The 43,001-nt window shown below is 40.7% G+C and carries 30 protein-coding genes and 1 pseudogene; 27 read left to right on the forward strand and 4 right to left on the reverse strand.

Features of this window, described 5'->3' with window-relative positions; all coding sequences use genetic code 11:
• Positions 1–271, forward strand: a 271-nt coding sequence (locus tag BUB85_RS12435; protein WP_143160714.1) for an IS66 family transposase, incomplete at its 5' end; no start/stop codon positions are given.
• Between the two features lie 106 nt (positions 272–377).
• Entirely contained in the window at positions 378–1,340 is a 963-nt protein-coding gene (locus BUB85_RS12440) for a lipopolysaccharide biosynthesis protein (RefSeq protein WP_073110955.1), read from the forward strand.
• Between the two features lie 108 nt (positions 1,341–1,448).
• Here the strand turns inward: BUB85_RS12440 and BUB85_RS12445 are convergent, their stop codons facing one another.
• Complete coding sequence (locus tag BUB85_RS12445) at positions 1,449–1,994, reverse strand: ImmA/IrrE family metallo-endopeptidase (protein WP_073110957.1); 546 nt, start codon at positions 1,992–1,994, stop codon at positions 1,449–1,451.
• Between the two features lie 56 nt (positions 1,995–2,050).
• Positions 2,051–2,485, reverse strand: a complete 435-nt coding sequence (locus tag BUB85_RS12450; protein WP_073110959.1) for a helix-turn-helix transcriptional regulator — start codon at positions 2,483–2,485, stop codon at positions 2,051–2,053.
• Positions 2,486–2,750: 265 nt separating this feature from the next.
• Between BUB85_RS12450 and BUB85_RS12455 the strand changes: the two genes are divergently transcribed.
• The 25 genes from BUB85_RS12455 to BUB85_RS12575 all read left to right on the forward strand — a co-directional run bounded on the left by BUB85_RS12455 (position 2,751) and on the right by BUB85_RS12575 (position 42,171).
• Complete coding sequence (locus BUB85_RS12455; RefSeq protein WP_073110961.1) at positions 2,751–2,954, forward strand: hypothetical protein; 204 nt, start codon at positions 2,751–2,753, stop codon at positions 2,952–2,954.
• Positions 2,955–3,737: 783 nt separating this feature from the next.
• On the forward strand, positions 3,738–4,091 hold the full coding sequence (locus BUB85_RS12460; RefSeq protein WP_073110963.1) for a helix-turn-helix domain-containing protein: 354 nt from the start codon (positions 3,738–3,740) through the stop codon (positions 4,089–4,091).
• Between the two features lie 523 nt (positions 4,092–4,614).
• A complete protein-coding gene (locus BUB85_RS12465; RefSeq protein ID WP_073110965.1) occupies positions 4,615–5,226 on the forward strand; it encodes a sigma-70 family RNA polymerase sigma factor in 612 nt (203 codons plus the stop codon).
• A 15-nt stretch (positions 5,227–5,241) separates the two neighbouring features.
• Positions 5,242–5,691 carry a sigma factor-like helix-turn-helix DNA-binding protein gene (locus tag BUB85_RS12470; RefSeq protein ID WP_073110967.1) on the forward strand — a complete coding sequence of 150 codons (450 nt, stop codon included), beginning with the start codon at positions 5,242–5,244 and terminating at the stop codon, positions 5,689–5,691.
• A gap of 437 nt (positions 5,692–6,128) precedes the next feature.
• The gene (locus BUB85_RS12475; RefSeq protein WP_084534030.1) at positions 6,129–11,891 is read left to right on the forward strand and encodes a SpaA isopeptide-forming pilin-related protein; all 5,763 of its coding nucleotides are present in this window, start codon (positions 6,129–6,131) and stop codon (positions 11,889–11,891) included.
• A gap of 75 nt (positions 11,892–11,966) precedes the next feature.
• Positions 11,967–12,164, forward strand: coding sequence for a hypothetical protein (locus BUB85_RS12480; RefSeq protein WP_073110972.1), 198 nt, complete (start codon positions 11,967–11,969; stop codon positions 12,162–12,164).
• Entirely contained in the window at positions 12,151–12,402 is a 252-nt protein-coding gene (locus tag BUB85_RS12485) for a hypothetical protein (RefSeq protein ID WP_073110974.1), read from the forward strand. Before BUB85_RS12480 ends, BUB85_RS12485 begins: the two co-directional genes overlap by 14 nt.
• Positions 12,399–13,322: a DUF6017 domain-containing protein gene (locus BUB85_RS12490; protein ID WP_242945418.1), complete on the forward strand. Its 924-nt coding sequence runs from the start codon at positions 12,399–12,401 to the stop codon at positions 13,320–13,322. The genes BUB85_RS12485 and BUB85_RS12490 overlap by 4 nt, the downstream gene beginning before the upstream one ends.
• A gap of 26 nt (positions 13,323–13,348) precedes the next feature.
• Complete coding sequence (locus BUB85_RS12495) at positions 13,349–14,116, forward strand: phage antirepressor KilAC domain-containing protein (RefSeq protein ID WP_073110976.1); 768 nt, start codon at positions 13,349–13,351, stop codon at positions 14,114–14,116.
• Between the two features lie 5 nt (positions 14,117–14,121).
• Positions 14,122–14,655 carry a PcfB family protein gene (locus BUB85_RS12500; protein ID WP_073110978.1) on the forward strand — a complete coding sequence of 178 codons (534 nt, stop codon included), beginning with the start codon at positions 14,122–14,124 and terminating at the stop codon, positions 14,653–14,655.
• Complete coding sequence (locus tag BUB85_RS12505; RefSeq protein ID WP_073110980.1) at positions 14,652–16,433, forward strand: VirD4-like conjugal transfer protein, CD1115 family; 1,782 nt, start codon at positions 14,652–14,654, stop codon at positions 16,431–16,433. Before BUB85_RS12500 ends, BUB85_RS12505 begins: the two co-directional genes overlap by 4 nt.
• A 196-nt stretch (positions 16,434–16,629) precedes the next feature.
• A complete protein-coding gene (locus tag BUB85_RS12510) occupies positions 16,630–16,845 on the forward strand; it encodes a Maff2 family mobile element protein (protein ID WP_073110982.1) in 216 nt (71 codons plus the stop codon).
• 23 nt (positions 16,846–16,868) lie between these two features.
• Positions 16,869–17,741, forward strand: coding sequence for a VirB6/TrbL-like conjugal transfer protein, CD1112 family (locus tag BUB85_RS12515; RefSeq protein WP_073110984.1), 873 nt, complete (start codon positions 16,869–16,871; stop codon positions 17,739–17,741).
• 23 nt (positions 17,742–17,764) lie between these two features.
• On the forward strand, positions 17,765–18,214 hold the full coding sequence (locus BUB85_RS12520) for a PrgI family protein (protein WP_084534031.1): 450 nt from the start codon (positions 17,765–17,767) through the stop codon (positions 18,212–18,214).
• 67 nt (positions 18,215–18,281) lie between these two features.
• On the forward strand, positions 18,282–21,152 hold the full coding sequence (locus tag BUB85_RS22450) for a VirB4-like conjugal transfer ATPase, CD1110 family (protein WP_408607087.1): 2,871 nt from the start codon (positions 18,282–18,284) through the stop codon (positions 21,150–21,152).
• Between the two features lie 3 nt (positions 21,153–21,155).
• A complete protein-coding gene (locus BUB85_RS12530) occupies positions 21,156–21,455 on the forward strand; it encodes a hypothetical protein (RefSeq protein WP_073110986.1) in 300 nt (99 codons plus the stop codon).
• Positions 21,456–21,485: 30 nt separating this feature from the next.
• The gene (locus BUB85_RS12535; protein WP_073110988.1) at positions 21,486–24,041 is read left to right on the forward strand and encodes a C40 family peptidase; all 2,556 of its coding nucleotides are present in this window, start codon (positions 21,486–21,488) and stop codon (positions 24,039–24,041) included.
• A gap of 16 nt (positions 24,042–24,057) precedes the next feature.
• Positions 24,058–24,378, forward strand: a complete 321-nt coding sequence (locus BUB85_RS12540; RefSeq protein WP_073110990.1) for a DUF4315 family protein — start codon at positions 24,058–24,060, stop codon at positions 24,376–24,378.
• A complete protein-coding gene (locus BUB85_RS12545; RefSeq protein WP_073110992.1) occupies positions 24,353–25,057 on the forward strand; it encodes a CD1107 family mobile element protein in 705 nt (234 codons plus the stop codon). The genes BUB85_RS12540 and BUB85_RS12545 overlap by 26 nt, the downstream gene beginning before the upstream one ends.
• A gap of 69 nt (positions 25,058–25,126) precedes the next feature.
• Positions 25,127–27,238, forward strand: a complete 2,112-nt coding sequence (locus BUB85_RS12550; RefSeq protein WP_073110994.1) for a DNA topoisomerase 3 — start codon at positions 25,127–25,129, stop codon at positions 27,236–27,238.
• Entirely contained in the window at positions 27,222–35,399 is an 8,178-nt protein-coding gene (locus tag BUB85_RS22455) for an Eco57I restriction-modification methylase domain-containing protein (protein WP_073111008.1), read from the forward strand. Before BUB85_RS12550 ends, BUB85_RS22455 begins: the two co-directional genes overlap by 17 nt.
• Before the next feature lie 58 nt (positions 35,400–35,457).
• Positions 35,458–40,257, forward strand: coding sequence for a DUF5688 family protein (locus BUB85_RS12560; RefSeq protein ID WP_073110996.1), 4,800 nt, complete (start codon positions 35,458–35,460; stop codon positions 40,255–40,257).
• Positions 40,254–40,487 (forward strand): transposon-transfer assisting family protein, encoded by a 234-nt coding sequence (locus tag BUB85_RS12565; protein WP_084534032.1) that lies wholly within the window; start codon positions 40,254–40,256, stop codon positions 40,485–40,487. The genes BUB85_RS12560 and BUB85_RS12565 overlap by 4 nt, the downstream gene beginning before the upstream one ends.
• Entirely contained in the window at positions 40,487–41,338 is an 852-nt protein-coding gene (locus BUB85_RS12570; protein WP_073110999.1) for a YodL domain-containing protein, read from the forward strand. The genes BUB85_RS12565 and BUB85_RS12570 overlap by 1 nt, the downstream gene beginning before the upstream one ends.
• Before the next feature lie 161 nt (positions 41,339–41,499).
• Positions 41,500–42,171, forward strand: coding sequence for a DUF4160 domain-containing protein (locus BUB85_RS12575; protein ID WP_073111000.1), 672 nt, complete (start codon positions 41,500–41,502; stop codon positions 42,169–42,171).
• Positions 42,172–42,291: 120 nt separating this feature from the next.
• On the opposite strand, the gene BUB85_RS12580 is transcribed toward BUB85_RS12575, so the two are convergent.
• The gene (locus tag BUB85_RS12580; RefSeq protein ID WP_073111001.1) at positions 42,292–42,534 is read right to left on the reverse strand and encodes a helix-turn-helix domain-containing protein; all 243 of its coding nucleotides are present in this window, start codon (positions 42,532–42,534) and stop codon (positions 42,292–42,294) included.
• A 253-nt stretch (positions 42,535–42,787) separates the two neighbouring features.
• A pseudogene (locus BUB85_RS12585) lies at positions 42,788–43,001 on the reverse strand (IS110 family transposase); the annotation flags it as partial.

Raw genomic sequence — 43,001 nt, forward strand, 5'->3', positions numbered from 1 at the left:
TCACTGCAGTTTTTCCAATAATCTTAGTGAAAATGCCATCAGACCATTTACTGTAGGTAGGAAAAACTGGCTATTCAGTGCTAGTCCCAAAGGAGCAACCGCCAGTGCTATGGTATACACCATGGTTGAAATGGCTAAAGCGAATGATTTGAACACCTATAAATATCTAACGTATCTATTGACACAACGGCCAAACGAAGGCATGTCAGATGAGTTGCTAGAGCAACTTACACCCTGGAGCGAAGCTGCCAAAGCTAGCTGTCAAAACTAAAATAGAGTAAAACGCTTGCATCTATCTTTGGTGCAAGCGATATTTTGTCAATAGCGTAGGATTATTTTGCGCTTACGTAGATTCAATATTATATACGTTATATTTAATGATTTTTAATATTGTTTTTTTATCTGTGCTTAAGCTAGGATTACTAGGATATTTTGTAGCTATTATCCTTTCTTCTATTCTTTCAATTATTCAACTTTTGATTTTTGGTAATGTCATCAGAGATTGTATATCAAACAAGCTTAATATGAGTTTGTTAAAAGAGATGTTAGTATTTTCATTTCCGATGATATTAAACAATGTATCTTGGTGGATAATTAATTCTTCAGATAAAGTAATGATTGAGTACTTTGATTCTGCCGCTGCCTCAGGAATTTATTCCGTTGCGGCAAAGATTCCATCGATAATAATTTCTTTGACAACTATATTTAACCAGGCATGGATTATTTCTTCTGTAAGAGAATATGATAACAACAAAGATCCAAATTTCTTTTCTAAAATTTTTAGCGTTTTTAATTGTATGTTAGTATTATCGTCATCGCTAATTGTTTTGATAATAAAGCCATTTATGTCAATCTATGTTGGTAGTAGTTTTGTTGAATGCTGGATTTTTGTTCCTTTTCTTTTATTAGGAAGTATTTTTCAGTCATATGCCACATTTTTTGGGGCAATTTACACATCAGCCAAAAAGAATGTCAATGTAATGTCAACAACATTAGTAGCGGCTATAATTAATATTGTTTTAAATATTTTGTTGATTCCACGAATAGGTGTTCAAGGGGCGGTTTTTGCAACTGCGATTTCATATTTTCTGATTTTTATTTTTAGAATGTATGATACACAAAAATATATTAAGTTTTCAATTGAATATTTTAATGTTATTTGTTCTGTTTTGCTTCTTTCAGTTCAATGCTGTATTATGATAAAAATCCAGCACAATATAGTATATGCATTATCAGCAGTTCTTTTTCTGGTTATTTTATTTGTAAATATGAATACTTTAAAGAATTTGAAAACAATGATATTAAAGAAAATTAATTTCAGAAATATAGGAGGTAAATAATTAATGAACAGCATATGGGAGGTAAATGGGTATACGGTACTGGCTATTTACCGTATACCGGCAGGGTATGGCAAACCATAAATACAACAATGGTTTGCCATGTTAGAGTCAGGAATTTCCTGCTATCTGTATGCGTTTCAAACAGTCACTGTTCACCTGGATAGGAGATTGCCCGGCAAGCCGCTTATAATAACTTAACATTCGCCATTTGTAATCCAGTATCTCTGGAGGCACATTTAATATAGCCGCGGTCTGGAAAAACGAGTTCGTTTCTCTGAGGGTCCGCATTGTTTCCTCAGAATCCAGTAGATACTCAGCAACAAACAGATTGGCTTCATTCTCTGTGTCAGAGATTACGTTATAGATACCGTAGTCTTTGAAGGTACAGATGGTTTTAGACATATGTTTGAGAGCGTAATGTCCGATCTCATGGAACATGATGATTCGTTTTAATTCTTCCGGTAAATCATCGTTGATGATGATACAGTAGCAGCGGTTACTCCGGTTGATGAATCCTTTGATGCAGTCCGTTTCTGTACCCATTGGCATATAATCATACCAGATATCCAGGATCTGGCAGAGTTTTTCAGGTTCGGTCACGTGGTAGGTATTTCGTAACTTTTGTGCGATACGTGTGATTTCGTCTTTTGTCATAGGCAGTATTCTCACCTTCAGGTTATTCGATAGTGCAAAATGGGCTACATATTCGCCTAACTATCACTTTTCTTGCGCCCGAATTTTTCCCGGGCATGTTCCTTATTAATAAAATAAGCTTTTGAAATTGCAGCAAAGAACATATCTTTTTGATCTTCACTCAATGTTCCGCCTGCAAGCATTTGTTCATTCTTAATTAGTAAATCTGCCATTTCTTCGGCACCCTTTTTCCCAAATTGATCTCTTGCTGCCTGAATAAAAGGTTCTTCATTGATTCCGGCAGTTGGTTCAGTGCAGTCATCGTGTGTTAAGTACCATTCTGTTACGCCCAGTGCCTCAGCGAGCTTTCTAAGGGATTTTTCTCTTGGAAGACTTTTATCAGTTTCATATGATACAATGGTGCGACGAGATACACCGCATAATTCGCCCAATTGAGCCTGGCCAATCTTCAGTTCGTCTCTTCTTAGTTTTACCTTCTTTCCTAAAGTCATGGTAGATTCCTCTTTTCTAAAAATGTGGGTTAATATTTATTTCTCTCGGTATGATGAAATTGTTATAAACTTCACTTGACAATGCGAAGTTCACAATATATAATACAAACATACATTCGAGAAGTTGAGAATAGTATAATTCTAAAACTTCTCAATGTCAAGTGAATTTGAGAAGATACTTCTATTTAACAGGAAAAATTTAGAACAGAGGTGATGTTGCAAGTAGATTCGGGTAACATTTTATTTACGAGGGAGGTGTTTGCGTGTGAAAGGCGTGAATAACATTGTCAGAACTCCAAGAAAAGGAGCGAGATTAGGGAATCGTACTGTTGTGGATGGGAAAATTGTCCTCCATGTGAAGTCGGGAAAATTAGAAGATTATGTCACAGCAGAAGAGATTGTAGAAGAACTGGTGGGTGTGCCAGTTGATCATATTGTATTTCAGTCAGATATGAAGTGTGACCATTAGATAATAATCGGATAGACAATTGGAGCAGCGTTTCTAGGGTAACACAGAAGTGTAGTTATTCAGCCGCAGGGATGATTGTTTGTAATTCGATACCGTTAGTTAGATTGGAATTAGGAGTATCTGTAATCCGAGCGTTGCCGGTTCTATGATATACGAGCACAGCCGTAGCAGAAACAGTGCAGAAGAATCTGTATCTTTGTATCTTGCTTTGGCTGTGCTTTCTTTATGCATCCAGACGCATCTATAGGTAAAGACATAATTTAATGGGAATGGGAAATCTTGTCGGATTTTGCTTTACGATATATGCGGAAAGTGCTATACTTATTTCACTATTTAACATTTATGAATAATTTTAGAAAATGATAATTTTGAAGAATGAATATTGATGATGAAAAAAGTGATAAGAGTGATTATTGAAAGGAAGTGAATTAGGCGTATTTTATATTGTTTGCATAGTATAATTTAGATATTTTATAGGAATTGTTTGCAAGATACATAGATAAATTTTGATAGATAATATTACATATTTAATTTTAATTGAAAAAAAGAATACTTTTAAAATTGAAAAATCAAAATATCGGTGTATACTTGTCAGCAATTGCAGTTCAAGTTTAATAGATAGCGCCTAGTGTCGGTAATCGTTCATGGATGATAAGCCGGAGTAGAAACGCATGATGATACTTTTGATTGGAAAATTAGAAGTATGTTATGTCTTTCTGCTCCGGCTTTTTTGTCGTTTTAAAGCAGAAAGAAAAAATACAAAGGAAGGAGGCAGCTTAACAGATGAAGATGAAATCAGATGCCAAGATATTAGGCGAAAACATTCGATCAGTCAGGAAAAAACAAAAAATAACGCAGGAAACGCTGGCATTTGATGCAGACATTTCTGTTAAGATGCTTTCCGAGTATGAGAATGGTAAAAGGGAGATGAATAGTCAAGTGCTATTCAGAATAGCAGATGCGCTTATGATACCTGTAGATGAATTGGTTCCAGAGCGTTTGAGGGTGTCGCAACCAGAGGTACATATGGCACCGGATGAAGAAATTTTACTTAACATGCTTCAAAAGATGAATCCAGAAGCTAGAGATTTGATTATGAAGATGGCAAATCAATTATCACAAACATCAGTAGCATAAACCGTGCAGGGGATTGAACTGCACGGTATTTTTTTGTTTTTTTTTAGACAGATCCATGAAACTTTACAGCGATGTAATGTTTTGCGTATCAGAATGCTCCTTACATTACATTCATCGGAGGGAGCTTTTGGGCGATATGCGATATCTTAGATATATCAAATGAAAACAACAAATCAAAGGATATGACAGAGACCAGGAGGTGAGTTCATGACAATCCAGGAAAAAATCGAATTTCGTCAGTATCTTCCTTATGATGCTATGGGGGATTAATCTGTATTCTCCAAATCGACGGAACAAAAGAAGAATGTTTCCATAAAGGAAGAAAAATCAATTCATGTGTTAAAACGACAGAAAGCCAGAAGATAGTGGTCTGAGATTCATAAGGCAGCAAGGAGGAGTCAAAGGCTCCCGTTAAAAAAAACGGGTTGGCCGGAGGCTGTTTTTTGCTGCCTTTTTCACGCAAGTTTCCAAGTGATTCCAGTCACAGTGTCACCCGTTGCCGAGAGGCAGGAAGGTGGCAGATATGCTGACATTAGAACAATTGCGGAACTTAGTAGAGGAACCAAAGGCTGGAGCTAAGCTTCCAACAGCCAGGGCGTTACGGGAATCGGATTGCGAAATTGTGGTAAAGGAAATTATGGGAAATGGTGCAGAACTTACAGTATATAAAAATGGATATGCACTTTATCAGATCAAGAATCGAGCAACTGTTTTTCCGGTGAATGGATGTAAATCTTATTCCTATGCAACGAATAAAGAGGATATCTGTGTGGATGAACATCTATTTGATCAGGAGAAATGGTATATCCGTCTGATGTTGGAAGGGGAGGACAGGCTTTCTCATAACTTCTATATGAAGGAAAAAGGGCACCAGGTTTCTTATAGTGCTGAAGCGGAAGACTGGGATGCATTGTCTGATCAAAGTGATTGTCTGGCTGATAGGCTCATACAGCAGGAGATGATGGAGGAACTGCTACAGATGCTTACCAACAGACAGAGAAAAGTAGTTGTGGAGTATTTCTATATGGAAAAGACCCACCAGCAGATTGCGGATGAACTGGGGATTACCCGTCCGGCAGTATCAGATGCGATAGCGAAGGCACTTAAACGAATGAAGAAAATTGTACTGAAATAGAAGGAGATCATAGCAATGAATACAAGAAAGCCAAAGGAAAGAGAACATTACAGAATACGTTTGGAAGATGGAACGTTAGTGGAGGTAACCAGGGAAGTTTATCTTTGCTGGTATCAGATGCGAAGAAAAGAGAAGTACCAGAAGGAAAAAGAGCAAAAACATCATGTGTACAGTCTGGAAGCAATGCAGGGGAACAATTTTTATTCGGATTTATCCATTCCGGACGAAGTTGATGTTGAGAATATTGTGCTCCGAGATTTTATGAGAGAGCAGGTTAGAGAGATGATCCGGGAACTAACAGAGTATGAGCAGGCAATTGTTTACTGTCTCTATTATCTGAACCTGAATACGGTAGAAACTGCACAGGAACTGGGGAAAAGCAGGAGAATCATTTTGTTTCGGAAGCGGCAGATACTTGAAAAGCTAAAAAAGAAGTGTACAAAAAGAAAAATCGATCAAATATAAAACTTTTTAAATAGAGTGCTTACCAAAGAACAGTGCAGGTGTGTGGTAGGTGAAAGGAGTCGAAGTACTTCTTTCATTGTTCCTTGAAAACTACATAACCTGCCTAGATATAGATACCTGGTCTGGTATGCATTCTGCGTACTGGATCGGCGGTCAGATAATTTCTGATAACGTTGCGGACACATAGGAAACCGGAACAGGAACGGGTCTGGGAAAGAAAACAGGAAAAGCTCAAAACCTTGAATAGATATAACAGTAGAAAGTGTAGCGGTGTTTGCCACAGGGCAGATACCGCTATATCCATGTGCTGTTATGTAAGATTTCCATCAAATACGCAGCACACAATTTGCGAAAGGAGGAACCCGATATGAAGACATAAAAGCAAGGGGTGTTACAACATTAAAAAAACAAAGTGAAGAAAGTGAGGTATTTTGAGAATGAAAGGAAATATAAAACGTGCCATGTCAGGCATTCTTACAGCAGTTACAATTTTATCTTCCTTTATGCAGCCCATGACTTCTTTTGCGGCAGAACTGCCGGTGGAGGAGAGTAAGCCGCCTCTTTATGAGAAAGTAAAAGAACAGCTGGATGCAGATGAAGTTGTGACTGCGACGGATTATGAGATGGAGGTTGGTTACAAGTTTGATGTCCAGATTGATTTTAGCAATCTTGAAATTATGGATGATGAAAAAGTAAAAGTAACCTTTGAAGAGGCAAAGAATGACAAGAAGCAGGACTTTTCCAATGATCATGCAGATACTTATACTGCAGTATATTATGTGGAACCAGTAAACAAGAACCATCCGAAGTATCAAATCAGCAGGAAATTGATTGTGAAGGAACCATCCGTAAAAACAGAAAATGTAAGTGAAGGTTCTGGAAGTTCTGAGAGCAACGGTGATGAAGAAGCGGAGCCGCAGCTGCAAACAGAAACGGTTACAGAAGTACCATCAGAATCAGCGGTAGAAGCAGAATCAGCGGAAGAAGCAGTATCAGAGACAGAACAGTTAGCAGAAACAGAACAGTTAGCAGAGACAGAGGAACAAAATCCAGTTACAGAAGAATCTCATATAGATGAGGAGACTGGTCTTACTTTAGATTCTGCTATGAAGCAGGCAAATGAACAGGAAGTCCCTATTGCTGATTTACAGGCAGGGGAGTCTGTAACTTTCCAAGCATATGGAACAGTGGCAAGAGCAGCGCAGTCTGTAACAGTAACAAAGGGAGAGGATATTTACTATTCCAGTTATGGATATGGTAGTTATCTGACCTGTGAATTTACAGTAAGTTTTGGTTCTGTAAGTGCAAAAGCCTATTGCGTGGAACCATCCAAAGCATCTCCCGGAAGCGGAAATTATTCCATCAGTAAATTAGGGGATGCGAAGTCACTTGCTAAAGTTTGTTATTATGGAACAAAAGCGGCAGGCGATGATAGCTTCTTTTCTGAAAGTTCCGAGTATGGCAACCTGCCATCCGGAGCAAGAGTAATTCTTCTTCATCTTGCAGCGTCTTATGCATATGATCCAGCCGGAGCCTGGACGGGAACCAATGAGACAGCTCAGAATCTGGCTATGAAGCTTTATAATTACTGTGTTAGTCAGTCGGATATTCCAGACGTTGCTATGTCGTTTTCAGATGGGGATGTAAAGGCGTATGTGGATGGAAAGGTTCAGCGAACAAAAAGTATTACCTTTCATGCAGATGCAGCACAGTCCATTACCATGAAGCTTCCAGACGGCGTGAAATTTCATAATGAGACAACAGGAAAGACTTCAGCAGCCGGAGAAAATGTAACAGTAAGTGGAGGAACAACCTTCTATTTATCTGCACCGCTCACACAGGTTGAAGATGTAAGCAGCAGCTGGTCATCTACTATGAAAGGATTTCTCACAAAGGATTATTCTGCTTATCTGATTACAACAGGAGGCACGACACAGAACCTGGCACTGGTATTTGGTGAAGGTGTAGATGATGAGAAGTACGTGGATTTTTCTGTGAAATGGGTGGACTTGGCAGAGGTATCTATTGTAAAAAAAGATACCAATACACAGACTTGTCTTTCTGGTGCTGTCTACGGTATTTACAGTGATCCGGAATGTAAGAACCTGATTGTTAAGATGCCGGCAACGGATAAGAACGGAGCATCCAAGGTTTCTTTTGTAAAAACACAGGAAACTGTTTATTTGAAGGAGATCACAGCTCCAAGAGGATATCTGGTGGAAACAAAGGCTGAGAATATCAAGTTGGAAGCTGCAGGAAAGACAGTGACTGTCACCGATAAGGAGCAGAAAGCAAATATCTTAATCTATAAGCAGGGAGAGGTGTTGACGGGTGCTCTTACTACGGATACTGGTGTGACCTTCCAGTATGAGAAGAGAAAACAGCCGGGGGCCGTATTTGAAGTAACAGCGGCGGCAGATATCGTAAGAGCAGATGGAACAACTGTCTATAAAAAGGGCGAAGTAATTAAGTCTGGATTAAAAACAGATGCGTCTGGAAGTGTCAGCCTAAAAAATCTGTATCTTGGAAGCTACAAGATTACAGAGACAAAGGCCCCAGCAAATCTGATATGTAAAGGGGAAAGCAAAGAGATTACACTGTCTTATGCAGGACAAACTGTTGAGACCGTAGTTGAAGAGATGACCTTTACTAACGATCGCCAGAAGGCAAACGTAACCGTTGTGAAAAAGGATATAGATACAGAAAAACCATTAGCAGGTGGTGTCTATGCCTTGTATGCAGGAAATGATATTAAGAATGTAGATGGTAGCGTGATTGTAAAAAAGGGAACCTTGATTGAAAAGGCAACTACCGGTGCTGATGGAAGTGCTCTCTATCAGGCTGATTTGCCAATTGGCAACAGCTATGACGTGAAGGAAGATAAAGCACCAAATCTGTATGTCAGAAATACGACAGATGTTTTTACCTTCCATTTTCAGTACACGACAGATAAGGAAGCAACCGTGAAGTTTACTCATACATTTAAAAATGACCATGTGAATGCCACGATTCATCTGATTAAGAAGGATGCAAAGACTGGAAGCATTCCACAGGGAGACGCAACCTTAGAAGGTGCTGTATATGGTCTATATGCGAAGAATGATATTGTACATCCCGATGGACAGACAGGGGTATTGTATAAAGCAGGAACCAAGATTGCAGAACTTACTACTGACAAAGAAGGAAAGGCTGAAATAAAAGATCTGTATCTGGGAGAGTATTATGTGAAAGAAATTTCTGCTTCCAAAGGATATCTGTTGGATGAGAATTCCTATGATCTAAACATGACTTATGAGGGAGACTTAAAAGCAACTGTAGAAAATACGGCAGAATCCCTGGAGACTGTTATCACACAGCCATTTCAGCTGATTAAGGTTGCCAACAATGGAAAGACCGATGCAGACTTACTAAAAGGAGTTGGATTCAGTGCGTATCTGGTAAGTAGTTTATCAAAGAATACCGATGGTACCTATGATTTCGCATCTGCACAACCAGTGGTAATTGGAGAAAATGGTTCCACAGAAATCTTTACCGATGAACGTAGATATGCCTGCTCGATTGCAATACCGTATGGAACGTATATTGTAAGAGAGACAACAACTCCACATAATTATACGCCGGTAGATGATTTTACTGTGAGCATTATAGAGGACCACCCGAATGAGCCACAGGTATGGCGTGTGCTTCTGGATGATGAATTCCAGGCAAAGTTAAAAATCACAAAGAAAGATGATGAGACAGGAAGAAGTGTTTTAATTAAAAACACAGAGTTCAAGGTATATGATCTGGATAAAAAGGAGTATGTAGAACAGGTTACGACTTATCCGAAGGTTGAGGTGCATAAATCTTACTTTACAGATGAAGAAGGATATCTGATTCTGCCTAAAAATCTGGCAATTGGTAATTATCGAATTGAAGAAGTTAATGCTCCATTCGGATATACACTCAATGAGAATTACTATGAGGTTTCCGTGGACAGTAACACCGCATTTTTAGTGGATTCTGTCAGTGGAGATACCGTGATTCCAGTCGATTATCAGAATCATCCGGTGAAAGGAAAATTAATTATTACCAAACAGGGAGAGCTGTTAAAAGATTATGATGGAACTTTCCATTATGAGATGGCATCTCTGGCAGGAGCAGAGTTTGAAGTGACTGCGGCAGAAGATATTTATACAGCGGATTTCCAGAAAGATGAAAATGGCAATCGCTATAAAGAATATGCCAAAGGTGAGGTAGTAACTACGGTAAAAACGGATGGAGATGGACAGGCAGTGGTGGAAAACCTTCCGATTGGAACGTACACTGTGAGAGAAATCCATGCACCAAATGGATTCGTATTAAATACAGTTTCGCAGGATGTAGAGTTTGCTTATGCAGACCAGAATACACCTGTGGTTTCAGAAAGATTAGATTTTGCCAATGATCGTCAGAAAGTCTCGATTCAAGTCATAAAACAGGATAAGGAAAGCAAGAAAGTACTGGAAGGAGCAGAGTTTGGACTTTATACGGCAGAAGATATCGTAGTAGGAGAAAAAACGATTGTCGAGGCAGATACTTTAATTGAGAAAGCAGAGTCTGATGAGAAGGGAATTGCTGCATTTACTATGGATATTCCACTCGGAAATTATGTGGTAAAAGAATTGAAAGCACCGGCAGGATATGTCTCTTCCAATGAAGTAATCAGCCTAGATGCAAGTTATCAGGGAGAAACTGTGAGTACAGTAGAGCTGACACCGGTCAAGGAAAATGATTCAACTACATTTGAATTCACGAAATCAGATTTGACAACGGGAGTTGAACTGGATGGTGCAATGTTGACAGTTCTTGATCGAGATGGAAACCAGGTAGACCAGTGGACATCGGTTAAGGATAAACCACATGTAATCCGGTGCCTGGTAGTAGGGGAAACGTATACTCTTCGTGAGGAATTTGCTCCATATGGGTATCTGAAAGCAGAGGAAGTAACATTCACAGTAGAAGATACTGCAGAGGTTCAGAAGGTGGAGATGAAGGATGATGTGCCAACGGCGTTGTTAATCATCAACAAAAAGGGAGAGTTTTTAGATAATGTTTCACTGCTTGAGAAAGCCAAAGGAACCATCGAGCATATTTTTGAATATGTCACAGGAAACCTGACGAAAGTAACATTTGAAGTGTATGCAAAAGAGGATATTAAAGCAGCGGATGGTGTCGGTGAAGATTATTATAAGGCAGATGAGCTGGTGGCAACCATAACCACAGATGACAATGGAATTGCAAAGGTGGAAAATCTTCCAGTAGGCAAATACTATGTAAAAGAGGTTGAAACAGTACATGGTTATGTCCTGGATGAGGAACCGAAGGAAGTAGATTTGTCATATCGCGATCAGGATACACCAGTGGTTACGTTTGATGAAGATTGGAATAATAATCGCCAGAAAGTGGCTATCCGTGTGATAAAGAAAGAAAAGAACACAGATAACGTCCTGGAAGGTGGTGTATTTGCTCTTTATTCCAGAGAGGATATCAAATCAGCTTCTGGAAAGGTTCTTTTGAAAAAAGATGAAATCATTGAACAGAAGGCAACGGATACAAAAGGTGAGATTCATTTTACTGCGGATCTTCCTGTAGATGGCAAATATTATGTGAAAGAAATCAAAGCACCAGAAGGTTTTGTAACATCAGGAGAAGAACAGGACTTCACATTTGAGTATGCAGGGGAGAAAGAAGCAGAAGTCACTTATGAATTTGTATTTGAAAATGATGTGACTAAAGTAGAAATTTCCAAACAGGATATGACCACTGGAAAAGAATTACCTGGAGCGAAGCTGACCATTTTTGATGAAGCTGGAAATGAAGTAGAAAGTTGGACTTCTGAGGAAAAAGCACATTATATCGAGAAACTGCCAGTCGGAAAGTACACTCTTCATGAGGAGAGTGCACCGGAAGGCTATTTGGTAGCGGAAGATGTAAGCTTTGAAGTGAAAGACACTGGAGAGATCCAGAAAGTGGTAATGAAGGATGAGGTGAAACCGGTAGAAACGGAAACACCAAAACCAGATACGGGAACTGAGACTCCGAAGCAGGACACTACGACCGTAACGAATGCTCCAAAGACTGGGGATAACAGTAAGATGGGCATTTGGTTACTGATGATGGCAGTGGCTCTTTGTGGTGCGGGCACATCAGTTTTCTATTTGAGAAAGAAAAAGAAATAAGAAGCATGTTGTTTGGGCGCTTATAGACCGTAACTGTCTGTAGGTGCCCTTTTTTCGTTTAAGGAGAGGATTGGAATGAAGAAGATGAATGTTGCAGCAATCATATTAGGAACTGTAGGTGTGGCAAGTGCGGTATTGTTGTTTGCCTGTGTCCGTGCAGGTGCAAAAGCGGATGAAAGGCTTAATGACTTGTGCAGTGATGAGAACTGGCCAGGTGATTGGAGCTGGGAGGATGATGACTGGAGTTTGGAGGATGAAGATGGAGAAGAATAACCATGCCCCGCATTATATGGCGGATAAGCCGGATGATTGCAAATACTGCTATTTCTGGCTGGGTAAGAAACGAGGCTGTGAACTGGATAAATGCTATTACCTGATTGAGGAAAAGAAGGAAGATAGACTGATTAAAGCTGAGCAAGATGGAAATTGCAGGGACTGCCCTTATGGAAAACATACTCCCTGTATTGGTTTTTGCCTAGTGAAAATCCTTCATGAAATGAAAGAAAAATGATGGATCAGGAAAAGCCTCTGGTATTTCCATTCCATTACGGGCAGGAAGCGGAGCAATACAGTTTTTACAAGGTGCCAAAGATTCTATTTACATCGCCTATGTTTGAAAAACTGTCTACAGAAGCGAAACTGCTATATGGACTTTTATTAGACCGGATGCAGCTATCCATTCAGAACGGATGGATTGACGATGAGGGCAGGGTCTATATCTATTTTACGATAGAGAGTATCATGCGGGCATTGAACTGTGGCAATAAAAAAGCCAGTGCACTGTTGGCAGAGCTGGATGAAAAGAGAGGAATCGGACTGATTACCAGAGTCCGGCAGGGACTTGGAAAGCCAGATAAGATATTGGTTCATAAGTGTGCACTTGCAGAAATGTCAGGGATACATTTCAAGAGATGTCAAAATGACACTTCAAAAGAAGGGAAACAGACAGCTCCAGAAATGTCAAAACCACCTCCTAATAAGACTGATAGTAATAAGACTGAGATAAATGAGACTGAGTTCTATCCTATCCATTCAGAAAACGTACTGGAAACTGGATATGATGCGAAAGCATATGAGCAATACCGTAAGTACTTCTGGGAACAGCTTGCTATGGATGCTTTGTTGGTGGACTATCCATATGATCAGGAAGCTTTGAATGAAATTCTGGATATTTTAGTGGAAACAGTTTGTTCCAATCGGCAGACCATAAGGATTGCAGGGGATGATAAGCCAGTCAAAGTCGTGAAAGAGCGGTTGATGAAGCTGAATGTAGAGCACATCCGTTATGTGATGAGCTGTATGAAGGAGACTACCGTGAAGGTGCGTAATATCAGGCAGTATCTGCTGGCGGCACTTTACAATGCTCCGGCTACTATCAGTCATTATTATTCCGCATTGGTACAACACAATATGTATGGGCAAAGTGAATGAACATGCAAGTGGAGAGGAGGGATAGGATGGAAGAATTGATTCAGGTGAGTTTTGAGAATGAGAGACCTACGGTATCAGCCAGGGACCTTCATGAAGCATTGGAGATTCGGACAAGATTTGTAGACTGGTTTCCAAGAATGTGTGAGTACGGATTTTGTGAAGGAACAGATTTCAACTTACTCAAAAATGAGAAAGTTCAAGTGGAAGGAAAAAGGCTGATTAACAGGGAACTTTTAGATTATCAGATGACGATTGATATGGCAAAACAAATTTGTATGCTGCAGAGAACAACGAAAGGGAAGCTGTATCGTCAATACTTTCTGGATCTAGAGAAAGCCTGGAATACACCGGAACAGGTGATGGCAAGAGCATTGCAGATTGCCAATGAGACCAGAGATCAATTAAGCATACAGTGCAGGCAGTTAGGATTGCAGGTACTGGAGCAACAAAAACAGATTAAAATAATGGAGCCGAAAGCATCCTATGCAGATATTGTTCTGCTTTCTGACTCTTTGGTGCTTGTTACACAGATTGCAGGAGATTATGGAGTATCACCGCAGGTAATGAATAAAAAGCTTCATGAATTGGGGATTCAACATAAGGTTCGAAATCAATGGATTTTATATAGCAAGTACAAAGACAAAGGATTGGCGAAAAGTACCACATTTGCAAAAAAACGTCCGGATGGAACCATTCTTACCAGAATACAGACGGAGTGGACGCAGGCAGGTAGGATGTTTATTTATGAAAAGTTAAAGGAGCAAGGAATTTTTCCTATAGTCGAACGGAGGTGAGATTCATGCAGGAAGAAGTAAATCAAAAGACCATTTCCCTTTGCGTGACTGGTGGAAAGATTTCTGCCAATATTTTAAAAGGAGCAATGAAAAAGTTCCTGGATGCACAGGGAAAGCTTAAGCAGCAACAATCAGCAAAGAACCAGGAGAAAAAAAGAGAGGCGATGCAGACATCCAATGCAGTTGCCTATAAGAGAGGAAAACAGACCTTAAAACAGTTGATGGATCAGGGTGGAAAGTTGACCAATATTGAGATTACGGATAACAACATTAAGTCCTTTGACCGTGTTGCCAGAAAATACAGTATTGATTACAGCCTAAAAAAAGACAAGTCCACAGAGCCGCCAAGATACATGGTTTTCTTCAAAGCAAAAGATGTGGATGTGATGACCAAGGCATTTCAGGAATATGCTGGTGTATCAATGAAGAAATCGAAGAAGGTATCAATCCGCAAGAAGCTGTCATTGGCTATTGAAAAAGTGGCAAAACAGCGGGAGAGAGAAAAAACAAAGCAGAAAGACAGAGGTCAGGCATTATGAGCAAGGTGAAAAAACAGATATTGTTGAACCTGCCATTTGTACTGGTCTTTTATTTCCTGGATAAGGGCGCATGGCTCTACCGTTACTGTGTAGGGGACAGTATCATTGAGAAATTAATGATACTTCTTATAAATTTTGGTAAAGCATTTCAGAATCCGCTGCTCAGCTTAAATATCCAGGATATCTGCATTGGTATCTTGGGAGTAGCAGCCTTGAAGGGCTATCTATATTATCGCAGAAAGAACGCAAAAAAATATCGGAAGGGAGTAGAATACGGCTCTGCCAGATGGGGAACAGCAAAAGATATTGAACCATTTGTTGATCCGGTATTTGAAAATAATGTGATTCTTACACAGACAGAACGGCTGACCATGAACAGCCGACCAAAAGAGCCGAAATATGCAAGAAACAAAAATGTAATGGTTATCGGTGGTTCTGGTAGTGGTAAGACAAGATTTTATGTGAAGCCGAACCTTATGCAGATGAGTGAAAAGGTCAGCTATGTAGTCACGGACCCAAAGGGTACGATCGTTATAGAGTGTGGGAAGATGTTAAAGGATGGCGGTTATAAGATCAAAGTATTAAATACCATTAATTTCAAAAAATCTATGCATTATAATCCCTTTCAGTATATTCGCAGTGAGAAGGATATTCTGAAACTGGTGAATACAATTATAGCCAATACTAAGGGCGAGGGAGAAAAATCTTCCGAAGATTTTTGGGTCAAAGCCGAAAGGCTTCTGTATTGTGCACTGATTGGATACATTTATTATGAGGCTCCGGAAGAAGAACAGAACTTCTCAACTTTATTAGAATTTATCAACGCCAGTGAAGCCAGAGAGGATGATGAAGAGTTTAAGAATGCAGTGGATGAGCTGTTTGAGGAACTGGAAGCAGAAGATTCGGAACATTTTGCTGTAAGGCAGTACAAAAAATATAAACTTGCTGCAGGAAAGACAGCAAAAAGTATTCTTATTTCCTGCGGTGCCAGATTGGCACCATTTGATATTCGGGAACTGCGAGATCTGATGGCATATGATGAGATGGAGCTGGACATGTTGGGAGAGGAAAAAGCAGCTTTGTTCGTTATCATATCAGATACAGATGACACATTTAATTTTGTGGTAGCGATTATGTATACACAGCTATTTAATCTGCTTTGCGATAAAGCAGATGATGAGCATGGCGGCAGGCTTCCCTTTCATGTGAGGCTGTTGCTGGATGAGTTCAGCAACATTGGACAGATTCCTAAGTTCGATAAGCTGATAGCCACTATACGAAGCAGGGAAATATCAGCATCCATTATCTTGCAGTCCCAGAGCCAGTTAAAGACCATCTACAAGGACGCCGCAGAGACGATTCTTGGTAACTGCGATACGATGTTGTTTCTCGGAGGAAAAGAAAGTTCCACTCTAAAAGAAATATCAGAAACACTGGGGAAGGAGACGATTGATTTATTTAATACTTCTGATACCCGTGGACAAAGCAGATCTTACGGTTTGAATTATCAAAAGACTGGAAAGGAGCTAATGAGCCGGGATGAACTGGCTGTTATGGATGGAAGTAAGTGTATCTTACAACTGCGTGGAGTACGTCCATTTTTCAGCAATAAATATGACATTACGAAGCACAAGAGATATCGGGAACTGGCAGATTATAACAAGAAAAATGAATTTGATGTTGAGAAGTATATGAAGCATGAACTTGTTATGAGTGTAAATGATGAGTTTGAAATGTATGAATTTCAGGGAGAGGAGGAAACTGCTGATGTTAATTAAAGGGCAGGTCAGACTGCCACCTATACGTGCAGAGCCAGTACGATATTTTGGACAGGCAATTTACACAGTCAAATTAAAATAAAAGAAAAGGAAAAGAATCTAAAGAAAGTGAGCCGACCGTTGCAAAGATGCAGCGGTTTTTTTATGACTGTGTACTGAATTGTTTCAGACTTATCTTTAGATTTCGGATTAGAATATGGCATTTTTTACTTCAGCAATTACAATTTTAAAGACTCTCGTTATTGCAATCGGGGCAGGCCTTGGTGTGTGGGGTGCAATCAACCTCATGGAGGGGTATGGAAATGATAATCCCGGGGCTAAGAGCCAGGGTATCAAACAGCTTATGAGTGGCGGTGGAGTTATTCTTATCGGAACTCAGCTGATTCCATTATTAAGCGGATTGTTCGGTTAAACCGATAAGAGAGGAGCGCATCCATGTTCGATAATATTTTTGAAGCAATTGAGGAGTGGATGAGAGATCTTCTGACAGGAATGGTTCAGTCCAACCTGACTACAATGTTTACCGACGTGAATGAAAAAACAGGTCAGATTGCATCACAGGTTGGACAAACCCCACAGGGGTGGAACGGCAGCATTTTCAGCATGATACAGAGTTTATCCGATTCGGTGATTGTTCCTATTGCAGGAATGATTATTACCTTTGTACTTTGTTATGAGCTGATCTCCATGCTGACAGAGCGAAATAATATGCACGATATAGATACATGGATGTTCTTTAAGTATTTCTTTAAGATGTGGATTGCCGTGTATCTGGTAAGTAATACCTTTACCATAACGATGGCAGTGTTTGATGTGGGGCAGTCAGTTGTCAATTCGGCTGCCGGCGTCATCACAGGAGAAACAGCGATTAACATCGATTCGGCAATTGCTAATATAAGCGAAACGATGGAAGCTATGGAGATAGGAGAACTTGTCGTGCTGGCTCTGCAAACATTGATTGTCAGCTTTTGTATGAAGATCATGTCTGTACTGATTACTGTAATCATGTATGGACGTATGATTGAGATCTACTTATATACTTCAGTTGCACCAATTCCATTTGCAACTCTTTCCAACAGAGAATGGGGGCAGATGGGTATGAATTATTTCCGGGGATTATTCGCCCTGGCATTCCAGGCATTTTTGATGATGGTCTGTGTCGGTATCTATGCGGCACTTGTGGCTGGTATTCAATTGTCTGATGATTTAACATCTACACTGTTTGGTGTAGCGGCATATACGGTTATCTTGTGTTTCAGCTTAATGAAGACAGGAAGCCTGAGCAAGAGTATTTTTAATGCTCACTAATTATTTTGAAAGGAGAGGTGTTTATGGCTTATGTAAGTGTTCCAAAAGACTTAACGAAAGTTAAAAATAAGATTGTATTAAATCTTACCAAGCGGCAGATCATCTGCATTTTGATTGCCGCCATGTTAGGAGTCCCCTTTTATTTTGCAACTAGAAATCTGATAGGAACGAGCAATGCAGCCACAGGGATGGTACTTTTGATGTTGCCCGCATTTTTCTTTGCACTGTACGAAAAAGATGGGATGCACTTAGAACAGATTTTAATGAATGTAATTCGGGTGCGATTTCTAAGACCCGGTGTTCGAAAGTATGAAACAGAAAATCTTTATGAAAAGAAGCCACCGATACAGGCTTCTAAGGTGAAAAAAGATGTGACAAAGAAGTTAGTGCCAAAGAAGTCAGTAATAAAAAGTTCGGTATCAAAGAAGGCAATAGCAAGAAAGGGAGGAAATAGCCGTGTCAAGAAAGGATAGAAGACTTCGTTCTTATAAAAAGGAATGTACGAAGGAAGAAAAAAAGAAACAGAAAAGAGAGCAGAAAATCAGGAAGAAAGAGGAGGCTATTCGCAGGAAAGAAGAAAGAAAACAAAAAAGGAAAAAGCATGTGGCGGCAAAGCCTGCTGGAAGTCAACCCTCAAAGAAAAAAACATCATCAGCGAAAGCGGAGAAAGAAAAGAAACTTTCTGTCCAGAAAACGATCGCTTATCGAGAAATGGGAAAAGATGGCATCTGCCGGGTACAGGATAAGGTTTACTCCAAGACCATTCGCTTTTATGATCTGAATTATCAGTTAGCTCAGAATGAGGATAAAAATGCAATTTTTGAGAACTGGTGTGATTTCCTCAATTATTTCGACAGTACCATACATTTCCAGTTATCATTTATCAATCAGAAGAACAATATGCTGGAATTTGAAAAAATCATCCGTATTAAACCACAGCATGATGAGTTTGATGATGTTCGTATGGAATATGCACAGATGTTAAAGAATCAGCTGGCAAAAGGAAATAATGGTCTGTTAAAGACAAAGTATATTACATTTTCCATCGAAGCGGATAATATTCGTGAAGCAAAGCCAAAGCTGGAGCGTATTGAAGCGGATATTCTTAATAACTTCAAAGTGCTTGGAGTCCTGGCGTATCCATTAAGTGGTTCTGAGCGACTGGAAGTATTGTATGAAACATTCAATCCAGATAATAATGTACCACTAAAATTTGATTACAATCAAATTGTAAAGACTGGACTGGGAACGAAGGATTTCATAGCTCCGACTAGCTTTACTTTTAAAAACGGAAAAGATTTCTCTATGGGAAATACTATCGGAACAGTGTCCTATCTGCAGATTCTGGCACCAGAGCTGACAGATAAAATGTTGGCGGAATTTCTGGATATTGATAAAAATCTCATAGTCAATCTCCATGTGCAGTCGGTAGATCAGATGAAGGCTATCAAGCTTGTAAAAAGTAAAGTTACGGACATCAACCGTATGAAAATTGAAGAACAGAAGAAGGCAGTAAGGTCCGGTTATGATATGGACATCATCCCGTCCGACCTCAATACTTATGGTGGAGAGGCAAAGCGGTTATTGGAAGACCTTCAATCCAGAAATGAGCGTATGTTCCTTGTGACAGCGCTCTTTTTAAATACAGATAAAACGAAGCAGGAATTGGAAAATGCAGTTTTTCAGACTGCGGGAATTGCACAGAAATATAACTGTGTTCTTAGAAGATTAGATTATCTGCAGGAAGAGGGACTGATGAGCAGTCTGCCCCTTGGGATAAATCATGTGCCAATCAAACGAGCACTGACAACAACATCCACAGCTATTTTTGTACCATTTACGACCCAGGAGTTATTTATGGCAGGGGAATCGCTTTACTATGGTTTGAATGCTATTTCCAATAACATGATTATGGTGGATCGCAAAAAATTAAAAAATCCGAATGGACTGATTCTTGGTACACCAGGATGTTTTACTGGGGATACGCTATTATTGCTTTCCGATGGAACTACCATCAGTTTTGACGAACTGGTGGAGCGAAAGACAGATGTGATGGTAAACAGTTATGACCTCCGCAATCAGCAGTTAGTAGCAGCCAGAGGGTATGATGCCTGTATTGTGAAGAAAGCAAAATCACTGGTTGAGGTGGAGTTAGAGACAGGAGATAAGGTTCGTTGTACCTCGAATCACTGGTTTCTGACACGATCAGCGGGATATACCGAGGCAGCTAATCTGCGTGTAGGAATGAAGTTGATTCCGGATCATGAAGTGAAAGCAGTTCGCATGATTGAACTGGAAACAGAAGTTCCAGTTTATGATATTTCCGTGGAGGACTTTCAGAACTTCCAGCTTGCCTGCGGTATTGTCGTGCATAACTCGGGTAAATCATTTGCAGCAAAGCGAGAGATTACCAATGCATACTTTGTAACGCAGGATGACATTATCATTGGAGATCCAGAGGGAGAGTATTATCCGCTGGTTCATGCACTGGGCGGACAGGTCATTCATATTTCACCTACCAGTAAGGATTTTATCAATCCGATGGATATCAACATGGACTATTCCGATGATGATAATCCACTTGGAGTAAAGAGTGATTTTATTCTTTCTCTCTGTGAACTTATCATGGGTTCCAGAAATGGTATTGAAGCAGAAGAAAAGTCTGTCATTGACAGATGCCTGCCGATTGTATATCAGAAATATTTCGAAAACCCGGTACCTGAAAATATGCCAATACTGGGAGATCTTTATGAATGTCTGAGAGCACAGAAAGAAACGCAGGCACAGCGAATTGCGACGGCGTTGGAAATCTATGTCAATGGTTCCCTTCGGGTATTTAACCATCAGACGAACGTGGCACTGAATAACCGAATTGTTTGTTTTGATATTAAGGAGCTTGGAAAACAGTTGAAGAAACTGGGGATGTTGATTGTACAGGATCAGGTCTGGAATCGAGTGACGATCAATCGCTCGTCTCATAAATCTACCCGGTATTATATCGATGAATTTCACCTTCTTTTAAAGGAAGAGCAGACGGCAGCATATTCTGTCGAGATTTGGAAGAGATTCAGAAAATGGGGAGGTATTCCTACGGGTATTACCCAGAATGTGAAAGATTTACTGGCATCGCGAGAGATTGAGAATATTTTTGAGAATAGTGATTTTATCTATATGCTCAACCAGGCGGCGGGAGATAGGCAGATTCTTGCAAAGCAGTTAAATATCTCGCCTTATCAGTTATCTTATGTAACGAACAGTGGTGAAGGGGAAGGGCTTTTATTTTATGGAAGTACCATTATTCCTTTTAAAGATAAATTTGATAAGAACCTGAAGCTCTATTCATTAATGACAACGAAGCCGGAGGAAGTGGAAGCCAGAAGACAGGCAGAGGAAAAGAAAAGGGGAGAATGATAAGTGAAACCATATATTAAGAGTTTTGAGAAAAAAGAAATATTTGTGGAGAGAGAAAGTCTGCACAGAGAAATTAGAAATGTATTAGCAGAGCAGAACATGCAGGATGCAGAGCGAAGATTCTATGAACTTTTTGAAGATCTGTATGAGGTGATCAAAGAAATGGATGAAGTGTATGCATATTTAACAGAAAATATGTTGTTGAATGCGCATTCGATTGATTGTCTGGATGCAATGAAAGCAAATGCACAAAAGGCTACGAACTGTTTGGAAAAATGGGAAAAGTATATTCTGGAGCAATAATAGGTGCCAGATGGAGAGGAGGTGAGGTACATGGCAGGAAAAGAATATAGAGCCAGGGACCGTAAGGTGGCTAAGATGACCAGAGAGGGATTGACAGAAGAAAATCTCCGAGATGGAACTAAAAAAAGCATTAACGGAAAAGAAGAAATCCCGAAAATTCGTTCTCCGGAATATACGATAGAGCGGGAACGAAGCAGAGTACTTGATGCATCGGATCATGTTACCTCAAAGAAAAACCGGAAGTATCAGTCAAAAGTAGAAATAGGAGTTGAGAGTGAGCCGCCTGTGAAGGCGGCTTCTTTACATTCAGGGGAAAAAGAAGTTCGTAGTCGAAGAGGTCAGGTAAAATCAGAACTTCTGAAATCAGACCAAGGAGAGATGCCCGAAGACGTTACAGATGCCGGAAAACGGAAAAGACAACAGGGAAAATACGAAGAATTGAGGACACTGGAATCTGAGGTGAAATCAGAAGAAGCAATGGAAGATGGAGGGACTTCACTTCATCAGGCTTCCAGTCGTATGAATGGTATTCGAGAACACTCTGCAGGAAGTGCAAAGGCATATACCCGCAGTGCGGTGGAGACTGCACATAATCGGAAGAAGAAAATCGTACAATCCCGCTCTAAACGGAAAGTATTCGAAAAAGAAACACAAACCATGGAAGATTTTCGTGAAGATGTGGAGAAGAAGGTAAAACGAGAACAGGTTAACCAGGCACAGAAAAAAGTACGATTGTCGTTTGAAGATGAAGGTGGAGGTATGGTAAAAGGCTCTGGGACAGGCTTTGCAAGAAAAGCAGTTTCTGGCATAGGCGGGGTGACATCCACAATGCTGCATGGAAAGGTGCATGAGGCGGAGTCTGATAACACAGCCCTAGAGAGTGCTCATGGCAGTGAACTGTTAGCAGAACATGCAACAAGAAGTCTTCGAAATGCGCAGGAGAGAAGCCGAAAGAAATACAGTTATTCTGCCAGGCTGAATAAAGCTGAACCTTTGTCAGAAAGCAACAGAGGTTTAAAGTTTGGTGAAGGCAGCGCAACAGAAGCTGTGAAGAGTGCTACCAATCATACTGCACAAACAGAAGCTTCTAAGAAGTCACGTATCATGCGGTTCTGGCAGAAAAAGAGATATAAAGAAGCTTATGTGGCTGCCAAGGAAGGGAAGAAGATAAAGGAAACGGCAAAGGCGGCGGAATCTGTAACCGTAAAAGTACGTGTGATTGCGAAGCAGATATTTAAGCGCAACAGCAGTTTATTAATCGGTATTTGTGTTTTTGCACTGCTTTTTGGAATCCTTGCTTCTTCCTTGACTAGCTGTTCTGCAGGTATTCAGGGATTTAGTACATCTTTTGTTGGAACCACTTATTCCAGTTCAGATGAAGAAATTTATGCGACAGAAAATGCGTATCTTGCATTGGAACAGGCTTTAAACGAACAGATTAACAGTATCGAATCCAGACAAGAGGGCTATGAGGATTACCGCTATCAGATTGATGAAATCAGCCATAATCCATATCATTTAATCTCATATTTTACAACAAAGTATGGAGAATTTTCTTATGAGCATATAAAAGACGAGTTGGAGGAAATATTTAGAGAGCAGTATGGTCTTACTACACAGTCTCAGCAAGAAACGGTAACAGAGACAAAGACTGTCCGAGTTGGAGAGTCTCTGGGACAGGTTGTAACCAGTGGGTATTGTAATTGCCCAATTTGCTGTGGTCAGTGGTCAGGTGGGCCAACCGCCAGTGGTGCTATGCCAACAGCAAGCCATACGATAGCGGTGGATGCGTCTACTCCATTTGTTCCTATGGGAACGAAGGTGGTGATGAACGGTGTGGAATATACAGTAGAAGATACTGGTAATTTCACACAGTACGGAGTGCAGTTTGATGTATATTATGGAGACCACGCAAGTGCATCCGCACATGGACATCAGACCTGGGATGCTTATATTGCAGACAGCAATGGCAGCCAGGAGATTGAAGTAACTACGACGGAAAATGTCAATCGCTTGAATGTTACGCTTACAAATCACAATCTGGATACTGTTCTCCGTAACCGTATGACTGATGATGAAATTGCCCGATATGAGCTATACAATTACCAGTACGGTAATCGTGATTATCTTTTTGATCTTAATACACTTCCAGTCGGTGGTGGAGGTGGTGGATTTGGATATCAGATTCCATCCGAAGCGTTATCCGATGAACGGTTCGCAAACATGATTCATGAAGCAGAGAAATATCTGGGTTATCCGTATGTTTGGGGAGGTGCTTCACCAAGTACCAGTTTTGATTGTTCCGGCTTTGTTTGTTGGGTAATAAATAACTGTGGAAATGGTTGGAATGTAGGAAGGCAGACAGCAGACGGAATAAGAGGAAGCTGCGCACAGGTATCACCGTCAGAGGCAAAACCAGGAGATTTAATCTTCTTTGAAAGAACCTATGAGACGCCGGGGGCAAGCCATATTGGAATCTATGTAGGTGATGGAATGATGATTCATTGTGGTAATCCGATTCAGTATGCAAGTATTGAAACTGCCTACTGGCAAGAGCATTTTATGGCATTTGGGCGTTTACCATAAGAGAGGAAGTGAAACATTGAATAAGAAACTGAAACGATATCTGGATGAAATAGATAAGACCAATGGAAAGATCGCAGAACTTCAGGAGTATTTAAAATCGGTGCAGATAGCACTGAAAAAAGAAGAAGACGGAGAGATCATCCGTAGTATTCGCAGTATGAAGCTGGAACCTAAAGCATTATTTGATTTGCTGAATGGGTTGCAGGATGGAAGCTTAACGATACAACAGGTGCAGGAGTCGATGATAAAGTCGGCTTCTTCAACACAAAAAGAACTGCCACAAGAGGCAGAGAAAGAATTGGAGGATATAGATGATGAAGAGAAAGAAATTCGCTAAATTATTTGCAATGATGGCACTTTCCTTAACATGCATGGTGGGAGCAACAGGGGTAACGGCTTATGCCAATGTTAATGAGGCAGAGATGCAGGCTGCAGAACAGCAGGCAGCTACAGAGCCAATTATTCCGGAAACAGAAGCGCCACAAACAGAAGCACCCCAAACAGAAACAGCAGCAGAAACAACGCCAGATGATGGAAGAGTACAGGGTGATGCATTTTCTGTTCCAGGGAATGCAGAGGTTTTGGATGATATCACGGATGGTTCCAGTAAGGAGTTCTTCACCATTCAGACAAAGAATAATAACACGTTTTATCTGGTAGTTGACCGTTCTCAGAATACACAGAACGTATATATGTTATCAGCCATTGACGAAAGTGATCTGGAAAAATTTCTGGATGAAACACAGAAGGAATCAGAAAAGGAAACCGAGGCCCAGGTCGTGATACCAGAAGAACCAGCAACAGAAATACAGACGGTAGAGCCAGCAGAACCACAGAAGAATCAAAGTGGGAATATGGCGGCTCTTATCCTGATTGTAGTACTTGCGGCAGGCGGAGGAATTGCATATTACTTTCTGAAGGTGAAACCTGGTAAAGCAGAGGATGATGTTATCAGTGAAAACCTGGAAACGGGTGATGGTCTGGAAACAGAAAATGAAGACGAAGAAGAGGAGTAATCTGATTCGATAAAATAATTTGGGGTGGTCGGAGTAATCTGACGCCCCTTTTTGATTGGAGGAAAAAGAATGTATTTAGTGATATCAGAAAAACCAAGTGTATCTCAAGCTATTGGAAAAGTCATTGGAGCATATCGAAGAGAGAACGGATATCTGGAGGGCAGAGATTGTGTGGTCAGCTGGTGTCTAGGACATCTAGCAGAGTACGTTTCTCCGGAAATCTATGGTGAACGATATGGAAAATGGCAGTTTGACGATTTACCAATTGTGCCGGATTCCTGGCAGCTTGCAGTAGCAAAGGATAAAAAAGAACAATATCAGGTATTAAGGAAATTGCTGAATCGTACCGATTTTGATTATGTAGTCAATGCCTGTGATGCAGGACGTGAGGGTGAATTGATTTTTAAAAGAGTCTATGACATGTCGGGAAGTACGCTTCCAGTAAAACGATTATGGATCAGTTCTATGGAAGATCAGGCAATCAAGGATGGATTTACACATCTTCGGGATGGCAGAGATTATAAAAACCTGGCAGATGCTTCAGTATGCAGGGCAAAAGCAGACTGGCTCATAGGTATGAATGCAACAAGAGCATTGACTACCACTTATGGAAAGAAGCTGATTGTTGGAAGAGTACAGTCACCAACGCTGTCCATGCTGGTGGAACGAAATGAGCAGATCAATCATTTTCAGAAGCAGAAATATTTTAATGTGTCTCTTGATATGGACGGACTAATCGTAGAGAAACAGAAAATTCAATTTGAAGACGAAGCAGAGAAAATCTGTGAAAAGTGCAGAGGACAGAGTGCTACCGTGGATAAGGTGATTTCCACAGAAAAGAAGATAAATCCACCCAGACTATATGACTTAACAACATTACAGCGAGATGCTAACCGTCATTATGGATTAACAGCACAGCAGACTTTAAATTGTGCACAGAGCTTGTATGAAAAGAAACTTGCAACCTATCCGAGAACAGATAGTCAGTATCTGACAGACGATATGAAAGCTACAGCAGAGAAGGTGGCAGAGTTGGTCAAAAAGAAATACGGATTTGATAATCCATTTGAAGATACGCCGATACCGGTCAATGTCAGTCTGGTATTAAACAGTAAAAAAGTATCGGACCATCATGCGATCATTCCAACCCTGGAGTTGGAGAAACAAGAGACTGCAGGTTTATCCAGGGATGAAGGCAGAGTATTGTATCTGATTGCACTTCGTTTACTGGAAGCAGTGGGTAATCCTCACAAGTATTTGGAAACAGAGGTAACGACAGAATGCATGGGGGAACTCTTTGCTGCGAAAGGAAAAACAGTAATCGAGATGGGATGGAAAGTATTGGAAGAGCAGTTACAGAGAACTGCAGAAGCAACGACAGACATACAAGCGGATTTGGCTTTGAAACCAGTCAGAGAGGGGGAGACCTGCTCCAATGTGGATGTCAAAAAGACAGAACATTATACTTCCCCACCTAAGGCATTTAATGAAGATACGTTACTTGCAGCTATGGAAAGTGCCGGTAAGAAAGAATTTGACCAGGATGCAGAACGAAAGGGACTAGGTACTCCTGCAACAAGAGCCAGTATTATAGAAAAACTAGTTCACTCTGGGTATGCCAAACGAAAAGGAAAGCAGATCACACCAACAGATGATGGAATGATATTAAGCTCTGTACTGCCAGAATATCTAAGATCAGTTACGATGACAGCAGAATGGGAGAATAGGCTGCTAGAAATGGAAAAAGGAAAAGTACCACCAGAACAGTTCATGGAAGGAATTAACCGACTGGTCGGAAAAGTACTGGATGAATGCAGAGGATTATCGGATGAAGAGCGATGCCGTTTCCGGGAGAAAAAGGAAGCGATTGGTATCTGTCCGGTATGTGGAGCACCTGTGTATGAAAGTAAAAATAACTTTTATTGTAGCAGCAAAGAATGTTCCTTCGCTCTTTGGAAAGAAAATCGTTACCTAAAGTCTATGAAGAAAAAAATAGACATTCAGAGTGCATCACAACTTTTGGAAAATGGAAGATGCCGAATGAAGAAATTATATTCAGTAAAAAAGGATAAGTATTTCGATGCGGATTTGCTTATGAAAGTGAAGGATGGGCGAGCTGAATTTAGCTTAGAATTTACAAATAACAAGGAAGGAGCAGATGAGAATGGCAAAAATAAATGATATTAGGAATTTGGCTGAAACAACAGCAGAAGAGGTGACCAGGTCTCCTCGTGACTGGATGCGGTATCTGGATACGGCAGCAAACCTTTATCGTTATTCATTTACGGATAATCTGCTGATTCATGTACAGAGACCAGATGCAACAGCCTGTGCAGAATTAGAGCAGTGGAATCTAAAAATGAACCGTTGGGTCAACCGGGGAGCCAAGGGCATTGCACTTTTAGATGATACCGGGCCTAGAAGAAAACTCCGGTATGTCTTTGATGTAAGTGATACGCACATGGTACGAGGCGGCAGGACTCCAGCTCTCTGGAAAATGCAGGAACAGTATAGTCAGAGCCTTCTGAATCATCTGACAGACGCCTATGGACTGGAAGGGGATGATGCAACCATTATAGAAAATGCTCTTCTTGAAATAGCTTCTCAGATTACAGATGAAAATATGGAGGAAGCCATGGAAGGACTGCAGTATGAGGTAAAGGGTTCTTATCTGGAGGGTCTGGAAGAAGATACTGTACGGGTGCAGTTTAGAAATCTGATGATGAACAGTGCCTATTATTCTTTATCCAGAAGATGTGATTTAAATCCAATGGAAGATTTGGATGAAGAAGATTTTATTGGCATTACAGATTTTAATCATTTATCTGTGCTGTCCTTTCTTGGAAATGCAGTCAGTGAAGCAGTGGAGCCGGTTCTTCGTGATATTGGGAGAACCATAAAAGGTTATTATCTCGAAGAACAAAAACAGATTCAGGAAAAACAGATAGAAGAATCTCAAAATATGGTTGCAAATACGAAAGAAATGCTTTACAATAAATTTAACGAATTAACGTGTGAAAGCGAAAAGGGAGGAATAGATCATGGAAATGACATATCATCGCAAGGGAGATTACCTGTTTCCGAACCTGGTACTGGAGGAAGAGCCGGTGACCATCGGGAAGTACGGGATGCTACGGAAGACATATCTGAAGGAACACAAGAAGAACTGGTATCAGAGCATGCTTCTGACCGGGAAACTGGACAGCCATCTGATGGAAGTAGAGAAAGCAGCCGAGGAGAGGATGGAAGTTCTAATGAAACAACTGAGGAAGACATATCCAGAGCCGGACAAAGCGACACAGCAGATGGAATGGGTCGGATATATGAACAATCTGACAGCAATGGCAGAGGAGAACATCTTGACGGAGTTGGTGTACAACTAATTGAAGAGACAACAGAACATGATTTGAGTGAAGCAGAGGAGATAGAAGCCTCTGCTTTATCTTTGCCCGAATTACCAACCGTAGAGCAACAGAAACGTGCCATAGAAGAACGGATGGCTGCACTTTATGCAGATGAAATTTCAATTCCCTCGGAAGTGGTGGATGAAGTGCTTCGCTCTGGAAGTAATCATGATAGAAGTCAGCTTCGTATCATTCACAATTTTATGAGTGCGCAGAGCATGGAAGATTATACGGATTTTATCAAGCGTGAATATGGCACTGGAGGAAAAGGATATCAGATTGGCGGTCAGGAGTATTCTATTTGGTTTGATGAATTGGGTATGCAGATTGCACTTGGTCATACGGTAGAAGATAAGCTCTTAGATAAAGCGTTTCTATCCTGGGAAGATGTGACGGGAAGAACCAAGCAGTTACTTGATCAGGGAGAATATGCGCCACAGGTGATTTTAGATGCGGCAAGAGACAATGCCTTGCTGGAACATGCACAGGCGCTTGCTTTTATGGAAAGGGATATGTCAGAGGGAGTGGCGGAACTAGTCTTTGATCATATGGAACTTTTTCAAGGTGGGTTCCAGACGATGGAAGAGAATCTCAAAGAGTATTTATCCCATCCGGAAAACGTCGCGGAATTGGTGGAACGGTTAGAAGGACTGGCAATTGCTTATGAGGAAGACCCATCTATCATGCGGTTTCATCATTACAAACCAGACCGTGTACTGAGACAATTTCAAAAACTGACACTAGAAACCATTCCCTTTCAGGCACGAGAAGATTTCATGTGGCAGCCACCCCAAATCATCATTACCCAGGATGAAATTGATGCCTTTCTTGCAAGAGGTGGTGCTTATTCAGACGGCAGACTATCCACATACTCTTATTTTTTACAGCATGAGGATAACAGTGACAGAACGGATTTTATAAAAGAACGTTATGGTACGGGCGGCTGCAGCCATGCACTTTGCGGTGCGGATAATTCTCATGCAGATTATGATGCAAAAGGATTGCAACTGGCAAGAGGCGCTTATGGAAATGAAGAAGTAAAGATTCTTTTGAAATGGCCGGTGGTCGCAAAGAGAGTTGCCTATTTGATTGAACAGGACAAGTATCTGCAGGCAAAGGACTTTTCGAGAATGGCAGACTATGAACGTTCAGAGATGGCTGGAAAAGTGATTCGTTTTTATAATTATCTACCACAGGAAGTGATGCGCCCATGGGAAGGAAACATGGATTATGGAGAGTATCGAAACGATGTAATCAGCCTTTTATCAAATGAAGATGGGCAGGCAGGATTATTGGAAAAGATGGATGCCATTCTAGCAGAACTCCCAGTGGATTTCAGAGACTATGAACGTAAGGTACAGCTTTTATCTGAACTTCATCAGTACGTGGAAGGGAATTTTACAATCTTTCCTGTAAAGGAACAGATACCGGAAGCTGCGGAAATTGGACAGATATCTATGTTTGAGTTTTTGAATACGTCTGAAGTAAATGCACCGGAAGAAGTACTCACGGAAGTAGCTGATCAGACAGTAGATACTAAGGATGAAGCATTAGATGTTAAGGAAGCAGAAAGCCCGGTTGGTGATGAAGAGGAATCACATTTACCCTTTGAAGCGGCGAAAAAACTGTGGGAAGAGGGTTATGTATATGATGATTATGTTTTAAGGAGTACCACAGGAGAACTGATCCGTGAAAGTATGGAGAATACGGATTTTGACTTAGATGATTTTTCTCCAGAACAGGTCGAAGTGATTCGACAAGTGGCTGAAAAAGGTGGGGTATTAGAACCAATCTTAAATCCAGAATTTTCACCGGAACAGATGCAGCTGATTACGGACGTGGTTGACCGTATGATGGCGCAGGAAAAGCGATGGTACCAGAATGAAGTGGATGCCGTAGCAGGTCATGTGATGACACCCGATGAGGTCAATGAGCAGAGAAAAGAAAGAAATATGCCGCTAGAGCCTGTGGAAGAACTTGAAGGTGCTACGCAATCTGCATCTTCGAAAGAACCAATGGATGTAGAAAGACATAATTTTCATATCACCGATAATGATCTAGGTGCAGGCGGACCGAAAGCAAAATATCACGCCAATGTGGAAGCAATCCAATTATTGCAGACGATTGAATCAGAGAACAGACTTGCAACACCAGAGGAACAGGAGATTTTATCACGCTATGTTGGATGGGGTGGGATTCCACATGCCTTTGACGAAAGAAATTCAGACTGGTCAAATGAATACCAGGAGTTAAAGAGCCTGCTTTCAGAAGAGGAATATGAAGCAGCTAGAGCATCTACATTAAACGCATTTTATACCTCCCCGACAGTGATCGGAGCAATGTATGAAGCATTGGGAAATATGGGACTGGAGAAAGGAAATCTTTTGGAACCATCCTGTGGAGTAGGAAATTTCATGGGATTACTTCCAGAAAGCATGCAGGAGTCCAAAATGTATGGAGTGGAACTAGATAGCATTTCCGGAAGAATTGCACAGCAGCTGTATCAGAAAAATCCAATTGCGGTGCAGGGATTTGAGACGACGGACTATCCAGACAGTTTCTTTGATTGTGTGATTGGAAATGTACCTTTCGGTTCTTACAAAGTAGCAGATCGAAAGTATGACCGGCATAATTTTATGATTCATGATTATTTTATTGCAAAGTCTTTGGATTTAGTAAGACCAGGTGGTGTGGTTGCAGTGGTTACATCCAGTGGAACGATGGATAAACAAAGTTCGGCTGTCAGAGAATACATTGCTAATCGAGCAGATTTACTGGGAGCAATCAGACTTCCAAACAATGCTTTTCAGAGAAATGCCAATACAGGAGTTGTGGCAGATATATTATTTTTCCAGAAGAGAGATCGAGTATCCTTAGAGAAACCAGACTGGATACAACTGGGGGTAACAGAAGAAGGGTATACAGTAAATGCTTATTTTGCGGAACATCAGGAAATGGTTCTTGGAGAATTTACGACAGAGAGTACCCAGTATGGAAAACAGGAAGTCACTGTAAGAGCCATAGAAGGTGCTAATCTTGCGGAGCAGTTAAAGATGGCAGTCAGTCATATTCATGGCAGCATTACAGAAGTAGAGCTAGAAGATTCCGAACTGGATGAAGTAGATAGCTCGATTCCGGCAGATCCATCGGTGAAGAACTTTAGCTTTACCAATGTAGATGGGCAGGTTTATTATCGTGAGAACTCGAAAATGAATCGTATGGAACTTCCGAAAATGACCTCGGAGCGTGTGCTTGGCATGATCGCAATTCGAAATCTCACGCAGGAGTTAATTGAATGTCAGCTAAATGATGGCAATGATGCAGAAGTGAAAAATCTGCAGAATCAATTGAATGAAAAGTATGATGATTTTACTGCGCAGTATGGTCTGATCAGCAATACAGCAAACCGCAGAGCCTTTAATCAGGACAGCAGCTATTGTCTTTTATCTTCCTTGGAGTTGTTGGATGAGCAGGGGAATCTGGAGCGTAAAGCAGATATTTTTACCAAACGCACGATTCGAAAAGCAGAACCTGTTACTTCCGTCGATACGGCAAGTGAAGCATTGGCTGTCTGTATCGGAGAAAAAGCAAAAGTAGATGTTCCCTTTATGGCAGAACTGGCAGGCAAGAGTGAGCAGGAAATTACCGATGAATTAGCAGGAGTTATTTTCCAGAATCCACTAACGAATCTTTGGGAACCTTCGGATGAATACCTGTCCGGTAATGTGCGAGAGAAACTTCGTACTGCCAGGACATTTGCAGAAGGACATCCAGAGTATGAGATTAATGTACAGTATTTGGAAAAGGTGCAACCAAAAGAATTGGAGGCATCCGAGATTGAAGTACGTCTAGGAGCAACGTGGATTAACCCACAGTATGTCACCGATTTTATGGGAGAAATCTTTCATACCCCATTCTACAGACTGGGGAGAGCAATTAACTGTAATTATGCATCAGTCAGTGGACAGTGGGAAATATCAGGAAAGACAACAGACAGTGGAAATCCCATGATTAATTCCACCTATGGAACCAGAAGAGCCAATGCTTATCGGCTTTTAGAGGATGCCTTGAATTTAAAGGATACCAAGATTTATGACACTGTTAGTGATGCAGAAGGCAAAGAACGTAGGGTGCTGAATAAGCAGGAGACTATGTTAGCACAGCAGAAACAGGAAATGATAAAGGATGCTTTCAAGGAATGGGTATTTAAGGATATCGACCGAAGAGAGGATTTGTGCCAGATCTATAATGAGCTTTATAACAGTATCCGTCCTCGTGAATACGATGGCAGTCATATCCAGTTTGTAGGAATGACACCAGAAATTTCTTTGATGCCCCATCAGAAGAATGCAGTGGCACATGTACTATATGGGAATAATACGCTGTTGGCACATTGCGTAGGAGCAGGAAAGACTTTTCAAATGATTGCTTCTGGAATGGAGAGTAAACGACTGGGACTTGCACAGAAGTGTCTGTATGTAGTGCCAAACCACTTGACGGAGCAGTGGGGCAATGACTTCCTTCGCCTATACCCAGGAGCGAATGTGTTAGTGGCTACCAAAAAGGACTTTGAACCTGCCAACCGTAAGAAGTTCTGTTCCAGAATCGCTATGGGTGATTATGATGCGATTATCATCGGTCACAGCCAGTTTGAACGAATTCCTTTATCGAAAGAACGGCAGGTGGCAACTATTAACCGGCAGATCGATGATATAACCAATGCCATAGCCGATGCCAGTAGTGAGGATGGAAGCCGCTTTACGATTAAGCAGTTAGAAAAGACCAAGAAGGGACTGCAGGTACGATTAGAGAAATTAAATGATCAGCAGAGAAAGGATGATGTGGTCACTTTTGAGCAGCTAGGAGTGGACAGGCTGTTCGTAGATGAATCTCATTTTTATAAGAATATGTTTCTTTATACGAAGATGAGGAATGTGGCTGGTATTGCACAGACAGATGCACAAAAGAGTAGTGATATGTTTATGAAGTGTCAGTACATGGATGAGATTACCGGTGGGAAAGGAGTAACCTTTGCGACAGGAACCCCGGTCAGCAACAGTATGGTGGAACTTTATACTATCATGCGGTATTTACAATATGATCAGATTCAACAGATGGGCCTGGGACATTTCGATGCCTGGGCAGCATCATTTGGTGAAACAGTGACAGCGATTGAGTTGTCACCAGAGGGAACGGGTTATCGTGCGAAAACACGGTTTGCCCGCTTTTTCAATTTACCGGAACTGATTTCACTGTTCAAAGAATCTGCGGACATTCAGACTGCAGATATGTTAAATCTTCCAATCCCAGAGGCGGAGTATATCAATGAGGTATTAAAGCCAAGTGAAACTCAACAGGAGATGGTCAGCAGCTTTGCAGATCGTGCAGAGGCAGTAAGAGGTGGAGCGGTAGACCCAAGAGCCGACAACATGCTCAAAATCACCAATGATGGAAGAAAGTGTGCACTGGATCAGAGACTAATCAATGATATGCTGCCAGACGAGCCGGACAGCAAGGTTAACCGATGTGTAGATAACGCATTTCAGATATGGCAGGAGTCGATGCCAAACAAATCGGCACAGCTGATATTCTGTGACCTTTCTACTCCGAAGAGTGATGGAAGTTTTAATGTGTATGACGATGTACGTGAAAAGCTGGTAGCAAAAGGTATTCCAAGAGAGGAAGTAGCCTTTATCCATGAAGCAACTACCGAAGTGAAGAAGGCAGAGCTGTTTGCAAAGGTTCGTTCCGGACAGGTCAGGATACTGTTAGGGTCTACTCCAAAACTGGGAGCAGGGACGAACATTCAAGACCGTCTGATAGCACTTCATCATTTGGATTGTCCATGGAAACCTGCCGATTTGGAACAGCAGGAGGGACGTATTTTAAGACAGGGGAATCAGAATAAAAAAGTAAAGATTTTCCGGTATGTTACTGAGAACACCTTTGATAGTTATATGTGGCAGATTCTGGAGAACAAGCAGAAGTTCATTTCCCAGATTATGACCAGTAAATCTCCGGTCAGAGCCTGTGAAGATGTGGATGATACGGCACTGTCCTATGCAGAAATCAAAGCACTAGCCACTGGAAATCCTTATATCAAGGAAAAGATGGACTTAGATATCCAGGTAAGTAAATTGAAACTGTTGAAGGCAAACCATACCAGTCAGAAATACCGCTTGGAATCAGATATTGCCAGAACCTATCCGATGCAGATTACAGCAGTGAAAGAGCGAATTGCGGGACTATCTTCTGACCTAGAAGTAGTAAAGCCTGTATTGGAGCAGGAGAAAGAGTCGTTTGTCATTACGATTGGTGGAAAGACATTTACAGATAAAAAAGAAGCAGGAACAGCATTGATTGCAGCCTGCGCAGGGTTGAAAGCCGTGAATACCGCTGGAGTTGTGGGCGATTATCATGGCTTTTCTTTAACCGCAAATTTTGACAGCTTCTATCAGAAATATATGCTGACTGTCAAAAGACAGTGTAGTTATAACATCGAAATAGGAAAAGACGCACTGGGAAATATTCAGCGTATCAACAATGTGTTTTCGGGAATTGGAAAGCAGCTGCCAGAAGCCCAGCAGAAACTAGAAAACCTGCAGGAACAGTTAAAAACTGCACTGGAAGAAGTTCAGAAGCCATTTGCACAGGAAGATGTGCTTACAGAAAAGATGGAACGACTGTCAGAACTTAATGCCTTGCTGAATATGGATGAGAGTGGCCCATCGGAGGCAATTGGTGTAGAAGAGGATGCGGATGTTGCTGATTGTGGAAGAAAGGCTTCTAATCTTGCAGGAAGAGTATCAGAGAGCAGTCGAATTGCAGATAGTCCTAATAAACCATCCGTTCTATCGAAACTGAAGGAAAAGCAAGTGCAGGCAGTAAATACAATACAAAATACATCGCATGCAAGGAAAAACGAACAGGTACTTTAAAGATAACCCCGTCAGGATATTGATTCTGGCGGGGATGAATAAAAGGAGGTAGCAGATAATGGCAGGAAAGAGAGAGGAACAGCTAAAAGAGATTACAGATCGTCTGGAAAAAGGCGTAGAAGAACTGTTTACATCGGAGCGATACAGGGATTATCTAAAGACCATGTCACAGTTTAATAATTATAGTTTTAATAATACCATGCTGATCGCAATGCAGAAACCGGACGCCACACTGGTTGCAGGTTATCAGGCATGGCAGAAAAAGTTTAATCGACACGTATTAAAGGGAGAAAAGGGCATACAGATCATATCTCCGGCACCAAACCGAGAAAGAGAAGAAGTAGAGAAAATAGATTCAGTGACCCAGGAACCAGTATTAAAGGACAATGGACAGCCAGAGAAGGAAATAGTGGAAATGGTCATTCCAAGATTTAGAGTAGTCACTGTATTTGATGTATCCCAGACCGATGGGGAACCATTACCATCTTTAGGCGCAGACGAACTGACCGGGAGTATAGAAAATTATGAGCAGTTCATGGAAGCAATTAGAGCGGTATCTCCAGTGCCAATGCGGTTTGATGAGATTGCAGGTGAGAGTCACGGCTATTATCACAACATTGATAAAGAAATCGTGATTCAGCAGGGAATGAGCGAAAGTCAAACCATGAAAACGGCGATTCATGAAGTGGCACATGCAAAACTCCATGATCGGGAACTGATGCAAAATCTGGGCGTAGAGAAAGACCAAATGACAAAGGAAGTGGAGGCAGAAAGTATTGCATATTCTGTTTGTCAGCATTTCGGACTGGATACGGCAGATTATTCGTTTCCCTATATTGCAGGATGGAGTAGTAACCGGGATATGAAAGAACTTAAGACTTCGATGGATACCATTCGCCATACGGCAGGGGATTTCATAGAGGAAATGACAGAGAAACTGCAGGAGTTACAAAGGGATGAGCCAGAACAGATGCACCTGCTGGATAGTGATTTGATATTAAAGATGTCTGGAAGCATGGAAAGTGAATATGCCTATGATGTCATTCGTAGAATGGGAAAATCGGAACTGTTAGACGCAGTGAGAGAGTTTCAGCGTTTGGAAGAGAATGGTGCATTTCTGGAAGAGCCAGATCTGGAAGAATATCTGTCAGAGAGAGGCGCTGAGGTGATTCCGTGGTACGCATCCAATGGCTATCAGGTAGAGAACCCAGTTACTTTTTATGATGTGGAGTACGATGCAGATACTGGAATTACAGATATCGCAAGTCTTTCGTCCATGCAACAGGCACAAAATATGGTAGAACGTGCAGAGTATGGTGGAACATTATTCAATGATGATGACCGAAATCTGATCGTGAATTATGCATATCAGCTAGACAATCTGGAGGATACCAGAATTTTGATTCAAGAATTGGCTGGAGCAATACAATCACCGGATTTACGAGCACCGAATGAAGTGATCCAAAATGCACAGGCAGAGATTGATGCTCTCCCAGATGGAATGATTAGTATTACTGATATGCACGAGTATGGATATGAAAATCCTGAGATGCTGCCATTGACGAAAGAAAAAGCATTGGAGTTGTATCATCAGAATTTGGAAATCTTTTGTTTATATGAGGATGGAACGGAATCTGCCTATGATAATGAGCCGGCACTTCATACTCACGACAGGATATATGGAATTGAGAAAGAAACATGGGATAAATTTCAGAAACAGGAAAGGCTGGAACAGAGAATTATGGCAGGGCAGGAAGAAAAGTTTAGTATTTACCAGATAAGGGATGATAGTCCCGGCAGAGAGTATAAGTTTATGGGAACCTCTTTTCTGGAAGACCAGGGAATGCAGGCAAGACGAGAAGATTACAATCTTATGTATACCGCTGATTTTACAGAAAATGAAACATTGGACAATATTTTTCAAAGATTCAATATGGATCGTCCATCCGATTTTTATGGGCATTCCTTATCCGTTAGTGATGTGATCGTAGTCAGCCATAATGGGGAAACCAAAAGTTATTATGTGGACAGTTTTGGATTTGCGGAACTTCCTGAATTCTTTCTGGAGAGAACGGTGGAAATGGAGATGCCTGTTACTGAAAAGAGTCTGGCAGAACGCATTAGCGATTATAGTGCTATGAGAGACAGTATTTATTTAGAACTGATTCCGAGGGAAGGAAATGAGGAATTACTCGAACGGGCAGTCCATAGGGATATGGAAGATATGGCAATTATTTATAAATTTGCATTGAGGAAAAAAGAAGACGGATTAATCAGTGGAACCCTGAAAAATTCATTGTTAGATACTTATGGAATTTCAGAGGAAGAGCTATATCAAAATGCACTTATTACAACCGAAGAGAGATTTCCAGTCAGATTAGTGAATATGGGGATATCAGCAGAACAATTACAACTGAAAGATGACCCAAGTGTTTTTCCGTCCATGCTTGTTGCATCCAATACAACAATGCGTCATGGAGCTACCGTTATGTTGTATCCGGATTTTTTTGAGAATATATCAGAACGGTTGAATGGCAGCTTTTATATCCTTCCTTCTTCACAGCATGAAATCATTATTTTACCGGATTATGGAGAATATGTTGCAGAAGAGCTTACAGGTCTGGTACAGGAAGTGAACCAGACAGATGCAGTCGGGGAGGATAAATTATCGGATGTCGTGCTTCACTATGATGCTCAGAGAAAAGTATTAGAGCGTGCGGAAAATGTGAATGTTATGGATGCGCAGGAGACAATCAGAGAACTGGCATATGAAGTAGGAGACCGGTATCTACTGATTCATGAGACCGATGAGGGCTATGATTATACATTTTATGGAAAGAACTACCTGGATCTGGATGGTGGTCTCTATGATAACCCTGATGTAACAATCCGAGAAGCTTTGGTCGATATTCTGGATGGAGAAGACTTCCGGTTGGAAGATTGTAGAGAATTAGATTATGAAGATATAGAAGCAGAAGTGGAGCTTGCGGAAGAGGAACATTTTAGGCAGGTGCAATTAGAGACAAACTGCCCAGATTCTATTTTCGAAGAATATGAAAGCTTGAAAGATACCACAGAATATGGTGGTGTTGCAATGAAGATAGGAAATCTCTATTTGACAGTACAGCCAGTGGAAGATGGATTCGATTATATCTTTTATGATGATGAACTAAAGGAAATCAATGGAAATACTTATGAGGATCCAAGTATCTCTATTCAGAAAGCAACTAGAGAAATTATTGATAATGAGCAGATGGCAGATATTCCATGTACTGCAATGGAATATAAGGAATTTGAAGCAATGACTATCAAACAGGCCAGAGAGCGTCTTGCTACAGAAGTGACACCTACTTCACAGATTGGAAGAAGAGAAGCTGCCTTAAATGGACAGACAAGGACAGATATCGAAGAGTTGGTTCTTGATTATGCGCAGTCGCAACTGGAAGAGATGAAGCTGGAGGAAGACGTTACACTGATCGGTGCTCGTATCTATGGTAGCAGAACCAGAGAGGGATTGTTCCAGGAAGGTTCCGATATTGATGTTGTTCTTTCCTATGAAGGTTCTATTGCGGAAGATTCCTTCTTTAATACACTTCATGAGCATGGAATGAAGGTAGCCGGCATGGAACTTGATATTAATCCAATCTCACTGGAAAAAACAGGAACATTGGAAGAATATCTGAATCAGGCAGAACACTATCTGGATGAGAAAGAACCGTCAAAGAAAGAACTGGTTGGAAGAACTTCATATGCAAATGGGGAACAGTTTGAATTTTATGATAAGGAAGCATTTCTGAAAGAAATTGATGAGGAAATTGAATATCGTAACTCTTCGGGGTTCCAGTATGAAGTATTGACAGCTGATCCGGAATTACGAAAAGCAGTAGATGATATCGTATATAACCTAATGGGTGAAAAGAATCCTTATGAATTATCAGATTATCAAGAAGATACAGAAGAGGTAACTATAGAAAAAGAGGCACTGCAGCTTGCAATTGAGATGGACAGTCTGTCAGAAGCATTGGATCCTTATGAATATCGTGATTCAGTGGAAGATAAAGAGGCACAGATACAGTTGCTGAAAGAAGATTTACTGGTAGGCGGTGAAAAAACAGAGCAGTTGAAAGAATGGTTTGCGGAGTTTAAAGAGGATGAAGAATTAACGGAACAAATTGAAAAAGTACTTTCCGACATGAATACATTTGAAACAAAAATCAACCCTTTGCAGCACGAGGTGGAAAAGAGCGAGCCGGAAAAAGAGGCAACAATCAGTTTTTATGTAGCAGAGTGCATGGAATTTCCAATCCTTGGAGTCTACCAGGACGACCTTACTATGGAAGAAGCATTGGAAATATATGAGCAGATACCAGCAGAGAGAATGCATGGAATTAAAGGTGTTGGATTTTGCCTGGAAGATGGCAGTATGTATGATGGGGAGTATGAACTGATGGCTGCAGGAAGAGTAGATACAGAATCGATTAACTGCATTGAACATTATAAAAACAGCCCACTGGTACAGAATGCAATTGTAAAAATGCAGGAATATCTGGATGCACAGCAGGAGAAGCTGCCTATTCAGCAAGAACCAGTACAAAAAGAACAGCAGGAAGTGGAACGAAAAAAAGAACCAGTGAAATATGAGCAGCACGAGGAACCAGCAGGAAAGACGGTTGAAGCAGCCAGTAAGCCGGAACCAGTACAGACACGAGTTAAGAGACCAGAAGCTAAGAAAGAGAATGGCAAGAAGGAATCCGTCCTGCAGGCACTCAGAAATCGACAGGCTAAGATGAAAGAGCAGGAACAGAATAAAGCAAAAGAAAAATCACAGGCTCGTAAGAAAGGGGATATGGAATTATGATGAAAATTACATTTGAAGAAAACGAATATTTGGTACTGGCAATGTTTGATGCGGGAAATCGTCAGACAACCCAGGATAGAATCACAGAAATCCTTCCTCATGTAGAAGACGATGAAGAAGTCTATGCTCTTGCTATCAGTACCATTGAGAAACTGAAGCGTATTTCTGATATGGAATACCATAAGATTGATCTGGAGGAATTTAAACAGAATGCGGAGGATGAGGAGTAATGAACCTACACCAATATGCGATATACCAGTTAAAGGAAGAGGCGGAGACCAGGAAACTGCGTTTCCGCCCTTATCAATATCTGAAAGAACAAAAGATTGATATCCGGGTAGAAAATTATGAGCAGGTGTATCTGACGGGTGCATTGCCTGATGATTCTGCCACAAGGATATGGGAGAGGTTCTTAAATCAGCCACCCAAGAATTTCAAAGGAAAGCATGCGCTTAGTGTCAGTGATGTCATTGCCTATAACCGGGACGGAGTAACAAATTGTTATTATGTGGACAAAGAAAAGCTTATCCCGATTCCCGGATTTATCAGACTGAGTTCCTCTGCGACTCTTATCTCTATGGAAACAAATGATTTTAAGGTCGATGGAATGAAAGGTAACTGGATATCGACTGATGAAGTAATTGTGGATGGACGGCAGTTCTTTCTGTTACAGAATGATTATTATAAAGACAATGCACGATTTCTTATCGTAAGTTCTGATGGGGCAGTTGTTGCAAACGACGCAGATGGACTGGCAGGAGCCGATTTGGATAAGATACGGGAGTTTCTCCAGCCCAAAGAAGAAAAGGGACAACAGAGGCAATCACAGCCGCCAGAGAAGGAGCTGTGGCAAAAGTATTACGATAACGGTGAGTATGTTAGAAGTTCCGAGTCAGGAACCGAACAGAATTATAATATGATCGATGGACAGGTTAATAATAAGGCTGGAAAGAAGAAAGAAAAGGTCAAGGTGTCGGTGCTGGCAAAACTGCACCAGAAGCAGGCGGAGATTGCACAGAGAAGTGAAAAGGTTGCACCGCAGATGAGTATGGAAATGGGGAATGAGCGTAACCGAAAATAGCACAGAAGAGTGTCTGGATCAGAGATGGTCTGGATGCTCTTTTTAAGATAAGGCTGACAATGAAAGTGATAAGTGAGATAATATATATAAAGCTAATTTTATGTAGAAGAGTTTAACAACAAATATATGGAAAATGCAAATGCACACGAGGAGAAAAGCTGATGAGAGTTAATAGTACTATTTTAATGTTTAATGGAAATGAATATTATTATGCCGATTCGCCGGGCATTATAGCAGGTGAATTTGGTGAGTTAAGATCGACAGACACCCTTACTGAATTAAGAGATTTTCATAAATATGCAAAATTAAAATTTGATATTAATATAAAAAGTGGTATCACATTTGATTTCCTGAAAAAGGAATTAATAAAACGATTAGGATTTTCTGAAAAACTTGTTTTGGAAAGGGGATTTCCATTATATATTCAAACGGAGTCTATCTTGATCTATATTGGAAATATGTCATATTCTATTGAAAAATTTATGGAGAAATTTTCGATAAAAGATCAGGAAATAGATGTATATTTAATCTATAGTAATCAAGCGGGAGAGATTTGGAAAGATGATGGAATAAGATACTATATGAACTCAAGAGAGGCGGGAAAACATAATAGAGCACACGTACACGTGCGCTTTAAACACGAAGAGGAAGGGGTTATTGCTATTGATAACGGAGAAGTTCTGGCGGGAGATTTACCAGCAAAGATAATTAAAAAGGCTAGACAGAGAATACTAGATAATCAACGTTTCCTTTTTGAATGTTGGAATGATATGACAGATGGCTTGTACGTTGATATTAACAATTATTTTGGAGTTAGACCAGTAATAGTATAACGCCTATAAAGAATGCAATATATACAGAAATTCTAATAAAATACTCCTAGAGAAAATATATCTAAATTTTATGTCAAAAATGAAAAAATTGCATAGATAAGAAACAATAAGCGTTGGGATTTACACTTTTGTTAATTCTTCAAAGGTTACACAAAAGATTTCACATAGTGCCTTAATTTCAATATCCGTTACATAGCGCTGATTAGTTTCAATTCTAGTAATGACATTTTTATCCATATCATAACCGGCAAGCTGCAGTTGCTGAGCCAGTCCACGCTGGGATAGATTATGCTGCTTGCGAAGTTCTACCAGATTAGTACTTATTAGATTTTTATTGCCGGATTTTGTTCTTGGTTTTGGCATTGTATGTATCCCTCCTGTCGATATAGATCGAATTGCCCCGAAATGTTGTCTCACTTTTTGCACCAACTGTATTGATTTTACAAAAGAATGCTCGTATAATCGGTTGTAAAAGTGAGACACAAACAAATAAATAAGCCTGCAAATAAAAAGTCAAGGCTAAATTGAAAGAACATTGAAAATTTTATACAGGTTGAAAAGTAGGCATCAAAATAAGACCACCACATCGTGCTGGTCAAAAAATGAGAGTTTTGGATTAGTTTGATTCTGGAAGAGTTGAAAGATATTCGTTCACTCGACCATAGTAGATGCGAAGAAATTTATTCGCACCAGCTGTCATGTAGACATAGTAGGGCTTCCCCTGAGCACGCTTCTTATCAAGAAACATATAAACAGGGTCATCCTGAGGCATGGTTTTGATAAGGGCATCCATTACCTGAAAAAGAGTTTTTCGCAGGTCTGCAGAACCT

The sequence above is a fragment of the Hespellia stercorisuis DSM 15480 genome (genome assembly GCF_900142165.1).
In the GTDB taxonomy this organism is placed as follows: domain Bacteria; phylum Bacillota; class Clostridia; order Lachnospirales; family Lachnospiraceae; genus Hespellia; species Hespellia stercorisuis.

Coding starts and splice junctions, on each gene's coding strand:
- BUB85_RS12440 (WP_073110955.1), top strand. CDS start 378: ATGATTTTTAATATTGTTTTTTTATCTGTGCTTAAGCTAGGATTACTA.
- BUB85_RS12445 (WP_073110957.1), bottom strand. CDS start 1,994: ATGACAAAAGACGAAATCACACGTATCGCACAAAAGTTACGAAATACC.
- BUB85_RS12450 (WP_073110959.1), bottom strand. CDS start 2,485: ATGACTTTAGGAAAGAAGGTAAAACTAAGAAGAGACGAACTGAAGATT.
- BUB85_RS12460 (WP_073110963.1), top strand. CDS start 3,738: ATGAAGATGAAATCAGATGCCAAGATATTAGGCGAAAACATTCGATCA.
- BUB85_RS12465 (WP_073110965.1), top strand. CDS start 4,615: ATGCTGACATTAGAACAATTGCGGAACTTAGTAGAGGAACCAAAGGCT.
- BUB85_RS12470 (WP_073110967.1), top strand. CDS start 5,242: ATGAATACAAGAAAGCCAAAGGAAAGAGAACATTACAGAATACGTTTG.
- BUB85_RS12475 (WP_084534030.1), top strand. CDS start 6,129: ATGAAAGGAAATATAAAACGTGCCATGTCAGGCATTCTTACAGCAGTT.
- BUB85_RS12480 (WP_073110972.1), top strand. CDS start 11,967: ATGAAGAAGATGAATGTTGCAGCAATCATATTAGGAACTGTAGGTGTG.
- BUB85_RS12485 (WP_073110974.1), top strand. CDS start 12,151: ATGGAGAAGAATAACCATGCCCCGCATTATATGGCGGATAAGCCGGAT.
- BUB85_RS12490 (WP_242945418.1), top strand. CDS start 12,399: ATGATGGATCAGGAAAAGCCTCTGGTATTTCCATTCCATTACGGGCAG.
- BUB85_RS12495 (WP_073110976.1), top strand. CDS start 13,349: ATGGAAGAATTGATTCAGGTGAGTTTTGAGAATGAGAGACCTACGGTA.
- BUB85_RS12500 (WP_073110978.1), top strand. CDS start 14,122: ATGCAGGAAGAAGTAAATCAAAAGACCATTTCCCTTTGCGTGACTGGT.
- BUB85_RS12505 (WP_073110980.1), top strand. CDS start 14,652: ATGAGCAAGGTGAAAAAACAGATATTGTTGAACCTGCCATTTGTACTG.
- BUB85_RS12510 (WP_073110982.1), top strand. CDS start 16,630: ATGGCATTTTTTACTTCAGCAATTACAATTTTAAAGACTCTCGTTATT.
- BUB85_RS12515 (WP_073110984.1), top strand. CDS start 16,869: ATGTTCGATAATATTTTTGAAGCAATTGAGGAGTGGATGAGAGATCTT.
- BUB85_RS12520 (WP_084534031.1), top strand. CDS start 17,765: ATGGCTTATGTAAGTGTTCCAAAAGACTTAACGAAAGTTAAAAATAAG.
- BUB85_RS12535 (WP_073110988.1), top strand. CDS start 21,486: ATGGCAGGAAAAGAATATAGAGCCAGGGACCGTAAGGTGGCTAAGATG.
- BUB85_RS12545 (WP_073110992.1), top strand. CDS start 24,353: ATGATGAAGAGAAAGAAATTCGCTAAATTATTTGCAATGATGGCACTT.
- BUB85_RS12550 (WP_073110994.1), top strand. CDS start 25,127: ATGTATTTAGTGATATCAGAAAAACCAAGTGTATCTCAAGCTATTGGA.
- BUB85_RS22455 (WP_073111008.1), top strand. CDS start 27,222: ATGGCAAAAATAAATGATATTAGGAATTTGGCTGAAACAACAGCAGAA.
- BUB85_RS12560 (WP_073110996.1), top strand. CDS start 35,458: ATGGCAGGAAAGAGAGAGGAACAGCTAAAAGAGATTACAGATCGTCTG.
- BUB85_RS12565 (WP_084534032.1), top strand. CDS start 40,254: ATGATGAAAATTACATTTGAAGAAAACGAATATTTGGTACTGGCAATG.
- BUB85_RS12570 (WP_073110999.1), top strand. CDS start 40,487: ATGAACCTACACCAATATGCGATATACCAGTTAAAGGAAGAGGCGGAG.
- BUB85_RS12575 (WP_073111000.1), top strand. CDS start 41,500: ATGAGAGTTAATAGTACTATTTTAATGTTTAATGGAAATGAATATTAT.
- BUB85_RS12580 (WP_073111001.1), bottom strand. CDS start 42,534: ATGCCAAAACCAAGAACAAAATCCGGCAATAAAAATCTAATAAGTACT.